This is a genomic window from Bacillus sp. UNC322MFChir4.1, from assembly GCF_000746135.1.
Lineage (GTDB): Bacteria > Bacillota > Bacilli > Bacillales > Bacillaceae_G > Bacillus_A.
In genome coordinates this window covers 124,681-182,351 of record NZ_KN050812.1, presented here as the reverse complement: position 1 = coordinate 182,351, position 57,671 = coordinate 124,681, and the positions used below count along the sequence as shown (strand labels likewise).

Annotated in this window: 50 protein-coding genes and 3 pseudogenes (1 of these 53 running past the window's edge); 37 read left to right on the top strand and 16 right to left on the bottom strand. The window is 36.0% G+C overall.

The annotated features are described in order from the left end of the window. The 6 genes from BR72_RS22785 to BR72_RS22765 all read right to left on the bottom strand — a co-directional run. Positions 1–1,359: the 5' portion of a M4 family metallopeptidase gene (locus BR72_RS22785; RefSeq protein WP_035437470.1), read on the bottom strand. 315 nt of this gene lie to the left of the window's left edge; 1,359 of the gene's 1,674 nt are visible here — the first part of the coding sequence; its start codon is at positions 1,357–1,359; its stop codon lies beyond the left edge, outside the window. Between the two features lie 305 nt (positions 1,360–1,664). Then, positions 1,665–2,873 carry a cytochrome P450 gene (locus BR72_RS22780; RefSeq protein WP_035437467.1) on the bottom strand — a complete coding sequence of 403 codons (1,209 nt, stop codon included), beginning with the start codon at positions 2,871–2,873 and terminating at the stop codon, positions 1,665–1,667. Between the two features lie 424 nt (positions 2,874–3,297). Beyond that, the gene (locus BR72_RS22775; protein ID WP_035437465.1) at positions 3,298–4,260 is read right to left on the bottom strand and encodes a hypothetical protein; all 963 of its coding nucleotides are present in this window, start codon (positions 4,258–4,260) and stop codon (positions 3,298–3,300) included. 880 nt (positions 4,261–5,140) lie between these two features. Beyond that, the gene (locus BR72_RS22770; protein WP_331280409.1) at positions 5,141–5,527 is read right to left on the bottom strand and encodes a DUF2199 domain-containing protein; all 387 of its coding nucleotides are present in this window, start codon (positions 5,525–5,527) and stop codon (positions 5,141–5,143) included. 155 nt (positions 5,528–5,682) lie between these two features. Then, on the bottom strand, positions 5,683–5,853 hold the full coding sequence (locus tag BR72_RS26570; RefSeq protein ID WP_231559755.1) for a hypothetical protein: 171 nt from the start codon (positions 5,851–5,853) through the stop codon (positions 5,683–5,685). Between the two features lie 179 nt (positions 5,854–6,032). Beyond that, positions 6,033–6,932 (bottom strand): DMT family transporter, encoded by a 900-nt coding sequence (locus BR72_RS22765; RefSeq protein WP_035437602.1) that lies wholly within the window; start codon positions 6,930–6,932, stop codon positions 6,033–6,035. A gap of 132 nt (positions 6,933–7,064) precedes the next feature. Here BR72_RS22765 and pdxR point away from each other — a divergent pair, with 132 nt between their 5' ends. Continuing rightward, complete coding sequence (gene pdxR / locus BR72_RS22760; protein ID WP_035437462.1) at positions 7,065–8,471, top strand: MocR-like pyridoxine biosynthesis transcription factor PdxR; 1,407 nt, start codon at positions 7,065–7,067, stop codon at positions 8,469–8,471. A gap of 99 nt (positions 8,472–8,570) precedes the next feature. On the opposite strand, the gene BR72_RS22755 is transcribed toward pdxR, so the two are convergent. Together BR72_RS22755 and BR72_RS22750 are read right to left on the bottom strand one after the other, a co-directional pair. Next, positions 8,571–8,759, bottom strand: coding sequence for a hypothetical protein (locus tag BR72_RS22755; RefSeq protein ID WP_035437459.1), 189 nt, complete (start codon positions 8,757–8,759; stop codon positions 8,571–8,573). Positions 8,760–8,778: 19 nt separating this feature from the next. Continuing rightward, complete coding sequence (locus BR72_RS22750; RefSeq protein ID WP_035437457.1) at positions 8,779–9,249, bottom strand: antibiotic biosynthesis monooxygenase family protein; 471 nt, start codon at positions 9,247–9,249, stop codon at positions 8,779–8,781. A gap of 202 nt (positions 9,250–9,451) precedes the next feature. Between BR72_RS22750 and BR72_RS22745 the strand changes: the two genes are divergently transcribed. The 5 genes from BR72_RS22745 (at position 9,452) to BR72_RS22725 (ending at position 17,903) form a co-directional block, all read left to right on the top strand. Further along, a complete protein-coding gene (locus BR72_RS22745; protein ID WP_035437455.1) occupies positions 9,452–11,569 on the top strand; it encodes a transglycosylase domain-containing protein in 2,118 nt (705 codons plus the stop codon). 296 nt (positions 11,570–11,865) lie between these two features. Further along, a complete protein-coding gene (gene hemE, locus BR72_RS22740) occupies positions 11,866–12,912 on the top strand; it encodes a uroporphyrinogen decarboxylase (protein ID WP_035437453.1) in 1,047 nt (348 codons plus the stop codon). 13 nt (positions 12,913–12,925) lie between these two features. Continuing rightward, positions 12,926–13,861 (top strand): ferrochelatase, encoded by a 936-nt coding sequence (hemH, locus tag BR72_RS22735; protein WP_035437451.1) that lies wholly within the window; start codon positions 12,926–12,928, stop codon positions 13,859–13,861. A 22-nt stretch (positions 13,862–13,883) separates the two neighbouring features. Then, a complete protein-coding gene (hemY, locus tag BR72_RS22730) occupies positions 13,884–15,290 on the top strand; it encodes a protoporphyrinogen oxidase (protein WP_035437449.1) in 1,407 nt (468 codons plus the stop codon). Between the two features lie 246 nt (positions 15,291–15,536). After that, positions 15,537–17,903, top strand: coding sequence for a DUF6359 domain-containing protein (locus BR72_RS22725; RefSeq protein ID WP_035437446.1), 2,367 nt, complete (start codon positions 15,537–15,539; stop codon positions 17,901–17,903). Positions 17,904–18,021: 118 nt separating this feature from the next. Here BR72_RS22725 and BR72_RS22720 read toward each other — a convergent pair whose 3' ends face one another. Both BR72_RS22720 and BR72_RS26565 read right to left on the bottom strand, forming a co-directional pair. After that, complete coding sequence (locus BR72_RS22720; RefSeq protein WP_035437443.1) at positions 18,022–18,435, bottom strand: hypothetical protein; 414 nt, start codon at positions 18,433–18,435, stop codon at positions 18,022–18,024. After that, a pseudogene (locus tag BR72_RS26565) lies at positions 18,432–18,572 on the bottom strand (helix-turn-helix transcriptional regulator); the annotation flags it as partial. The gene BR72_RS22720 and the pseudogene BR72_RS26565, both read right to left, overlap by 4 nt. A 963-nt stretch (positions 18,573–19,535) precedes the next feature. On the opposite strand from BR72_RS26565, the gene BR72_RS27245 reads away from it, so the two are divergent. Continuing rightward, the gene (locus tag BR72_RS27245; protein ID WP_231559754.1) at positions 19,536–19,790 is read left to right on the top strand and encodes a hypothetical protein; all 255 of its coding nucleotides are present in this window, start codon (positions 19,536–19,538) and stop codon (positions 19,788–19,790) included. A 313-nt stretch (positions 19,791–20,103) separates the two neighbouring features. Here the strand turns inward: BR72_RS27245 and BR72_RS22710 are convergent, their stop codons facing one another. Continuing rightward, positions 20,104–21,504: a zinc dependent phospholipase C family protein gene (locus BR72_RS22710; RefSeq protein ID WP_035437439.1), complete on the bottom strand. Its 1,401-nt coding sequence runs from the start codon at positions 21,502–21,504 to the stop codon at positions 20,104–20,106. 223 nt (positions 21,505–21,727) lie between these two features. Here BR72_RS22710 and BR72_RS22705 point away from each other — a divergent pair, with 223 nt between their 5' ends. Both BR72_RS22705 and BR72_RS22700 read left to right on the top strand, forming a co-directional pair. Continuing rightward, entirely contained in the window at positions 21,728–22,300 is a 573-nt protein-coding gene (locus BR72_RS22705) for a TetR/AcrR family transcriptional regulator (RefSeq protein WP_035437436.1), read from the top strand. 184 nt (positions 22,301–22,484) lie between these two features. Next, positions 22,485–25,340, top strand: coding sequence for a YhgE/Pip domain-containing protein (locus BR72_RS22700; RefSeq protein WP_035437433.1), 2,856 nt, complete (start codon positions 22,485–22,487; stop codon positions 25,338–25,340). Here the strand turns inward: BR72_RS22700 and BR72_RS22695 are convergent. Both BR72_RS22695 and BR72_RS22690 read right to left on the bottom strand, forming a co-directional pair. Next, the gene (locus tag BR72_RS22695) at positions 25,324–25,722 is read right to left on the bottom strand and encodes a hypothetical protein (RefSeq protein WP_035437430.1); all 399 of its coding nucleotides are present in this window, start codon (positions 25,720–25,722) and stop codon (positions 25,324–25,326) included. The two genes, BR72_RS22700 and BR72_RS22695, sit on opposite strands and share 17 nt — an antisense overlap. A gap of 143 nt (positions 25,723–25,865) precedes the next feature. Continuing rightward, a complete protein-coding gene (locus tag BR72_RS22690) occupies positions 25,866–26,567 on the bottom strand; it encodes a hypothetical protein (RefSeq protein WP_035437427.1) in 702 nt (233 codons plus the stop codon). 171 nt (positions 26,568–26,738) lie between these two features. On the opposite strand from BR72_RS22690, the pseudogene BR72_RS26885 reads away from it, so the two are divergent. The 5 genes and pseudogenes from BR72_RS26885 to BR72_RS22670 all read left to right on the top strand — a co-directional run. Further along, positions 26,739–26,858, top strand: a pseudogene (locus BR72_RS26885) (GH32 C-terminal domain-containing protein); the annotation flags it as partial. Between the two features lie 16 nt (positions 26,859–26,874). Continuing rightward, entirely contained in the window at positions 26,875–27,843 is a 969-nt protein-coding gene (locus tag BR72_RS22685) for a carbohydrate kinase family protein (RefSeq protein WP_035437424.1), read from the top strand. A gap of 271 nt (positions 27,844–28,114) precedes the next feature. Continuing rightward, the gene (locus BR72_RS22680) at positions 28,115–28,426 is read left to right on the top strand and encodes a heavy metal-binding domain-containing protein (protein ID WP_035437600.1); all 312 of its coding nucleotides are present in this window, start codon (positions 28,115–28,117) and stop codon (positions 28,424–28,426) included. Between the two features lie 112 nt (positions 28,427–28,538). Then, the gene (locus tag BR72_RS22675) at positions 28,539–29,372 is read left to right on the top strand and encodes a peptidylprolyl isomerase (protein WP_035437421.1); all 834 of its coding nucleotides are present in this window, start codon (positions 28,539–28,541) and stop codon (positions 29,370–29,372) included. Positions 29,373–29,702: 330 nt separating this feature from the next. Then, complete coding sequence (locus BR72_RS22670; RefSeq protein ID WP_035437420.1) at positions 29,703–30,716, top strand: LacI family DNA-binding transcriptional regulator; 1,014 nt, start codon at positions 29,703–29,705, stop codon at positions 30,714–30,716. Between the two features lie 39 nt (positions 30,717–30,755). Here BR72_RS22670 and yhfH read toward each other — a convergent pair whose 3' ends face one another. Further along, the gene (gene yhfH / locus BR72_RS26030) at positions 30,756–30,884 is read right to left on the bottom strand and encodes a protein YhfH (RefSeq protein ID WP_081904975.1); all 129 of its coding nucleotides are present in this window, start codon (positions 30,882–30,884) and stop codon (positions 30,756–30,758) included. Between the two features lie 160 nt (positions 30,885–31,044). On the opposite strand from yhfH, the gene BR72_RS22665 reads away from it, so the two are divergent. The 23 genes from BR72_RS22665 (at position 31,045) to sdaAB (ending at position 56,595) form a co-directional block, all read left to right on the top strand. Then, the gene (locus tag BR72_RS22665) at positions 31,045–31,779 is read left to right on the top strand and encodes an MBL fold metallo-hydrolase (RefSeq protein ID WP_035437416.1); all 735 of its coding nucleotides are present in this window, start codon (positions 31,045–31,047) and stop codon (positions 31,777–31,779) included. Positions 31,780–31,788: 9 nt separating this feature from the next. Further along, complete coding sequence (locus BR72_RS22660) at positions 31,789–32,778, top strand: lipoate--protein ligase (RefSeq protein WP_035437414.1); 990 nt, start codon at positions 31,789–31,791, stop codon at positions 32,776–32,778. A 135-nt stretch (positions 32,779–32,913) separates the two neighbouring features. Next, positions 32,914–34,446, top strand: a complete 1,533-nt coding sequence (locus BR72_RS22655; RefSeq protein ID WP_035437412.1) for a fatty acid--CoA ligase family protein — start codon at positions 32,914–32,916, stop codon at positions 34,444–34,446. A gap of 294 nt (positions 34,447–34,740) precedes the next feature. Continuing rightward, on the top strand, positions 34,741–34,971 hold the full coding sequence (locus tag BR72_RS27520) for a GMC oxidoreductase (protein WP_035437409.1): 231 nt from the start codon (positions 34,741–34,743) through the stop codon (positions 34,969–34,971). Between the two features lie 221 nt (positions 34,972–35,192). Continuing rightward, a complete protein-coding gene (locus BR72_RS22645; protein WP_081904974.1) occupies positions 35,193–36,779 on the top strand; it encodes a vanadium-dependent haloperoxidase in 1,587 nt (528 codons plus the stop codon). Positions 36,780–37,015: 236 nt separating this feature from the next. After that, positions 37,016–37,474, top strand: a complete 459-nt coding sequence (locus BR72_RS22640; protein WP_051957399.1) for a hypothetical protein — start codon at positions 37,016–37,018, stop codon at positions 37,472–37,474. A gap of 750 nt (positions 37,475–38,224) precedes the next feature. Continuing rightward, positions 38,225–38,926, top strand: a complete 702-nt coding sequence (locus BR72_RS22630; RefSeq protein WP_035437404.1) for a hypothetical protein — start codon at positions 38,225–38,227, stop codon at positions 38,924–38,926. 214 nt (positions 38,927–39,140) lie between these two features. Continuing rightward, the gene (locus tag BR72_RS22625) at positions 39,141–39,701 is read left to right on the top strand and encodes a GNAT family N-acetyltransferase (RefSeq protein WP_035437401.1); all 561 of its coding nucleotides are present in this window, start codon (positions 39,141–39,143) and stop codon (positions 39,699–39,701) included. Between the two features lie 187 nt (positions 39,702–39,888). Further along, positions 39,889–40,929 carry a sulfate ABC transporter substrate-binding protein gene (locus tag BR72_RS22620; protein ID WP_035437399.1) on the top strand — a complete coding sequence of 347 codons (1,041 nt, stop codon included), beginning with the start codon at positions 39,889–39,891 and terminating at the stop codon, positions 40,927–40,929. A gap of 178 nt (positions 40,930–41,107) precedes the next feature. Further along, positions 41,108–41,944, top strand: coding sequence for a sulfate ABC transporter permease subunit CysT (cysT, locus tag BR72_RS22615; RefSeq protein WP_035437397.1), 837 nt, complete (start codon positions 41,108–41,110; stop codon positions 41,942–41,944). A gap of 15 nt (positions 41,945–41,959) precedes the next feature. Continuing rightward, complete coding sequence (gene cysW, locus BR72_RS22610; RefSeq protein ID WP_035437395.1) at positions 41,960–42,820, top strand: sulfate ABC transporter permease subunit CysW; 861 nt, start codon at positions 41,960–41,962, stop codon at positions 42,818–42,820. Between the two features lies 1 nt (position 42,821). Next, a complete protein-coding gene (locus tag BR72_RS22605) occupies positions 42,822–43,895 on the top strand; it encodes a sulfate/molybdate ABC transporter ATP-binding protein (RefSeq protein ID WP_035437392.1) in 1,074 nt (357 codons plus the stop codon). Between the two features lie 260 nt (positions 43,896–44,155). Then, the gene (locus tag BR72_RS22600; RefSeq protein WP_051957398.1) at positions 44,156–45,742 is read left to right on the top strand and encodes a vanadium-dependent haloperoxidase; all 1,587 of its coding nucleotides are present in this window, start codon (positions 44,156–44,158) and stop codon (positions 45,740–45,742) included. Between the two features lie 148 nt (positions 45,743–45,890). Further along, positions 45,891–46,826 (top strand): ATP-grasp domain-containing protein, encoded by a 936-nt coding sequence (locus tag BR72_RS22595; protein ID WP_035437389.1) that lies wholly within the window; start codon positions 45,891–45,893, stop codon positions 46,824–46,826. A 350-nt stretch (positions 46,827–47,176) separates the two neighbouring features. Next, complete coding sequence (locus BR72_RS22590) at positions 47,177–48,055, top strand: ATP-binding cassette domain-containing protein (RefSeq protein ID WP_035437595.1); 879 nt, start codon at positions 47,177–47,179, stop codon at positions 48,053–48,055. 27 nt (positions 48,056–48,082) lie between these two features. Next, positions 48,083–48,763 carry a hypothetical protein gene (locus tag BR72_RS22585; protein WP_035437387.1) on the top strand — a complete coding sequence of 227 codons (681 nt, stop codon included), beginning with the start codon at positions 48,083–48,085 and terminating at the stop codon, positions 48,761–48,763. Further along, positions 48,760–49,926, top strand: coding sequence for a hypothetical protein (locus BR72_RS22580; RefSeq protein ID WP_035437384.1), 1,167 nt, complete (start codon positions 48,760–48,762; stop codon positions 49,924–49,926). The genes BR72_RS22585 and BR72_RS22580 overlap by 4 nt, the downstream gene beginning before the upstream one ends. Positions 49,927–50,052: 126 nt before the next feature. After that, entirely contained in the window at positions 50,053–50,958 is a 906-nt protein-coding gene (locus tag BR72_RS22575) for an AraC family transcriptional regulator (RefSeq protein ID WP_035437381.1), read from the top strand. A gap of 203 nt (positions 50,959–51,161) precedes the next feature. After that, complete coding sequence (locus BR72_RS22570; protein WP_035437378.1) at positions 51,162–51,521, top strand: VOC family protein; 360 nt, start codon at positions 51,162–51,164, stop codon at positions 51,519–51,521. Between the two features lie 138 nt (positions 51,522–51,659). Continuing rightward, positions 51,660–52,679 (top strand): C45 family peptidase, encoded by a 1,020-nt coding sequence (locus BR72_RS22565; RefSeq protein ID WP_035437375.1) that lies wholly within the window; start codon positions 51,660–51,662, stop codon positions 52,677–52,679. Between the two features lie 758 nt (positions 52,680–53,437). Beyond that, on the top strand, positions 53,438–54,670 hold the full coding sequence (gene hemA / locus BR72_RS22560; RefSeq protein ID WP_035437372.1) for a 5-aminolevulinate synthase: 1,233 nt from the start codon (positions 53,438–53,440) through the stop codon (positions 54,668–54,670). Next, complete coding sequence (locus tag BR72_RS22555; RefSeq protein ID WP_035437369.1) at positions 54,667–55,578, top strand: DMT family transporter; 912 nt, start codon at positions 54,667–54,669, stop codon at positions 55,576–55,578. The genes hemA and BR72_RS22555 overlap by 4 nt, the downstream gene beginning before the upstream one ends. A gap of 357 nt (positions 55,579–55,935) precedes the next feature. Continuing rightward, positions 55,936–56,595 (top strand): L-serine ammonia-lyase, iron-sulfur-dependent subunit beta, encoded by a 660-nt coding sequence (gene sdaAB / locus BR72_RS22550; RefSeq protein WP_035437367.1) that lies wholly within the window; start codon positions 55,936–55,938, stop codon positions 56,593–56,595. 70 nt (positions 56,596–56,665) lie between these two features. Here the strand turns inward: sdaAB and BR72_RS27515 are convergent. Both BR72_RS27515 and BR72_RS22545 read right to left on the bottom strand, forming a co-directional pair. After that, a pseudogene (locus tag BR72_RS27515) lies at positions 56,666–56,749 on the bottom strand (IS6 family transposase); the annotation flags it as partial. An 83-nt stretch (positions 56,750–56,832) separates the two neighbouring features. Next, a complete protein-coding gene (locus BR72_RS22545) occupies positions 56,833–57,417 on the bottom strand; it encodes an SCO family protein (RefSeq protein ID WP_035437365.1) in 585 nt (194 codons plus the stop codon). Positions 57,418–57,671: the final 254 nt, after the last annotated feature.

Genomic DNA, 57,671 nt, shown 5'->3' with positions numbered 1-57,671 from the left:
ATTTGATAAGCTGCGAAGTGCATCACCTTTAACTCCAGGTGTGTATACTGCTTCTCCTAAATCCCAATTGGCTGGATCAACGAAATATCCAAATACATCAGAAAAAGATTCATTTAGTGCACCGGATTGACTTATGTAGCGAAGATCAGCTGAGTATTCAGTCACCGCATGTGTTAGTTCATGGGCAACGATATCAAGAGAACCTGAAAGCGGTGCGAATTCAACACCATCGCCATCTCCATAAATCATTTGTTGACCATTCCAGTACGCATTATTATAGTTGTTTCCATAATGGACTGCAGAACGAATCGTTTTCCCGTTTCCATCAAAACTGTTGCGATTATGAACATTTTTGTAATAATCATATACTTTGCCAGCATAAACATGAGCATCAACCGCAGGAGCTTGGTCCTTATCTACCCAAGCATTATCGTTATCGAATAGATAGTAATTCTTTGGATTGTCTTCAGTGCTGTGATTTACTGTAAATGTTTCAATGACGCCACCATTCATCGGCTTTGTTGTGTCTTTTAAATAATATTGCCCGTATTGGCTGCCATATGTTGTATTCAGGTTTTTTCGATCCCCTAGTACTCCGTTTCCATAGCCTTTTTGCGAAGTATCTGCATCTGTAACAGCATTATATGAATCTACAATTGTTCCATCTTCTGCGTTTACATAGATTTTCCAGTTTGCTCCATAAGGCTTAATGAATTGTAATTGCACTTTATAAGTTAAATAATAATTCCCGTCTTTTTCATAAACAACTAAATCTGCATTTTCATTTGTAGATTTTGCGTTTTCTTTCATTTGCTCTAATGGAGCTCCATTTGTTTCTACTAATGTATCTTTTTTTGCAAGATTAATATGTTTCCATGCATTTGAAAGAGCTGCTTCTTTTGTAATCTTTGCTTTTGTATTTTCTTTTAATTGCTCTGTGGCAGCTGGATGTACGTCTCCGTTGACTGTTGTTACTTTTCCATCACGATTTGTATGAACAATGAATTTTGCACCATCAACTGGTACTTTATTAATAGATTGATTGTACACATAATGTTTCATGCCTAAATCATCTGACTTTACTTCTTTCAGTGTTAAGTCAGTTTGTGGGTTGATTTTAAATAACTCTTTATTTTCTTCAAGGAACGCTTTCACTGCTTTTTCTGATTCTACTTTTTTATCAGATAATTCTCCTGAAAGAAAGGCTGGATTTCCTTTCTCATCATTCCACGTTTTTTGAACAACTTCCATTTTATCCAAAGCTTTTTGCTGAGATGCTTGTTCTTCTGCAAAAGCGTTTGAAAATGGAGCACCTAAAACCATTCCGGTTGCTAGTAATGTAACGACTGATTTCTTCATTTCTATTTCTCCTTTTAATATTCCGTATAATAAAGATGCATCTTAGTAATGAGTATACAAAAAATGCCATGGTTTTGTGGTTATATATGCAAAATTACATATATTAAAATTCCGCATTGTTCTTATTTTTGGGAATTGTCCATCTATTATTAGTGTAGAGAAATTTTTTTAAAATGATTTATGGAATAGGGGAATTTAGGGTGTAGAAGTTTCTGTTTTCATGCAATAAAAAAGAGCGACATGCTAGTAACATGCGCTCAGCTCTTCATATTTTGATAATCTATATATTTTGTACGATAGTTTCTTCACTTTAAAAGAATCGGCAAATGTTTCAAAGTTTGTTCATTCTCTAATAAGCAGTTCTCTAACTGAAAAGATGGTGACAGTGTTATGTCCTTATGTTGTTTTATAAAGGTTGTTAGAGCGATTGTAGCCTCTAATCGTGCGAGTGGTGCACCTAAGCAAAAGTGTGGTCCTTTTCCAAATGTCATATGTTTGTCATTACCTGCGCGGTGTATGTCAAAACAGCTAGCGTTCTGGAACTGTTTCTCATCTAAGTTTGCGGCACTTACCCAAGTAACAATCATTTGTCCTTTTTTCATGTTTGGTCCAAATATATTTGTATCCTCCGTTATTATACGTGCCAATGTGACCGGAAAACGATAACGTAACACCTCTTCAACTGCCTGCGGGATATAATCTGGATTCTCACGTAATTCTTTATACGTTCCTGGTTGATCAACTAAGAAACAATAAAAACTATTGATAATTAAATTTGTAGTTGTTTCATTGCCAGCTGCCAGTAAGCCCAGTGAGAAATCTACAATCTCTTCATCTGTCAATCTCTCACCTTCATATTCCGCCCTTATTAAGTCTGAAAGGATGTCGTCTGCTAGAGTGCATCGTTTTTCTTGGACAATAGGAAGAAGATACGTTTTAAATTCTTTCATAGCGATTGCTTTTTGTTGATCTAAATCAGCAAATTTCTCTCGGCTATACGGCATGAATAAAATATCAGACCATCGTTTCACCTTTTTTAAATCTGTTGTAGGGACACCTAATAAATTAGAAATGACAGTTACAGGGAAAGGGGCTGCTAAGTCTTCTACAATGTCAATTTCATCAAGATTTCTTAGCTTTTCTATCATTTCATTTGCAAGTGCTTGTATATGTGGTTTCCACTCAGTTAAACTGCGCGGTGTAAATGCTTTTGAAACGATAGAACGAACATTGCGGTGTTCAGGAGGATCAGAAGAATTTAAATTCATTCTCGTTTCCCGCTGTGGAAATGAAAACTGCTGACGATCTCTTCTACTTGAAAATAAGCGAAAATCAGATAAAACCCGGTTCACATCATCATACGAAAACACATTCCATACATCTTGATCCGCATCATAATAGACAGGATGATTCTCTCTCATATACTGATACCAAGAATATGGATTCCAAAGCTCATCTTTTGTTTTTAGTTTGGAAATTTCATGAACTAAAATGACACTTTCAGGTGACTTCATAGATATCTCCTCCTTTTTTCTTTTGAAAAAACAATTAGGAGTTTCTAAGTTGTATAGGTTCATATGTTTTATTCTAGCATAAGAGGGAGGGATGATTATTTTTGGCAGGTTGAGAAAAAACTTTGGTGTAATGGGGCGCTTTAAAATATTTGCTTGATTTTGAACTGGGATTATGTCAAAACAGATATTTTATATCTATATAAATCCATTTTCATTTTTGACATATAAGTCGCTGCTACGCAGAATACAGCATGACAGCTACTTGCTTGCTCCATTTGTTTAAACTCCGGATGTGGCAGGAAAAGGACCTGACCGCTTCTATGCACAGCCAGATGCTCTTGTCTCCATTTTAAGAGAAAGAGATTTTTATGTCGTTTTTTTAACTTATATAAATTGAAAAAGCTAGCAAAATGCTAGCTTTTCATTATTTTGAAGTAAGTGCAACTAAAACATCTACTGGATAATCAACTGAATTTTTTACTTTATATTCTGTCGGACTTGTAAATTGCTTACCAAATTGCTCACCAAGTTGACCAAAAAGATTATCCCAAACGCTATTTTGTTCAGACATCCATTTTTGTAATTTTTCCCCTGGAACAACTGAATATGTTGCTACCTGTTGATATAATGCAGTTCTGTATTGGTCATATGCATAATCAGTTTTTGGATTAAAGTCAAATGTTTTTGTTACTGTTTCTTCTGAATTTAATGTGATACCGTAACCGAAACTTGCAGTTAATGATTGGTTTACTTTTGCAACCCCCTCAAGCCCTACTTCCATTCCGATTGTATAAGATAATCCTACAGTTACATTATGAGATATTCCGCTTGTAACCGCTTTGCTCCAATGATAACCTGAATTTTTATCTACTACATTTGAATCAATTAATTTCCAATTTAAGTCTTTTTTCAATTTAGTATCTTCTAAAATTGGATCAGTTTTAGGGATTGCTAGTGAATATAATACATCTCCTTTGTTACCTGTTTTTTCATATTCTTCTCCGTCTTTAAGCCAAGTACCATCTGCTTTTACAACCTTATATTTATCATTAACATTACCCTTAATTCCATAAACTCTTGCTCCATTTTGCTTAGCAACAACATCCACATATACATAATCAATTAGAGCTCCTTGATCTGTAGAAACGTGCCATTGACTAGGGAATTCTTCATAAGGGCCTGTAGGAATGTAAGGAAGTTGCGTACCATTTTGAGCAACTTGAGCTGCTGTCATAGGAGCTTTTCCTTCTTGAGAGCTGACTACGATTGGAAGATTTCCTACATTCGTAGTATTCGTATCTGCTGAAGAAAACCCTGGTGCTACAAATAAAGCTGTACTTAATACAAATGCTGCTGGAATAATTTTTGTAATTTTCTGTCTTTTCATCTTGCACACCTCTTCTGTTTTGATTTTAAATAATAAAATGTACATATTGCTGTAAGATCGATTTACCAAACTATAAGTGCAAAAGAACTAAAACTATGTTTCTATTTGGTTTATCAAGAATAAATGTAGTCGATGAATTGATAAGAAGGTAGTTTTGGAAATAAAGTCTTTTGAACTTTAAATTTTTTAGATAACGTATAGATGATAGACTATTATTCCATCTACATGATGTAATCAACTACATACCAGTGATGAACCTTTTATATTCTCTTATTTCTCATGGAAGGTAAGAATCTTATACACACATTAAAGCACGCTATTTTTACTAAGTAAATCATAAAATTTCGTTTAGTAAACTATATAATTTATATATAGATATTATTTGTTGTAAAAATAACTATATTACTAAAATCCTATCTTTATAAAATATAATTGCTTTAGTTTTGTATTTGTTTGAAAAATGTAATTATTATAACGAAATGTGGAGGTTTATTTAGATGAAAAATGATTTTAGTATAATAAAATAATATTATATATAACGTTTCCTATATTTTACTATGCATAATTGCATAAAATAGGAGGGGGAAATCATGTGAAATAAAGGTTTTTTTGAAAAAGATTGTGAATAATAATTTTTTAGATTATTATTCAATAAATAATAAATACGGTATTTAATGAATAATATTATTTAGAGTAATAGAAGGGATAAAAGAATATAAATATTCCAGACTAAGTAGATTTGAGTAGGTTTAAATTGATATGTGTACTATTGAAAAAATGAGAAGCCCCTTCAGAAATTTGAAGGGACTTTTCATTCTGGTAATCTTTGTTTCTGTAGGTTATGTAAGATGGCTTGCTGTAATTTCGTCATGATTAGGTGTTACTGGGGATCCAATTCTTGATTATTTTGAGCCACAATTTCTTTCATTTTTGCAACTCGTTCTAAAGTAATTCCTTCTCTTTGTTCAATGGATAAAGGGTGATCAGTTGGTTCTAATTCGATATAAGGTCTGATTCCGATGTCCCTTGTATAAACATGTGTTTTCAAGTTTACTGTATCAGGATAACCTGGGATTGATGTAGAAAGCCATCCGAAGTATGGCTCTTCTGTTTTTCTTTCATCTGATTCCCATAATTCCATTGTTTTGTTGAAGCTTTCTTCGCTTAAAGATACCCAAACATTCCAAATAAATCCTTCGTTCCTATTTATAATGGGAATTTCGATACAGCCTCGAATGAAGTAATATTCTTTATTCATGATGCAAATATCAGAGTTTATCCCGCATTAACGGGCAGTAATACTCCCACCTCAAAATTCGGCGAAAGCAAAGAAGTTAGGTGGGAGATAAACTGCCCGTAAAAGCCCGATTGGTTCAACTAATAATCAGTGGGGGATGAAGAAAACCCCCACTGATTAAAGTTTCACTTTATTTCAAAACGTTGTTCTCTTTCATTTTCAGGAATATTGTAATAGTAAATAGGAGCATCACTTCCATAGCCTATTGGTAGTTCATGTTCTAAATGAGTGCAACGAAATTTTTCGTAACTAATTTCTTTCTTATTTGTTCTTCCATACAATCTTCTTTTCCGCATTTGAATATATGCTCCTTATCGCATTGTTTGTCTTACATTACATACGAGAATGGATATGTCTATTATACTCTGTTTCATTAACATAACATGTTGTTATATTTTATATGATATACAGGTTCATCAAATACAACTTCTCTTAAGTTCTAGAAATCCCTGAGTACCCAATTAATAAAATTCTTTTATTTTCTAACTTTAACATTGAAGTAGGAGGTGGACTTTTTAAAATTAATTCTAAAACCTAGGGCTATTAAAGCCCCAATACAAGAAGATAAACATCCGAAAACCAAATACATTGACAAATCTGTTTCTCCAATTATCACAGATGCTATTCCACCAATTGCAGGGAATAAAGCGACCATGTAACCACTCTTTGTTCCTCCTATTTTTTCTACAAGTTTTAAATAAAATAACCAAGCCAAAAAAGAAGCAATAAAAGTTAAATAAATTAGGGCTGATAAGTATGTAACGCATGTAGGGAAAATAATTGTTTGTCCTTGCGCATATACAATTGAACCAATTAACAAACTACCTATAGTAAAACCAATAGCATTTGCATAAATTGGGTCTACTTTCTTACTAGCATTTCTGGCAGAACAAGCGTCTCCTACTGCAGTAAGAACTGTACCTAAGAGAGCTATCAAAATTCCTTTCATAGTAGATATTCCTTTGAAGTCACTTAATGTTGGATATATGAGAATACAAACACCTAAGATACCAAAAACTCCTCCAATAAAAACTCTTGCATGTAGTTTTTCTTTAAGAAATATTCGTAGTGCTATTGGAGTTAAAATAACTTTTAAAGAAAAGATTAGAGTTACGATAGCAGCAGAACACATGATAGTAGCATGATAGAGACATAGATAACTCAACCCAAAATTGCAAATGCCAAATAAAACGATGAATGGAATATCTTTTTTATTAGGTTTTCCATTAGGTTTCATAAACCATATGAGAACTAGAAATAAAATTGCTGTTAAAGCTAAACGGTATGATAATGATAGCTCTAAACTAACTGGTGTCCCTTGAATTTTAACTGCAATAAAATTAAGTCCCCACACAATTAAACAAAATAAGTACATGATTTTAATCAATGTAGCATCACTCCTGTTAAATAAGTACTGTATGAATCCGTATACTTAATATTAATTTTCGTTGTCATTTATAAAAGGTACAGTTTACAATAATTTCAAATGACAGTTGAGGTGTATGAAGTGAAAGAACTCGTTTTTAACATAGATCGGAATAGTAATGTTCCAATGTATCAACAAGTTTATGTTTATATAAGGACACAGATATTAACAGGGAAGATTACGCAGCATACGAAACTACCTTCTATTAGACAATTAGCAATGCTTTTGAATGTAAGTAGAAATACAACACAGGTGGCTTATGAGCAACTTCTAGCAGAAGGTTATATACGAAGTGAAAGTAAGAAGGGCTATTTTGTAGAGGTAAATATGTCTGAACAATTATTTACATATGAGCCTACTACAGTAACGCATACACAGAGACAAAAAGTTGTAAGTGAAACGATTGATTTTAAAATTGGGACGGTTGACAAGGAGAACTTTCCTATCGCAAAGTGGCGGAACTTAACGAATAAAGTCTTAATGGATCCTATTATGTATTCCTATGGGAACAAACAAGGGGATATGTCGTTAAGGATGGCTATAGCAGATTACTTGTTTCAGTCGAGAGGCGTTAACGCTTCTAGTGAACAAATATTGATTGGTAGCAGTACACAACACTTGTTATTGATTTTGACTCTTCTTTTAAAAGAGGAGTTTCATCAGATAGCTGTAGAAAATCCTGGTTACAACGGGGCAAGAGAGATTTTTTCCTTACAATCATTCTTAATTGAGCCTATATCTGTTTTTGAAAATGGGGTTGATGTTGATCAACTTTGGAAAGCAGATGCAAGATTGATATATGTTACACCAACGCATCACTTTCCATTTGGATATACGATGCCTGTTAATGAAAGGTTAAAACTAATTCAATGGGCTGAGCGGGTTAAGGGATATGTTATTGAGGATGATTACGATAGTGAATTTCGCTACATTCATCACCCTGTTCCTTCTTTACAGAGTCTAGATTCCAATGACAGGGTTGTGTATGTAAGCACATTTTCTAAAGCATTATTACCTTCAATCCGTGTAAGTTACATGGTCTTACCTAAACGATTACTTCCTAGGTACGAGGAAATTTCGTCTTTACTAGAACAAACAGCTTCCTCTTTTCATCAAAGAACACTGGCTCATTTTATTTCAGAGGGATATTGGTATGCGCATTTAAGGAAAATGAAATCTCTTTATAAACGTAAAATGAAGGTGTTGTGTGAAGAGATAAATAAGCATTTTGATAACTATATAGAAATCAAAGGAGATTCCTCTGGTATTTATGTAGTTATTGAAGTCAAAACTCAAATAAGTGAGAAAGATTTGATAAATAAAGCATCTAACAATGGAATTATTGTTTATCCATGCTCTCAATATTTTATTAAAAACGCACCTAAGTATCCGCATATCCAATTAGGTTTGGGGAATTTAAGTGAACATGAAATTAAGGAAGGTGTCTGTAAATTAGCAAAAATATGGATTGAAAAAAATGAGATCTAAATGAAGTAAATCATTTCAATCTCGTTGATTTTTAAAATAGATGAAACACCTTGAATGTTTAACCACGGTTTATACTCAGTATCAATGCCTATATCTCGATTATCGTTGATTTTCTTTTCTATAGAATTTACTTTTTTCTTTTAGAAAAAAATCACCTCTTAAGATAACGATATCTCTCGAGATGATTTTCATCAAACTGTATTTAAAAGCTACATTTAGCGTTTGAAAATCAAATCGAACAAATGCTTCTATAAAAGGAATAATAAAAAAGGAGCCCTCTTCTAACATAAGAGAGCTCCTTGTTCTATTATTCTCCCACTGTAAACATCGTCGCAAAAGAAGGTCTTGCAAATATACTCTTTTGCGGTTCACCGCTAGGCGGGGCAGGGCGTTTTTGATGTGCTCTTTCAAATGATTGTGATTGTTGCCATGCTTGGAATGATTCTTCATTTTCCCACATTGTCATAATGATGTATGTATCGTCTGTTAATGGGCGCAGTACACGAATGGCACGGAAGCCTGGTTCTTTTTCTATTAAACCGGCACGACTTTGGAAACGATGTTCAAAAACAGGACGTCCTTCTTCTGTAACAGCGATGTTATTGCAGACAATGAAGCCATCATTTCCTGTCATTTCTCCAACAGCATCTAGTACTTCATATAGATACTCCGCAGTTTCCTTTGTTACATTTTCTTTGTAATACATCGTTTTGTCTTCGCTTTTTCCAACGTAATTAGGCTTTTCTAAAGAAGTTTCATATGAAATTATTGCCTTCATCATTTTGCCCCCTTTGTTTTTCTTAATTGTCTAACTCCGCTTTTCGAGATGTCCAGCTTTAGCGCCTTCTTCCCATTCTAAGCAAGTCGTTGTCGCTTTTCTTTATTATAGCAAGAACTGTAAAAAACTTCGAAGGATTATACATAAAGGATATGTTTTTTCAAATAATAAACGTACCATCATTTGGAAGGAAGGATGAGGTATGAAGAATACAAAGAGGGTTCTCATTGGCTTTGTTTCCATTTTTATATTTGCGATTGTTCTCTATAAATTTATTGTATTTACCGGCAGTTATATGACGGATGAAAAGAGACTTGTATTCCATTCTTCATCAAAAATTGTGGATCAGCGTGGCAAAGAAATTACAAAGCTTTATTTGGAGAATCGGGAATTGGTACATATTGAAGATATTCCTTCATTTGTACAACAAGCTTTTTTAGCTGTTGAAGATGCGCGCTTTTATGACCATCATGGCATTGATTTTCCTTCTATTGTAAGAGCGCTTTATAAAGACGCCCTCGTTGGAGAGAAGGTAGAGGGCGGGAGTACGATTACTCAGCAACTTGTGAAAAATGTCTTTTTATCGAATGAAAAAACGTGGTTTCGTAAAATGAAGGAAGTTGCGATTTCGTTTCACTTGGAGAAAAAGTATACGAAGCAGCAGCTTTTGGAAATGTATTTAAATCATATTTATTTTGGACACGGAGCCTATGGCATTCAATCGGCTGCTAAATTTTACTTTAATAAGGAAGCGCGGCAATTGACGCTTGAGGAAGGAGCGATGCTCGCAGCTCTTCCGAAAGCGCCGAGCAACTACTCACCACTTTTGCATCCAGAAAAAAGTAAGGAGCGCCGTGATTTAATTTTATCGTTAATGCATAAGCAAGGATATTTATCAGCAGAAGAAACGGTGCGTTACCAAGGGAAAACAATTGCTCTTTATATGAATCAAAATGAACAAGAGCTTGCTTATATGCCGTACATCGATATGGTAATTGATGAGGCCGCTCGTACGTATGGGCTATCTCACCAAGAAGTATTGCGCGGCGGATATACGTTTGTTGTGGCGATGGATGATAAGATGCAAAAGACAGCATATGAACAATTGCAAAATGTCCGTAATTTTCCGATGCAAGACGATGATATGCAAGGTGCCGTTCTTTTTATGGATAGTAAGACAGGAGGGATAAGAGCGGCCATTGGCGGAAGGCATTATATTGCGCGCGGATTAAATCGGGTTTATGCAAAGCGGCAGCCGGGCTCTGTATTAAAGCCGCTTCTTGTGTATGCACCAGCACTTGAAACGAAAAAGTATACACCATATTCTTTATTATCAAATGAACGAGGTTCGTTTGATGGGTATGAACCGCGCAATTACAACGATCAGTATTCGAAGGAAGTAACGATGTATGATGCTCTTTTGCAATCGGCTAATGTTCCAGCTGTGTCTCTCCTGCATGAAATTGGGATAGAAGAAGGGAAGCAATATTTAGAAAAAGGAAATATTCACATTCCGGAACGTGGTCTTAGTACTGCACTTGGTGGTTTACAAGAAGGAGTGTCACCGTTCGAACTTGTGAAAATGTATCGTGCGTTCGTAGCGGATGGAAAAATTATTGAACCGCATGTAATTGAGAAAGTGCTGAATCGGCACGGAGAAGTAATTGGACAAGCAACCAATAAAGAAATTGAAGTTTTTTCGAAGCAAACGGCTTGGTACATGACAAGAATGCTTGAAGGTGTTGTCAAAGAAGGGACTGCACAAGATGGTGTGTATAAAGGAGCACTTGCTGGGAAAACAGGAACAACGTCGCTGCCAAGTCAAGAAGACGGGGCAAGAGATATTTGGTTTGTTGGGTATACACCGCATATCGTCGGAGCCGTTTGGATGGGATATGACCGCACGGATGACAAACATTATGTACGCGGGAGCAGTTCTTATCCAACAAAATTATTTAAGACCATTTTAGGAAAAGCAAATGTAAAAGCCGAGCATACCTTCGCGCAGCCGCGCGGCGTTGAAACCATTGGAGAGCCGATTCGCTTAAGTAAAGTAGACGGCTTAGAAGCGAAATTAACGTTTACTCCGCTTGGTTTGTTTACCGCAAAGTTAACATGGAATCAACTTCCTGATAAGAGAGTGCAATATCGTATTTATAAAATAGACAAAGGGAAAACGACTCATATCGATACAGTAACTGGAAAAGGGGAGTATGAAGTAAAGTTTATGAACGTTTTTAAAGAGCCGCGTTATTACGTTGTACCGTTTAATCCACAAACAAATCGAGAAGGAGAAAAAACAAAACAGGTGAAACCATAATTTCAGCTTGTGCTATAATGGGAATGTTCCGAAATAAGCATGGTATTGCCATATGTTTGTGTCAATTTCATGAACATCGCACATAATGTTGTACATTTTCTTTTTACTAATTGTATAGTAAAAAAGGTAAAATGAAACTTCTATTAATAGGAGGATTTCATGTTGATAGAAGGCCCTTATCAATTGGGTTTTTACGGGCAGTTATCCCACTTTTATGGTGAGGATTTTATTGCCCGTTCATACGGGATAAAAAGAATAGAATTTGGTAGCTGTATTAGAAAAAGGGGGACAAGAATTTGGTACGACAAATCAATGAAACATTTTTACAAGCATGTAGAGGAGAACGCACGGATTATGTACCAGCATGGTATATGCGCCAAGCAGGTCGTTCCCAGCCAGAATACAGAAAGATTAAAGAGAAGTATTCTTTGTTTGAAATTACACATCAGCCAGAGCTTTGTGCTTATGTAACGAAGCTGCCTGTTGATCAATATAATGTTGACGCTGCTATTTTATATAAAGATATTATGTCACCGCTTCCATCAATTGGTGTGGATGTAGAGATTAAATCTGGAATCGGTCCTGTGATTGACAACCCGATTCGTTCACTACAAGATGTCGAAAAATTAGGGGAAATTAACCCAGAAGAAGATGTTCCGTATGTACTTGATACGATTCGCCTATTAACAACGGAAATGCTTGATGTTCCGTTAATCGGATTTTCAGGAGCACCGTTTACGTTAGCGAGCTATATGATTGAAGGCGGTCCATCTCGTAATTATCATAAAACGAAAGCGTTTATGTATGCAGAGCCAAAAGCATGGTTTGCGCTAATGGATAAGCTTGCAGACATGACGATTACGTATTTAAAGGCGCAAGTTAATGCCGGCGCAAAAGCAATTCAAATTTTCGATTCTTGGGTTGGTACGGTAAGTGTGGCAGATTACCGCGTATTTATTAAACCAGCAATGGAGCGTATTTTTACAGAGCTTCGTACGATGAATGTACCAATGATAATGCACGGCGTTGGAGCGGGTCATTTAGCAAATGAATGGCATGATCTGCCGCTTGATGTTGTCGGTTTAGACTGGCGTTTGCCGATTGAAGAAGCGCGTGCACGCGGCATTCAAAAGGCTGTCCAAGGAAACTTAGACCCATCTATTTTACTTGCACCGTGGGATGTAATCGAAACGCATGTAAAAGCGATTTTAGACGAAGGGATGAAACAACCAGGTTACGTATTTAACTTAGGACATGGTGTTTTCCCAGAGGTGAATCCTGACACGTTAAAACAAATGACTGCATTCATACACGACTATTCAAGAGAACAGTTGGCGAAGTAAAGGAGAAGCCCATATGAAAAAGAAAATCGGTTTACTTGTGATGGCATATGGAACGCCGTATAAAGAAGAAGATATTGAACGCTATTATACACATATTCGTAGAGGAAGAAAGCCTAGTAGCGAAAGTTTAGAAGAATTAACAGAACGTTATCGTGCAATTGGCGGGATTTCACCTCTTGCGAAGATCACGCTTGAACAAGCGGAAAAATTAGAAGCACATTTAAATGAAATGCAAGATGACATAGAGTTTAAAATGTATCTCGGCTTAAAACATATTGAGCCGTTTATTGAAGATGCTGTGAAGAAGATGCACGAAGATGGAATTGAAGATGCAATTGCGCTCGTTCTTGCGCCGCACTATTCTACTTTCAGCGTAAAGTCTTATATCGGACGAGCACAAGAAGAAGCAGAGAAACTTGGCAGCTTGCAAATTCACGGTATCGATAGCTGGTATAAAGATCCGAAGTTTATTGATTATTGGGTAAATGAAGTGAAAGCGGTATATGAAACGATGGCAGCTGATGAGCGTGAAAAAGCTGTGCTTATCGTATCTGCACATAGTTTACCAGAGAAAATCATCGCAATGAATGATCCGTATCCGGAGCAATTAAGTGAAACAGCTGATTACATTGCGCGTGGTGCTGGCGTGAAAAACTATGCAGTAGGCTGGCAAAGTGCCGGTAATACGCCAGATCCATGGATTGGACCAGATGTACAGGATTTAACACGTGAGTTGCATGAAAAATACGGATACACATCCTTTATATATGCACCTGTCGGCTTTGTCGCTGATCATTTAGAAGTATTATATGATAATGACATGGAATGCAAAATTGTGACAGAAGAAATAGGGGCAAACTATTATCGTCCAGAAATGCCGAATGCAAAGGCTCCATTTATTTCTTGTTTAGCCGATGTTGTCATGAAAAAGTGGAGTGCAGTTTCATAAAGGGAGAAAGAAGGAAGCAGTCGTGAAAAAGAAGGTAGTCATTATAGGCGGCGGTATTTCCGGCTTAACAACAGCATATTACTTGCAAAAAGAAATTCGAGAACAAAATTTGCCGATTGATACGATGCTGATTGAAGCATCAGGAAGGCTTGGCGGCAAAATTAAAACTGTTAGAAAAGATGGATTTACAATTGAACGTGGCCCGGATTCGTTTTTAGAAAGAAAAGAGAGTGCAGCGAGGTTAGCTCGTGAATTACAACTTGGTGATCAACTTGTTAACAATGCGACAGGAAAATCGTTTGTACTTGTGAATAATCGATTGCACAGCATTCCAAGCGGTTCAATGATGGGAATTCCAACGCAGATTACACCATTTGTATTTTCAGGATTGTTTTCTCCAATCGGAAAGATCCGTGCAGGATTTGATTTTGTACTGCCTCGTTCGAAACCGGTATCAGATCAATCGCTTGGTCAATTTTTCCGTCGCCGCTTAGGAAATGAAGTGGTTGAAAATTTAATTGAGCCATTGTTATCAGGAATTTATGCCGGTGATATTGATCAAATGAGTTTAATGGCGACGTTCCCGCAGTTCTACCAAGTTGAACAAAAGTACCGCAGCATTTCACTTGGTATGCGGACATTAGCGCCGAAACAGCCAAAAGATGCAAAGGCAAAAACAAAAGGAATCTTTTTAACGTTAAAAACAGGTTTACAATCTATTGTTGATAGGATTGAAGAGCGACTAGAAGATGGAACAGTGATGAAAGGAACACGTGTTGAAAAGATTACAAAGATCGATGACCGCTATAGCATTACGCTTAGCAATGGAAAAGAAATAGAAGCAGATGCAGTTGTAATGGCCGCATCTCATAAATGCTTGCCATCGATGTTCTCTCAATATAAACAGTTCCACTTCTTCCGTAGCATTCCATCTACATCAGTGGCGAATGTTGCATTGGCATTCCCAAAAGAAGCGATTCAGCGCGATATCGAAGGCACGGGATTTCTTGTGTCACGCAATAGCGATTTTACAATTACAGCATGTACGTGGACACATAAAAAATGGCCGCATACAACGCCAGAAGGAAACGTACTCCTGCGCTGCTACGTTGGGCGTCCCGGCGATGAAGCAATTGTGGAACAAACAGACGAAGAAATGGTTCGCGTCGTATTAGAAGATCTGCAAAAGACAATGGATATATCAGCTGAGCCAGAATTTACAGTTGTGAGCCGCTGGAAAGAAGCGATGCCGCAATATACAGTCGGTCATAAAGAGCGCATGAAAACGTTAAAACAGTTCATGAACGAAGAATTACCTGGTATTTACTTAGCAGGAAGCTCTTATGGCGGTGCTGGATTACCAGATTGTATCGATCAAGGTGAAGCCGCGGTAAAATATGTATTGTCTTATTTAGAACAATCGAATTAAAAAGAATCGTAATAAGAGAAGAGGCTGACCAAAATAACATTTTTGGTTAGCCTCTTTTTTTATCGGTGCTTTTTCGATATAACAGCGCTTCGACAAGAAATATAGTCCCTTCGACAATGTTCAACATATAAATGGTCGCGTGGCTAGAAATTAATTTTTTGTAAATTTATTTAAATATAATGTTCTTTATAAGGAACTTTGCTATGATAGACATGCTAGGCAATAGGAAAAACATTTAGGGGGAGGATTTCTTTGAAAAAGCTAGCAGTTATCTTTTTTTCATTTCTATTTGTTGTACTAGTATCGGGCGTTTCAGCAAAGGCCGAACAGCAACAAGTGTTAACCGTTGATGAAGCGATTCAGTTGTTTCAGCAGCAAGGTAAAAAACCAGCAGTTGTAGAGGGGTATATTGTTGGATATACACAAAATCCAGGCAAATATACGAAGGACCCAGCAAAGTTTGGAGATTCGAACGTTGCAATTGCCGCTTCTCCAGATGAGGTGAACGCTGATAAAATTATGCCAGTTCAGCTACCGATTGGTGAACTTCGTAAAGCAGTGAATGTAAAAGATCATCCAGAAAATATGGGGAAAAAAGTGCGTCTAACTGGCACGCTAGATAGTTATTTTAGCAGCCCAGGACTAAAGTCTGTTACAAATTATGTGTTTCAAGATAAAGAAATGCAAAAAGTAAGCGATGTCATTGCTAGTCCAAATGGGGGCGAAGTCGAAAAAGGAACAGCAGTAACATTATCAACTGTAACAGAAGGCGCTACGATCTATTACACATTAGATGGGTCAAACCCAACACCGCAAAGTATTCGCTATAATGAACAAATTATACTGAATGAAAATAGTGTGATTAAAGCGGTTGCCGTGAAAGATGGACTTGAAAATTCCGCTATTACGACATTCTCGTTTACAATGATAAAAAATGAACCAGTTCGTATTCACGATATTCAAGGGAAATCTCATATTTCTCCTTACAAGGGGAAAGACGTGAAAGCTGTTACTGGTATTGTGACACAAGTAGATAAATCTGGATTTTATATACAAGATCCGCAGCCTGATGAAGATCCAGCTACATCAGAAGGGATCTATGTTTATAAAAAAGACAGCGGCGTGAAAGTAGGCGACTCTGTTTCTGTCGATGGACAAGTGGAAGAGTTTATCGGACAAGGATATGCAGACCGTTTTGATACAGACTTATCGATTACAGAAATTAAAGCAAAACTCGTTATCGTGAAAGAGAGTAATCAACCATTACCTAAATCAGTTGTATTAGGAGAAAATGGTGTGAAAATACCAGATGCAATTATTGATAATGATGGATTTGGCATTTTCGATCCAGCAGAAGATGCGATTGACTTTTATGAAAGTTTAGAAGGCATGCTCGTAACAGTACCGCAGCCAAAAGTTATTGGACCACAAAAGAATGGTAACTTATATGTTACGACTGCAAATGGTAGTCAAAAAGTAACGACAAAATTCGGAACGCCGCTACTGCAAGCTGACAATGCAAATCCAGAGCGTCTTTCTATTAAAGTAGCACGTAATTATGTCGCAAAAGCAGGGGATCAGCTCCTTGGAGATATAACAGGTATTGTTGGTTATGATTATGGAAACTATCGCATTTCACCAATTGGAGAGCTTCCAGCGCTGCAAGACGGTGGATTTAAACAACTTGGCGCAAATATTCAACCGCGTCTTGATAAACTAACAGTTGCAACATATAACATTGAGAACTTCTCAGCAAATAAAAAAGAAACGTCTGATGAGAAAGTAAGACGTCTTGCTTACGCTATTAAATACAATTTAAAAATGCCAGATATTATTGGTGTACAAGAGATGCAAGATAACAATGGGACAATGAATGATGGCACAACAGACGCAAAACTTAGTGCACAGCGTTTAATTGATGCAATTCAAGCAATTCGCGGACCAAAGTATGAGTATGTAGAAGTAGCGCCAGAAAATAATAAAGATGGCGGTGCACCAGGAGCGAATATTCGCGTTGGTTTCTTCTATAATCCATCTCGCGTGAAATTAGCACAAAAACCAGTTTTACTTGAGAAAAACGTTGTTCGAATTGGAGAAAACAATACATTATTTGACGACACACGTAAACCGTTAGCTGCTGAGTTTACGTTCCAAGGGCAAAATATCGTTGTAATTTCCAATCACTTAAACTCTAAATTAGGAGATGCATCGCCGTTTGGAAAAATCCAGCCGCTTGTATTAAAAAGTGAAACAAGACGCGTAGAGCTTGCGAAGGAAGTAAATGGCTTCGTAAAAGGCATTCAAGGACGACATGCAAACGCACCAGTTGTAGTAGTAGGTGATATGAACGACTTTGAATTCTCAAAACCAATGCAAGCATTAAAAGGCGACATTATGAAAGAAATGCTTGAAACAGTTCCACAAGAAAATCGTTACACATATATTCATGATGGAAACGCACAAGCATTAGATCATATTTTCGTAACGAATAACATCGCACCGCACACAATCGTTGATCCAGTTCATTTAAACTCAAATATTATGGACGAAAATGGCCGCATGAGCGATCATGATCCAGTGCTTGCGCAAATTGATTTGAAGAAAGCTTCGTAATAAGAAAAACTGTACCTGTATGAAATGGACAGTTTAATGTAAGACTTTAGAACTTAAAAGATGGTTTCGGTATTGACCGGAACCATCTTTTTTATATTTTCTCAGTTCTTTAGCTTAATTACTGGTCAAATCTCTTTACAATCCTCAAACCGAATATCATTGTGAAGAAAAGAACCGCTATCACGTAATACAAAACATATTCTACTCGAATCATCATATTTTTATTGGTTATAAATAAAGCAAATAGTATCACGGCACCAATTAAGTGAGACAGTCCAAAAATTTGAGCATACAATTTCAAACTCAACTTTTCAATTCGTTCATCCATCTCTGGTAATGGATATTCTTCCGATTCTGTATTCTTTTTCTTAAAAAATAGCTTTTTAAAAAGTTCGAATACTATTGAGAAAATTATTAACGCTAAAGCATACAAAAGGCTTGTTTCAAGACCGTCATCGAAATAAAAAAATACCGAACCTAATAACAAAAGCGTCATATAAGTTGCTACTCGTTCAATAGGTTTATTTTTCACTTTTGTTCCTCCCCAGTCTTTTCTAATTGAAATAAATCTTCTACTTTGCAAATAAAAAACTCACATAATTTTAGGGCCGATTCTAAGCTGGGATTGTATTTGTTCTTCTCGATGGCGATGAGGGATTGCCTGGTAATGAAGAGGAAGATAATGTACTTAATAAATTTTATAATTTAAATAAAGAAAAGAATCCCTTTAAATGATCTAAAAGAATTCTTTTTTTGTATATTTGATATAATCAATATTGATAACTAGCTTGTCAAAACAGAAATTTCACTTTACCTATAGTATCAGCCCCACCTACGCTAGATACCTTGATAGCCACACGTGCCATCCAACCCATTATCATTATAATAGAAAGCGCTTACAATGTAAACGTTTTCCTCTTAGAAAACATTATTTTTTTATGCAATTAAACTTTGTTTTAAACAGTACAACTTTCTTTCAAAATCACAATTAGCGGTTTTATGTGTAATTGCAGCGTTATTTGCATTCATATGGATGATGCAAAATTTTGTTCACAACCCAGTGTCGAAAAAAAGGGAAGTATTTCTTATTCGGCGTACCACCCACATTTTAACGAAAATATACGCTAAGACAGTTTTAGGAAGCAAAACTTAATTTTTTATACGCTAAAGATATGCAGGATTTCATGCAATTTGCGAGAACAGTTTGAACTGTCAAATGCTGTTGTGACAGGTATGTATGAAATCCTGCATACGGCGGAGGGAACAGAAGGCAGGTAAGCTCTTGTTATGAATGGACTTCTGGAATTTGGTCACTACTGGTAATGTTTCGTTATGTCAATCCCACATGAATATGATATTCACCGCTTTTGAGATAAGATTTTATGAAATCTATAATGAAATAAGATGATATGAGAGGAGGAGAATATTCTGTTTAAATGGTTTTGGAAGAAAAAGAGAAATGGTGAGATTACAGAAAAATTTAACCAATACATAGAAATACCAAAGAGTGAAATAAATGAAGACCTAAAACAAAAGATTATGTAATTGGAAAAGATTAGCGAAAAAAATTGTAATAAATATCAAGAAGTGTATAAAGAAGCTTTTTAAAAAAATGGAAAAGAAAACTTAAGATTGTGGATTACAAGAGATATAGATGGTGACTACTTAGAATCCATTACTTCTAATGAATGTTTAGATGATGAATATAGATCAGAAATTGGATTTGATTATGATGGACCAAAAACATGGGAGGTCTGTACGATCCATCTCTGGTACTATTATAAAGGGTATTTCAAAAATAGTGGTGTAGGAACATTTTATAATGGAACTATTGAACAATTAGAAAAAGAAATTGTAAAAACACTGGAACATTTACTCAATGAGTAAGAACTTCCAATAACGCTGATTATATAAATATATAAAAGGAACCATGGTTTTGCACTATCATAAAGCAAAAAATACGTTATCCCTTTCTATGATTCTACAAAAAAATAAACTAAATTCTCATTAATATAGAAAGAAAAATTTCGTTTTGGGTGTATTTCAAAACATCAGGTTGATCGACATGGAATCCCGCGAACAAAACGACATAAAACACATAGTAAAACATTTATGCAAATTACAAATAGACTATAGTAAAAAAGAGAAGGCGTTGGCCTTCTCTTTTTCATAGTATTAAAGTTTATCAGTTACAGAGTTATTATCTAACAGGTACAAACTTCCACGAACTAGGCTTCTGCGTTTTGCCACCTAGTACGATCCAACTTTTCGCTGCATCTATATTTTCATAATTTAATGGATAACCATCTGTAAAAATATTATATTCTGCAGGGTTATTCGGGTTAATTTGAATTTTAAAGTCAGCTAAACTATCAGATTTTTGCGCAAGATGAACCCAACTAGAATAATTGGACCAATTTAAATATTGATATTGGTCATAATTGGAGTGCTTCATGCGAAGATATACGCTCTCACCATGGTGCAATTTTGCATCATTATCTTTGTAAAATACAAATTCGATAGGTGTACCAGATAATGTATTGTTGTTTTTATTCGCAAGTAACACATAATCGTAACGATTTGCTAAATACCATTCAAATGTTAGACCTTGATTAGGAGATTCACTTGGTACGATATAATAATTTTTCCCTGCCTCTAAGACATTTCCTTCAATATCATAGATTAATGCAGTTTCTATACTTGGAGCACTCTCGTTTTTCGCAAAAGTTTTAAACCAGAAATTTAAGAAACCTGCTGTATTACGCTGTGCTTCTCCTAAGCTTCGCTGCACGGCCGGAGTTACTATCTCTTGCCACAATTGCGCTTTACTACTATTGTAATACTCAAATGTTTTATCGTTTGCAATATTTTGGATTTCAGGTTTAGCTACCTTAGCTGCATAATCAATCCATTCTTCAGGTGTCGTTAGAGAAGTGTTATAATTTCCACCAGAATGAACTGCAAATTGATCTTGAATGGTTGTGACATAGTTTTCGAAGTAGCTATGATATTTTATAGCTCTTGTATCAATTGCAGTGAAATTCGCTGCATGCATAGGTTGGGTAGCATCTGTAAAGTAGTGCGTCGCTACTCCTAAATAATAGAAAGCTTTTTCATAGTCTTTATTTTTGAAATACTCACCAGATTCATAAAAGTATTTCTTTCCTTGTGTCAGAGCTGTTGGGTCTGTTTCGCCTCGATAATTTTTGTGTGTATCAGGATCGTAAAAGTGTGATTTCCATCCACCTTTGAAAATACCGCCGATTCCTAACCCACCATCGTTAAATTCAGAATTATAATCAGCATCATATAATCCTTTCGAAAATAAATCTTTATATTGCGGGAAATTTAAGAAGTCCACAGCTTGCTTATTAGTTTCAACATTCGATTCTGTTTTCATAATTTCAATGGCTTGTCTTGCGATCCATAAATGTGTACTTTTATCAGTATGATACGGAGCTTCTGCAGACCATTTTTCAGCTATGGGATCATTCTCATTTAAGTCAATTTGATCAATATGTGCATAGCTATTTTGAGGGAATGCGCCTAAAATAGTTAAAGTCATTCCAGCTATACATAGTGTAGGGATAATTTTTTTCATTTTGTCTTCCTTTCAAAGTGCAATGTTATAATAATTATTATATATAAGGCATTAATAATTTCAATATTTAAATGTATGATTTCTCTTGTTTTTTCCTTCATTGTTCCTTTTTTGTTACAATGTAATAGAAAATAAAACTTGAAAACGTTGGGAAGTTATGGTAATATCAAAAACGTACTATATGACCATTGTGTTCAAACGGTCAATTTTAGGAGGTGAAAACGTGGCAATAGATCGAAAGCGAGCAATTATTGAAGCAGCAACAAAATCTTTTTCTGCATTTGGGTATAAAGCAACAACGATGGATCAAGTTGCAAAGCTTGCCAATGTTGGAAAAGGAACAATTTATACGTTTTTCAAAAATAAAGAAGAACTATTTGGTGAAATTATCTCTAATTTAATTACAGAAATGAAACAAGCCGCAGAAACAACAATTGATCCAAACATATCATTTTTTGAAAACGTACACCGTGCATTATGCAGCATTTTAGAATTTCGAAAAGAACATCAACTTATGATTAAGCTCATTCAAGAAGAACGAGATATGGGAACAAAAGAAGTGCAAGATGTTATGCAACAATTGGATTCAGCAATTATTACATTTATTAAATCGCATCTTGAAACAGCCATTGCAAAAGGCGAAGTTACGGCATGTGACCCAGAAATTACAGCATTTATTATGGTTCGTTTATATATATCACTTATTTTTGACTGGGAAAAAAATCATGAACCGTTAGAAAAGGAGCATATTGCTGAACTTTTTGAATTATATTTATTAAAGGGATTGTCAAAATGAGATAATCCTCTTATTATTATAAAAAATGACCAAATGAATGATTCGGTCATAAGTTAACTAAGGGGGAAGGATAAGAAAAAAGAAACACATACGAGGGGATAATTTAGTCGTTATTTTCTTCTTTTTTTTACAAAAAATGACCGAATGAGAGAAATGGTCAATAATTCAAAGGGAGGGATAAACAATGCGAGGATTGAAACTGCTTGGAGAAGAGTTTGCTACGATTATAAAAAGCAAAAAAATCTTAATTCCAATAATTGCAGTCTTATTTATTCCAGTATTGTATGCTGGTATGTTCTTAGGTGCATTTTGGGATCCATATGAAAGATTAGACGATTTACCAGTTGCAGTTGTAAACCTTGATGAAGGAGCATTGTATAACGGGAAATCGATTGAAGCCGGTAAAGAACTTGTCGATAAGTTGAAAGATAAAAAAGGCTTCAAATGGGAGTTTGTCAGCGAGAAAACAGCTAAACAAGGAATGGACGATCGGAAATACTACATGACGGTCCGCATCCCAAGTAACTTCTCGAAAAATACAACAACACTGCTCGATGCAAACCCTAAAAAATCAAACCTAGAATACATTCCAAACGAAAGCTTAAACTTCTTATCCTCACAAATCGGTGGATCAGCCATTGAAAAAATTAAAAGCGAAGTATCAGCTACAGTAACAAAAACATATGCTGAGACAATGTTTAATTCATTAAAAGATGTGTCGAAAGGCTTTGCGGATGGTAGTGAGGGTGCTGGTAAGCTTCGTGATGGTACTGGTGAATTGAAAGACGGCTCACAGCGAATCACAGATGGCTTAGGAGAGTTTTCTGGGAAATCCAATGGTGGATTGGATAAGTTAGCAACTGGTTCTAACCAAATTACGAATGGTTTAGGCGAGTTAAATAGTAAAGTAAGTGTAATGCCAGGTGGAGTGAATCAGTTATTAGGTGGCTCACAAAAAATCACAGCGGGCTTAGGCGAGTTAAATAGTAAAGTAAGTGGCATGCCAGGTGGAGTGAATCAGTTATTAGGTGGTTCACAGCAAATCACAAATGGCTTAGGTGAATTAAATAGTAAAGTAAGCGGCATGCCAGATGGGGTGAATCAGTTATTAGGTGGTTCACAACAAATTACAAATGGTTTAGGTGAGCTAAATAGTAAAGTAAGTGTAATGCCAGATGGAGTGAAACAGTTATTAGATGGTTCGAAACAAATAACAGGTGGTTTAAAAGAGTTAATTAATCCACAAGGAGAATTACAATCAAACTTAGGGCAGTTATTGGGTGGCTCACAAGAAATTACAAATGGATTAAATCAGTTCAATGATCCACAGGGCGAATATCAATCTGGATTAAAAGAAGCTCAAAAAGGTGCGCAAGGTATAAGCTCAGGAGCTTCTGGACTTTCACAAGGGGTATCCGAATGGAAGAAGCAAGCAGATAAATTGAAAGGTTTTGCGAATAACACAGCAGGCGATGCTAAGAATGTCTCAGATAATTTAGGGGATTTAAATGAAAAGATTAAAGCTTTACCAGAAGAGTATAGAAAACAGTTACAGCCTGCTATCCAAGAGGCAATGGCCAATAGTCAAAAAGTTTCACAAGAAACAGCTGGGGTTGCACAAGGCGTACAAGGGCTAGTTGGAGAAAACGGCGCTGGAAAAATTGAAGCTGGAGCAAAAGAGCTTGCAACAGGAACTGGTAAGTTAAATGACGGAATAGATCAGTTGTCAAAAGGATCAATAGATGGTGTAAGTCGATTGGCAGCTGGATCAAGCCTAGTAACAGGCGGACTAGGTCAATTAGTAGACTCAAAAGAAAAATTCCAAATTGGTTTAAACAAATTGGCAGCTGGATCAAGCCTAGTAACAGGCGGTTTAAATGAATTAGCAAGTCAATCTGGTCAACTAACAAGCGGAGTAAATGCATTATATGCAGGCTCCGGAAAAATAACAGGCGGTTTAAATGAATTAGCAAGCAATGCCGGCCCACTAGCAAACGGAGTAAATGCATTATATGCAGGCTCCGGAAAAATAACGGGTGGTTTAAATACCTTAGCAGGTAGTGCGGGCCCATTAGCAAACGGAGTAAATGCATTATATGCAGGCTCAGGACAAATCACAGGCGGTTTAAACACTTTAGCAGGTAGTGCGGGCCCATTAGCAAGTGGGGTAAATGCATTATATGCAGGTTCAGGACAAATCACAGGCGGCCTAGGCCAATACGTAGATCCAAAAGGAGAATTCCGAAGCGGTTTAGTTCGTTTACAAGATGGTTCAGGTCAAATCACAGACGGCCTCGGCAAAGCAAACGACGGCTCAAAAGAACTAGCAACAAAACTTGGCGAAGGTGCTGAGAAAACAAGTGAAACAAAAGGTGACGAGAAAAAATATGACATGTTCGCAAGTCCAGTGAATGTGAAAACTGAGAAAATGGCGGAAGTTCCAAACTACGGAACAGGCTTTACACCGTACTTCTTATCTCTTGGTTTATTCGTTGGGGCACTGTTATTATCTATCGTGTTCCCGTTACGCGAAACAGTTGGTATACCGAAATCAGGATTTAGCTGGTTTATAAGTAAGTTTGGTGTGCTATTTGCAGTTGGTGTAATTCAAGCACTTGTGGCAGACGCAGTATTACTGTCCTCTTGGTTAGGTGTTCATGTACAAAGTGTTCCGTATTTCATATTGTTTAGTATTATTACAAGCTTATCATTTATCGCGTTAGTTCAATTTTTAGTAACGACTTTCGGCGATGCAGGACGTTTTATTGCGATCTTGACATTGATTTTACAGTTAACAACAAGTGCTGGTACATTCCCACTTGAGTTAATTCCGAAAGGGCTGCAAATGTTTAACGCATGGTTCCCGATGACATATTCTGTATCAGGACTTAAAGCAGTTGTTTCAAGCGGAGACTTCGGCTTTATGTGGCAAAACACAGGTATTTTAATGATCTTTATTGTTCTGTTATCACTTGGAACAATTGGTACATTAACTTGGATGCATAAGCGTCAATATGGAAAGTTTACGGAAACGGAATAAACGAGAGAAGGCCTAAAGGTTTAACCTTTAGGCTTTTTTTATACAGATTCTTTTGAAAATGCAAGCTCGTAAAGACTGTAAAAAAATGAATAGCTATATACAAATACCTTATCATTGCATATATAGCCCATATATCAAACTGGTTTAAAGAATACATAAAATGGTCATATTCGTTACCTGTTCGATTAATTGAATTAAGTAAAGAAACAACTGGAATTGAAACAATAAAGATTAAATTCAAGATATTCAATTTCGTTTTGAGTTTATCTTCTTTAAATTGATAACAATTTAAAATACCCGTGACTAAAAAGATGAATAAAACACTATAATATATTCTCCAAAAAAATGCAGGCATAGCTTCTACATCAGTTCCAGCAATCATAAAATTCCTCCTCCTAATTATCAATGGAATTCGCCGTTAGTCTAATAGTGCTACAGAATATATAACTATCGTATGAGATTACTTTTTATGGTTATTCTAAAATAGAGAACCTAAAGGGGAAGCCCTTTAGGTTCTCTGTTATATTACGCTACTTTTTTCTTTTTCCGAAAACGGTGTACACCATAACTTACAAGGATAATTGTAAAAATGAGCCAAGCAAATGGTGCATATTTTTCAGCGAGTGTTTTCATTTTCATATTTTTTGTGATTTCTTCTTTTGTTTTTCCTACTATAATTTCAGAACCACTATACCCTTCTAGTTTGTTTCCTTTTTTAACACCAAAAATGAAAGCTTCTGTGTTATTTTCGATCCCGTGATAGCGATAACCTTTACTACGTATCGTTAATTGTGTATCGTCTTTTTTTAATGTGTATTCCTCAGTCGTCGTAACGTCTTTTGAAGAAAGTGGAATTGGCTCGATTGCCAACCGAACTTCTTTTTCGTTTAGAGTAGGTAGTGACTCACCATTTACAGAAAGGTGCGCAGGAATATGTTTTTCTGTATCTGTAGTTTTCCAACTTGCTTTTTTTCTTCGATATGACTTTTTTTCGAGTAAGGCAAATTCTTTATTTACCAATGTTTCATCTTTTACTGGTTGTTCGGCCGTTATGTTCCCTTTTAATAGGATTACACCGTCTTTCGCTGTTTGAAAAGAGGTTACTTCTTTTGTTTCTTTTAGCTTGTTTACAGCGTCGTTATAATGTTCCTTTCCAAAAAGCGAAGTGATTGTTTGTACAGTTAGGACGATGTATAAGATTACTAGTACGATGATGCCCTTTTTCACGATTGTTCCCCCTGAATAGTAATGTGAATGTTCACTATAACTAGTATTTTACAGAAAAACATATATTAGGAACAATTCCTTATTATTACATTAACCTTACAAAAATGTAAGGTTGGTTTTTTGTTTTATGAGAATACAATTACTTTTGATTTTCAAAGTATATAAATACATAATGATGGAGAACAGGTATTTACCAGTCGCATTTTCCCAAGAACCGACAGCAAAGAAATTTATTTTTTTGCGGGAGAAGGAAATGTATTCGTACAAGCAACGAAATGGGATTATAAATAAGGAGGAGCTGGAATATATGAAGAACTTATACGCAATCGGGGAAGTTTTAATTGATTTCATTCCTATTCAAAAAGGAAAATCGTTAAAAGATGTAGTGGAATTTCAACGCGTTCCTGGAGGGGCGCCTGCGAATGTAGCAGCCGCAGTTGCAAAGTACGGAGGAAAGTCCTATATGCTTACAAAGCTCGGCACTGATGCATTTGGAGATTTCCTTTTAGAACAATTGCAAGAAGTAGGTGTAAATACAGACAAGGTTACAAGAACGAACGAAGCCAATACAGGCCTTGCTTTCGTTTCATTACGTGAAGATGGTGAACGTGATTTTTCTTTTTATCGTAATCCCTCTGCAGATTTGTTGTTTCATGAAAATGAAATAGATGAAAGTTGGTTTGAAAAAGGTGATATTCTTCATTTTTGTTCTGTCGATTTAGTAGAAAGCCCGATGAAATATGCGCATGTGAAGGCGATTCGCTCTGTGAAAGAAAATAGAGGGATTATCAGCTTTGATCCTAACGTACGTCTACCACTTTGGAAATATGCGGAAGAGTGTAGAAAAACGATTTTGGAATTTATTCCGCTTGCACATATCGTTAAAATTTCAGATGAAGAGCTAGAGTTTATTACAGGCATTTCTGATCAAAAAGAGGCGATTGCGTCCTTGTTTGTAGGGGATGTACAAGTTGTCGTGTATACAAAAGGGGCGCAAGGTGCGGAACTATATATGAAGGATAAACAGTATCAATCAACTGGATATCGTGTTGTAGTGCAGGACACAACAGGTGCAGGCGACGCATTTATTGGTGGTTTCTTGTATAAATTGTTAGAGAAAAACGTGAGTCAACAAAATATAGAAGAAGTGCTTCATATGAATTGGCAGGAGATATTAACATTTGCGAATGCAAGCGGTGCCCTTACGACGACAGGAAAAGGGGCAATATCTTCTATTCCTGTAAAAGAAGATATATATAAGTTGATTGAAGGGTGACATATTTATATACAAGTATGATGGGGAGACGAGAGCAGCTGACCGCGCATAGAAACGGTTAGGGACTTTTCCTACCACATGCAATGTTTAAAATAAATAGAAGGAAGAAACAATCGTCAGTAAATACGATTGTTTCTTCTTTTTTTATTTATGCAACCTTACAGAAGTGTAATCTTTATGTAAGGTTATAAGATAGTTGATTCATTGTTTCAATGTAATAATAAGAATATAAGAATTGATAATAAATTTGAAGAGAGAGAGTGTGCTAACAATGATTGTAACAACAACTTCTGCTATTCAAGGAAAAGAAATTATTGAGTATATTGATATCGTAAACGGTGAAGCAATTATGGGGGCAAATATTGTACGCGATTTATTTGCTTCTGTGCGTGACGTTGTCGGTGGCCGTGCTGGCGCATATGAAAGTAAGTTAAAAGAAGCACGTGATATTGCGATGGAAGAAATGAAAAGTCTTGCGAAGCAAAAAGGTGCAAATGCAATTGTTGGTATCGATGTAGACTACGAGGTTGTTCGTGATGGAATGCTAATGGTTGCTGTAAGTGGCACAGCTGTACGTGTGTAAATATATATTACTAAAAATCAAATAAAGGGCAGTACTAAAAAATCGGAATATATACGTTAATGAAAATGTGTTTTCTGCATGTTAGTAGGACCCCAGAATGAGGGAGAAAATATTGAAAAAGCGAAATATTTTTATTGGAGCTGCAATGAGCGGTATGCTTTTATTATCAGCATGTGGTAATTCGGAAAATATTGCTACATCAAAATCAGGAAATTTAACAAAAGAAGAGTTTAATAAAGAATTAAAAGAAAAAGCTGGAAAAACTATTTTACAGCAAGCAATGTTGGAGAAAATTTTACTTGATAAATATAAGGTTTCGGATGATGAAGCAAAGAAAAAAGTTGAAGAAGTAAAAAAACAAATGGGCGACAAATTTAACGCTTATTTAACACAAATGGGTGTTAAAAATGAAAAAGAGCTTAAAGATAAAATGAAAGTACAACTAGCTTTTGAAAAAGGTATTAAATCATCTGTTACAGAAAAAGAGATAAAGGATTATTATAAGCCAAAACTGAAAGCTAGTCATATTCTAGTGAAAGATGAAAAAACAGCAAAAGAAATCACAGAAAAATTGAATAATGGAGAAGATTTTGCGGCGCTAGCAAAACAATATTCGGAAGATCCTGGTTCAAAAGAAAAAGGTGGAGAATTACCAGAGTTTGGTCCAGGTCAACTGGATCCAAAATTTGAGGAAGCTGCTTATAAATTAGAAACGGGGCAGGTAAGTGATCCAGTAAAATCATCTGTTGGTTATCACATTATTAAATTAACAGAGAAAAAAGAATTGAAACCTTTTGATCAGGAAAAAGAAAATATTCGTAAAGAGTTAGAAAATAGACGTTTAAAAGATCAACAATGGCAACAACAATTTTATAAAGACTTATTGAAACAAGCAGATATAAAAGTAACGGATGATGATTTAAAGGATACATTTAAAGGTTTTTAGAAATCATGGACAGTAACGAAGGAAAATGAATAACTTTTAACGATATACAAATGAAAAAGCGGATGCAGGTTATGTTGTATTCTGCATAGCAGCAACTTATATGTCGAAGAGCTAAAATGTATATATGGGTCATCTTTCTGTACAGATCATGTGGAAAGATGACCCGTTTTACGTTTAAGCTTAATGTCTCTCTATAATGATACTTTTCTTGATTTTTTATATTTGCAATATCAATATAGTAATTTCTTGCTAAGGTATGTTGCAGTTTCCAATTATATACTATATAATTCTAATTAAGAAAACGTTTTCATTCAAAAGGGGGAGGATTTCGTGTCGACGATCGAGGACGTAGCGAAATTAGCGGGGTTATCAAGAACAACGGTTTCTCGGGTGATTAATAATCATCCGTATGTATCAGATGAAAAGAAAAAGAGAGTACAATTAGCGATGAAGCATCTTGGATTTGTTCCGAATTCTGCGGCGAGAAGACTGCGCAAGCAAAAGACGGAAACTATTGCAGTGTTGGTTCCGCGCATCACAAATCCTTTTTTCAGTAAATTTATTGAGGCGATTGAAATTGTAGCTTCAGATCATAAATATAAACTGATTATTTGTCAAACAAGATATTTACCAGAAAAAGAGATGGAGTACTTACAGCTACTATCTACGAAACAAGTAGATGGAATTATTTTATGTTCACTTGAAAATGCTTGGGAAGATGTTGAGCCGTATTTACAGCATGGACCGATTGTTTTATGCAATGAATATATTGATGAAGCGAATATTCCAACTGTAAACTTTGATCATGCACAGGGAGCATACATAGCGGCGAAGCATGTATTAGATCAAGGATATCGTCATCTTATTTTTTGCCGTGGCAGAGAGTCAAAGGTAATTAACCAACAGAGAAAAATGGGCTTTTTGCGTGCTGTAACAGAAGCGAGCAAACAAGTGGAGTCAATTGATTTTGTTGAAAGCGCTTACTCCATTGAGGATGGAAAAAATATATTTTATGAGTTTTTGCAAGACAAAAAAAATCCTACCGCTATTTTGGCAGGGGGGGATGAAGTCGCAGCAGGAATCATCGCAGAAGCAAGCAAACAAGGCTGGAGCATTCCAGATGATTTAGCTGTAGTTGGTTTTAATAATCAGTTCTTATCACAAATTACAGACTCAGGTATTACAACAATTGATCAGCCAATTGATGAAATGGCGCGTAAAGTTGTGGAACTGATGATGGATAAAATTCATACGAAAAATTATCGAAATAAAGAAGTGTACGAGTTTGAACTGGAGCTCTTGGTGAAAGGTTCAACGGTGAAAAGTACAATGATGCTAGCCTAGTAGATGATATCTGCTAGGTTTTTTTATGTTTACAATCTATTATTCTTCGTGCGTACAATCTTCACATTTATTGTGGTAAGCCTCGTGCTGCTCATCAATTTCTCTTCCGCAATGGGCACAAGTTTTTGCCGGTAAATTTCTAAAAAACTCCATCGGTTGATCTAACATGTAAATCCCTCCATTTCCATTTCTTACTAACATTGTATTAGTACAAATAACGAAAGTCAACAACTGTTTTATAACAAAATTGAAAATAATGAAAATGTGTAGAAAATCCATTATAGTTAAGAATGTATAAGAAAAAGTGAAACAGAAAGGATGAACGCATATGAAAATGACGGTTGTCGGCTTTTGGGGCGGTTTTCCAGAGGTAGGAGAAGCAACGTCTGGATATTTATTTGAACATGATGGCTTTCGTTTACTTGTCGACTGTGGCAGCGGTGTACTAGCACAGCTTCAAAAATACATAACTCCTTCTGATATAGATGCTGTTCTGTTATCGCATTATCATCACGATCATGTTGCTGATATTGGGGTACTTCAGTATGCACGTTTAATTGCAAGCTTGATAAATGGTGGATTACCAGAACTGCCGATTTATGGACATACCTTTGATGAAAAGGGATTTGCTTCGTTAACACATATACCGTATACAAAAGGGGTTCCTTACAACCCAGCGGACACATTAGAAATTGGTCCATTCTCCATTTCCTTCTTACAAACAGTGCATCCTGTTATATGTTTTGCAATGCGTATTACAGCAGGTGGGAAAACTGTTGTATATACAGCAGATTCTAGTTACATGCCAAAGTTTGTTTCATTTGCGCAAAATGCAGATGTATTGATTTGTGAATGTAATATGTATGCGCATCAAGATGGATCAAAAGCTGGGCATATGAATAGTACAGAAGCAGGCGAAATTGCAAAACAGGCAAATGTAGGAGAACTACTTTTAACTCACTTGCCGCATGCTGGCGAGTTATCCGATTTAGTAACGGAAGCAAAACAAATTTTTAACGGCCGCATCGCACTTGCACATAGCGGTTACGTTTGGGAATCTTGAGGTGAAACGATGTTATTTATTGATAATAAAGGAATTACAGATCCAACAATTAACTTAGCGATTGAAGAATATTGTGTGAAAAACTTAGATATTAATGAAACATATTTACTGTTTTACATTAATAAACCATCTATTATTATCGGGAAGAATCAAAACACAGTGGAAGAAATTAATGCGGATTATGTACGTGAAAAAGGAATCCAAGTTGTAAGACGTCTTTCTGGCGGCGGCGCTGTGTATCATGATTTAGGAAACTTAAACTTTAGCTTTATCACGAAAGATGACGGAGATAGTTTTCATAACTTTAAGAAGTTTACAGAGCCGGTGACAGTCGCACTTGGAAAATTGGGAATTAACGCCGAACTAAGCGGCCGTAATGATATTTTAGCAGAAGGAAGAAAAATTTCTGGTAATGCTCAATTTTCGACTAAAGGGCGGATGTTTAGTCACGGTACGTTACTATTTGATTCCGAAATTGACCATGTTGTTTCGGCGTTAAATGTAAAGCTGGATAAAATTCAATCAAAAGGTATTAAATCGATTCGTAGCCGCGTTGCAAATATTGCGGAATTTTTAAGTGAAATAATTACAATTGACGAATTTAAACAGCTACTTTTAGAAAATATTTTTGAAGGAGAAAATGAAATTCCAACATACGAATTAACGGAAAAAGATTGGGAAGAAATTTATAAAATCTCAGAAGAACGTTATCGAAATTGGGATTGGAACTACGGGAAATCTCCAAAATTTAACTTACAGCAATCACACCGTTTCCCAGTTGGACAAGTAGATGTTCGGTTAGAAGTACAAAAAGGCGTAGTCTCAGAATGCAAGATTTACGGGGACTTTTTCGGTGCTCTCGATGTACGTGATATCGAAGAGCGCTTAAGTGGTACGGTATTTGATAAAGAAGCATTTGCAGAAGTGTTAACTGATGTAGAAGTGCCGCGTTATTTTGGCAATATAACAAAAAAAGATTTCTTATCGTTATTCTTTTAGTTGCATGAAAAACAACCATATCTTACATGTGGTTGTTTTTTATATATGTTTTATAAAATGTAACTTGCACCAATAATTTTCTTTTAATATAATGTATTTAGAATTTTTATAATTTTATAAAAGGTGGGGGTTTTTGTGAATCTCGTTCAAAGATTAGCCGAAACGGTGAAAAAGAAAGGGGACAAGCCGGCTTACATTTTTCAGGATCAGTCGGTATCTTATGACCAATTTAATGGATTAGTCACAAAGTTTTCAAGTAGTTTAGCAAAAATGGGCATTGGAAAAGGGGACAATGTTGCGTTAATTGTCGGGAATTCGCCGCACTTTTTGATCGGTTTATACGGCGCGATGCGTGCCGGAGCAACAGTTATTCCAGTCAATCCGATTTATACACCAGATGAACTATATTACATTTTACAAAATGGAGACGTTAAAGCAATCATCACACTAGACATCCTTCTACCAGTTATGCAATCACTTACATCTAGACTTCCTTCTATCGAAAATATCATCATTTGTGAAACCACAGCAGATTCAACCTATGAAGAAACCGAAAATTTGAAAACGTTTACGACGTTAGTAGCGAGAGGGGACATCGCTTTTCAAGGTCCAGAAATACAAGAAGAAGACATTGCCGTTATTTTATATACATCAGGAACGACAGGAAAGCCAAAAGGGGCGATGTTAACGCACAAAAATTTATATAGTAATGCAAGCGATGTTGCTTCGTATTTACAATACTCAGAGCATGACCGTGTTATTGCGGCGCTGCCGATGTTCCATGTCTTTTGTTTAACAGTTGCAGTCAATGCACCAATTGTAAACGGCGCTACGATTTTAATGTTGCCGAAGTTTAGTCCGAAAGAAGTATTTCGCATTTGTCGTACATATGAGGCTACAATATTTGCCGGTGTACCGACAATGTATAATTATTTATATTTATATGAAGAAGCAAGTGCTGAGGATGTTCATACACTCCGTTTCTGTATTTCTGGCGGTGCGTCTATGCCTGTTGCTCTTCTTAAAAACTTTGAAAAACGATTCGACGTGATTGTCTCAGAAGGGTATGGCTTATCAGAAGCATCACCTGTAACATGTTTTAATCCAATTGATCGTCCGCGTAAACCAGGTTCAATCGGAACGAACGTTCAAAATGTGGAAAATAAAGTTGTCAATGAAATGGGTGAGGAAGTACCAGTTGGTGAAGTAGGAGAATTAATCGTTCAAGGTCCGAATGTAATGAAAGGCTATTATAAAGCGCCAGAAGATACAGCAGCAACACTTAGGGGTGGCTGGCTTTACACAGGTGACTTAGCAAAAATGGATGAAGAAGGTTATTTTTACATTGTAGACCGTAAAAAAGACATCGTCCTTGTTGGCGGTTATAACGTGTATCCGCGCGAAGTAGAAGAAGTGTTATATATGCATGAAGCGATTGCGGAAGTAGTTGTAATCGGCGTTCCAGATGAAAATTTAGGCGAAGCGGTGAAAGCATATGTCGTGCCGAAAACACCAAATGTGACAGTGGAAGAACTGATGGCGTACTGCGCGCTTCACATGGCGAAATATAAAATACCAAGCAGCATTGAGTTTTTAGAAGAACTTCCGAAAAATACGACAGGAAAGATTTTGCGGAGAGCATTGAAAGAGAAGGCAATGCAAGTATAGAAGAGGATATGGAGATAATTTATCCAGTAGATGGTCATTTCACCATATGATGGTCAAATTACACTCGAGATTAAAAATCCTTAAAAATAAAGAAGAGCACATATTAGTCAGTTATAATATGTGCTCTTCTTTTATTCAATGAAAGCGCCAGATTGATCCGGGAGGTATTTAGCAGGTAGTCTTTTCTGATGAAAGTGTATTCCAAATTCCGGATGAGAATGAAAAGTGGGCTAAATTAGCTAGTTTTGTCAGAGCTTCGTATTCATTTTCACTCACTTTGGAGGCCAATATAAAATGGCGACCACAATCGGGGATGGGGTTGTAGATGCTTTCCTAAATGTCTTCGGAACTAAAAATCTGAAGGTTGCAGACCTTTCGATTGCACCGATTTTACCAGACGGCAATAAGTCAATACCAGCCCAAATGATAGGGTTGGATGCAGTACGATTTATTCGTGAGGATACTTGCCCATATGTGGTGGACGATGATAGATTGGAAGATTTTGAAGGTGAAGATGATGAATGACAGGGGGAAGATATAGAAAACAGGGCCTCTCTGTTTTGGAAAAAACAACCTCTTTTTATTGATATAAAACCGAATGTAGAAATTGACACTGAATATTGCCTTCATTCTATTAAAAAGGCAGCCTGTTTAGTATCGTAATTGGAAATACATGAATATACTAAATGGTATTCAAATGAAAGTTTAAGTTAATACAAATTTAGAGTGTGATAAGGTGGTAGTAAATGAAACACATTTGGAATCAAGAAAACCATCTTCGATATCCGTTTCCACATAAAGCGAATAGCGTAAAGGGTTGTGAAATAGGACCGATAAGTGCAGAGAAGCGTAGCGATGAAGCACTAGATATTCGTTTGGCCGCGGCATTTTATCAAAAGAGTCTTCCTATTCCAAAGCAATTGTGTAATGGAGATGAAGAGCGTTTTCTAAACAAAATTGCTAATTATTCTAAGGCTTTACCGCATAATAACCTTGGAGAAGTTGATTTGTGCGCTTACCAAAAATTGATTGAAGCATTGAAAAGTGGAAAACCAAGTGCTTTTGAAAGTTTAATTTTAGGTGGGACTGTGAAACTAACGAATCCGCAGTCTGCTTATGCCTATGAGCTAGAAGGACCAGATAGCCATCATTTAAGTATAGCTGCTCCTCCGGCGTTTAGTAGTGCATGGGAAGCAAGTGAAATGGCTGAATTATATTGGCAAGCATTATTACGTGATGTACCTTTTACAGAATATGATACGAGTCCACTTGCTAATGCAGCTGCTTCTGATCTCTCAAGTTTTTCGGACTTTCGTGGCCCAAAAGCCGGGGGAGTTGTTACGACAGGGACCTTATTCCGCGGCGGTATACCTGGCAGTTTAATTGGTCCTTACATCTCGCAATTTATGTGGAAAGACGTACCTTTTGGAGCGACAGCGGTGGTTCAAAAATATCGCACTGCCTTGCCGAATAAAGACTATATGACTTCTTATAAAGAATGGTTGGATATTCAAAATGGTTCACCTGCGCAAAAAATGGTATTTGATACTACTTCACGATATATTCGTAATGGACGTGATTTAGGAGAATATGTGCATCAAGATTTTCCCTATCAAGCTTGTCTTTCTGCATGTTTGATTTTAATTGGTTTTGGAGAAGCGGCATTGTCGACAAGTAATCCGTATTTACATTCCAAAACGCAAAAGGGTTTTGCAACCTTTGGTGCTCCGCATATTTTAGATTTAGTAGGTAGAACAACAAAGGTAGCACTCGAAGCAGCTTGGTTTCAAAAGTTTTTAGTTCATCGCAGACTTCGCCCCGAAGAGTTTGGGGGCCGTGTTCAAAATCAGTTAACAGGCGCTGCTAAGTATCCAATTAACTCAGAACTATTAAACTCGCAGGCTGTTTCTCAAGTCTTTAGCCGATTTGGTACGTATTTGTTACCAATGGCTTACTCAGAAGGGTGTCCGACTCATCCAGCATATCCTTCTGGTCATGCTAGTTTTGTCGGTGCTGGCGTTACTGTATTGAAGGCCTTTTTTAATGAATCATTTATCATTCCGCAGCCGGTTGTAGCGGACACGAATGGTCTTTCTTTGCTTCCTTATTTTGGACAATCTTTGACAGTAGGAGATGAATTAAATAAACTTGCTTGTAATATTGGGATTGGCCGCGATATGGCAGGTGTTCACTGGCGTACTGATATAAGTGAGGGTATGAAGCTAGGAGAAGCAGTAGCAATTGGAGTTCTTCACGATTATAAAAAAACTTATAATGAAAATTTTAGCGGATTCACTTTTACAAAATTTGATGGTACTACTATAACAATTTAATAGAGTAGCAGAAATTGTTCAATATTTTTGCACTTCCTTTATGTAAAGAAGCTGTCCAATTAAAAGTTTGAGCAGTTTTTTTATTTATATGATTTTGAGATTGTAGTGTATTACGCTTACACTACTCCTTAGTGAGACAAAAATATAGTAATTTATGGTAAGATGGTAAAGGGTTTTGGTGTATTCTTTCGCATGACGCTGAATTTGAATTACAAATAATAATGCAGGGTGATCACGTGAAAATCAAATGGACAATAATCGGTATTATAATGTCGGTAATAGCAATCATACTAATTTTAGAAAATCGCAATACCTTTGAGGAAGAAGTGAAAAGTGCAGATCATAATGAAATTGTACAATTCATGGAGGACATGAAGAAAGGAAAAGAAGGGGAAATCACGGTAGCTCGTCAATATTATGGTGGAAAGTCTTCTTTAGCCAACGATGCATCTGAAGAATCAAAAGGCTGGCTCATTTATCATTTGAAATCCCGTTATGATGAAAAAACGAAAGCAAGTTGGATAGAAGTAACGCCTGATCTTAGCCGCTTCAAGCAGTCGAAGGATAAACCAATTGACATTATCACTTCACACCAGCAATGCGGCTACATAAAGTATAAGGAAGATCTAGAAAGAGGTACAGGACAGTACATGCTGACGGAATGTACTCATAAATGGGAATATGAGTTGCCATAAAAAAGATAGGGATAGTATTAATACTCCCGCTCCCTAGCACAAGATTCAAAGAAAGCTGAGGGGAATTTCACTTTATACATATATTGAATCAGCACACAAAAAAACGTCGCTTTTACGACGTTTTTTATTTGTATGTATGTCGTTTTATAAAAAAAACTACCGAACAAATAGTTGAAAGTCCTATTAATAAATCTAATAAGACGTCGATACCTAGGTGATTTTTACCGAGAATAACTTTAATAAATAACATTACGATACTACCTAATAGAAAATATATAACGAAACCTAGTTTGAAAGATATAGATTTAGGAATTATAACGACTCTATATAATACTTCACCGACTATACACCCTATTAATACGATGGGTGCTCCGTAAATTAGTAGCATTTTTGTAAGAGCAAAAATATTCTTCCAGTCTAATTGCGCTGGAGACGTAATGATTCCGAACAGATTCATTGAAATAATTAAGCTAATTAAAGAATAAAGGTAAGATACTGTAAATTTTTTAATGTCAATCTCCCCAATCATTCAACTCGTTTTTTTTACAGTAATTGTATCAAGAATGAGGTTTGTTGCAAAGTGTTCTCAATCAAATTAAACATTGGACAATATTCATAACTAAGAAGCTACTATTAGTAGTATTTATATGTAATGTCAAAACACATTTGTATTTTACGGAAAATTTAATATATTTTGTTTTATAATGGTAAATAAACTGGTTCGAGATTTGAAAAGAGGAAGGAGATCCTATGAACAAGTGGGTAGCTAATAGGTTTCGATTGATGTTAGTTTGCATAACGATCATTGTAGCATGTACGGTATCACAAGGAGCCCTATATTCAAGAGAGAAAATGCAGGAATGGATGAGGAGTAATCGAATCGTCGACATTGTAGAGGGATTTGCAGAAGAGTTGAGTGGTGAGGGGAAACGTTATAAAACTTATAGTGTGGGTGATGAAGCAAATGATCCCAGCAGACATGGTCGCTATTTTGAAGACGAAGTAGATCAAGAGGCAAAAGGTACGTTCACTCCTAACTTACAGCCAGGAACAACTTCTGACAAACTAAATATAATCATCTATATCTGTATAACAAGTATTATATTAATCACTATTTGGCGTATTTATCGATCTAAAAAAAACAAAAAGCAATTGCGACAAGACACAATAGATGAAAAGAAGCCCCTTCTTCAACCAGCTTTACTCCATTTTGCAGAGATAAAAAGTGATTTGTTACCTCATCATCCTATACGTGCTGAACTGGTGAAATGGGAACGACAGCTACCACAGGCTAAACAAAGACGTTCCTATGAAACGATTCAACAGTGGTTTACACGTATCGGTTGTTCCTATGAAATAGTAGGATTGTATGAAAAAATCCGTTATGGAGATTTTGCTTTTACTTCAGATGAAAGGCAATTTATACGTGATTGGGTTGAAAAACATACATAGTCCTATTTGTTTACGAATAGGACTATGTATGTTTTCATTTCTTTTTTTACGCTAACGGAGCAGTATACATAAATCCATTTTAATTTTTTGATATAAAAGTCGCTTCTATGCATGGCCGGATGCTCTCGTTCTCCCATAAAAAAGGGGTTTTGATTTTTATGATGAAATTAGTATATGTAATGAAATAGATGCTTAGGAGGAAACATACTTAATTATGATTAAAATCGTGGGACAAAAAGTTGTATTGAAAGAAGCAACTCATCGGGATCTTGATGAATTATACTATTGGAAATATGAAGAGAAGGAACAAGAAGCGAAAAAATGGAATGGCCCCTATATACCTGAACCTAAATTAACAAAAGAAGAATTTCTAAAAAGTTGGGAGAAAGACTCGCAAATTATTCTTAATGTGCCTAGTACACTAGTTATCTTTGCTCTAGATCAATTAATTGGGACAGTGGGTGCTTATTGGGTAGATAAAAATACGAATTGGTTAGAAACCGGTATCGTTATTTATGATAAAAATTACTGGAACGGTGGATATGGTACGGAAGCTTATAAACTTTGGATTGATTTCCTATTCAAGTCAACTGAATTGCATCGATTAGGGATGTCAACTTGGTCAGGAAATATAAGAATGATGAAAGTTGCAGAAAGATTGGGGATGAAAGAAGAAGCAAGAATAAGACAAGCAAGAATGGTGGATGGTACATATTTTGATGCAATTAAAATGGGGATTTTACGGAGAGAGTGGGAACAATCTGTAATTAGTTAGTTTTACTTTTTGTGTAAAAATCTCTAATTTCATAGTTGACATATCGGAATTATGTATTTAGAATAAAGAAAAATAATTGAAAAATGGAATAATAAAAGCTAATCAGAGAAACTGAAGGCGCACAACGTTCACTTTGTGAAACGTTTGTGTGCCTTTTTCTATTGTATAGAACAAGGGGGAGTTTTTAATGAAGCTGTGGGGGAAAACATCAATTAGAGCAAGTATTTTGTTGTCGACGGTGCTTTTGTTTTCAGGGTGTGCATCGACGACATCTACTAGCAAGTCGGAATCAGCAAAGTCTATTGAACTTTTAAATGTATCGTATGATCCGACTCGGGAATTGTATCAAGATTTCAATAAGGACTTCGCTGCATATTGGAAAGAGAAAAGTGGTCAAAGCGTTACTGTGAAGCAATCTCACGGAGGATCAGGCAGTCAGGCGCGCTCGGTCATTGATGGGCTAGAAGCGGATGTTGTAACGCTTGCGTTAGCATACGATATTGACGCTATTAGTAAAAAGAAACTTTTACCGGAAGATTGGCAGAAACATTTGTCTAACAACTCGACTCCTTACACATCTACGATCGTATTTCTTGTGCGAAAAGGGAATCCGAAAAAGATTAAAGATTGGGATGATTTAACGAGAAAAGGAGTTTCTGTTATTACACCAAATCCGAAAACATCAGGAGGCGCACGCTGGAACTATTTAGGGGCATGGGGATACGCTTTGAAAAAAAATAATAATAGTGAAGACAAGGCAAAAGAATTTGTAAGTCAGCTATATAAAAATGTAGAAGTGCTGGACTCAGGAGCACGCGGGGCAACGACTACGTTTGTAGAGAAAGGGATTGGGGATGTTCTCATTGCCTGGGAAAATGAGGCGTTATTATCACAAAAAGAGCTAGGGAAAGACAAGTTTGAAATTGTGACACCATCAATCAGTATTCTTGCGGAGCCTCCAGTAGCTGTCGTGGATAAAGTCGTCGATAAAAAGGGGACGCGTAAAGTAGCTGAGGCATATCTTGAGTATTTATATACAGAGAAAGGGCAGGAAATTGCGGCGAAAAACTTTTATCGCCCTCGCGATCAAAAGGTAGCTGAAAAATATGCATCGCAGTTCCCGAAAGTACAATTGTTTACAGTTGATGAAGTGTTTGGCGGATGGAAAAAAGCGCAAGAGACGCATTTTAATGATGGTGGAATCTTTGATAAAATCTACCAAAAATAATCGAAGTATATATTCATTCTAACTTTTCGACATCTCCTAGACCCTCATGTCTAAGAATATTTTCTTTGTAAGTCGCTTCTATGCATGGCCAGATGCTCTCACCCCCCTAAAAGGAAAAGGTGGTTAAGTCGATTTTTTAATTTGTATTTATATAGTTGAAGCAATGAGGTGAAAGAACGTGAGAAAGAAAAATAGGAAGCAAATTTTACCCGGGTTTGGACTTTCCCTTGGATTTACGATGTTATATGTAAGTTTATTTGTCCTAATTCCATTATCTATCGTTTTTATCCAAACTTCCCAGTTAGGATGGAGCAAGTTCTTTCAAGTGATTACAAGTGAAAGGGTCTTGCATGCTTATCAAATTAGTTTTACAACTTCACTCGCAGCGGCACTTGTAAATGTTTGTTTTGGTCTATTAATTTCCTGGGTACTTGTTCGTTATTCGTTCCCAGGAAAGCGGCTGCTTGATGGATTAATTGATTTACCTTTTGCGTTGCCAACTGCGGTTGCAGGCATTACGCTTACAACTTTGTATTCGCAAAACGGGTGGATTGGAAAAATTTTTGATGTGTTTCATATTAAAATAGCGTTTACGCCACTTGGAATTATTGTAGCTTTAACTTTTATTGGATTACCCTTCGTTGTACGGATGGTTCAGCCTGTCTTACAAAATATGGAGAAGGAAGTGGAAGAAGCAGCGGCTAGTTTAGGTGCATCACGCCTACAAATATTTGGGAAGGTTGTGCTTCCTGAAATTTTGCCAGCTTTATTAGCGGGATTTTCATTAGCTTTTTCAAGAGCGCTAGGGGAATACGGATCTGTTGTCTTTATTGCTGGAAATATGCCGCTTAAAACAGAAATTGCGCCGCTAATGATTATGACGAAACTTGAGCAATACGATTATGCCGGTGCGACAGCTGTGGCAGCGGTCATGTTGGTTGTCTCTCTTTTCTTCCTTTTTGCTATTAATCTCATCCAGAGCTGGAGTCAAAGACGTGGGTTGCGAAATGGATAGAAAGGGGAGAAAAGGATGGAACCGTCATTTGCGAAACCAATCAAGCAAAAAACAGTGCAAACACCGGTAGTTACGACAGAATCGAAAGTGGTTCGCATCATTTTCATTGCGATTACTGTTATTTATTTATCTATATTTCTTTTGTTGCCGTTAGTAACGATTTTTATGAAGGCATTTGAACGAGGAATCGATGTGTATATTGCCGCTATTACAGATAGCGAGGCACTTTCTGCGATTCGTCTCACAATTACTGTGGCTCTTATCGTCGTCCCGCTGAATACGATATTTGGCGTGGCGGCAGCGTGGTTAATTACAAAATTTCGCTTTCGAGGGAAACAGTTGCTTTTATCGCTCATTGAACTGCCTTTTGCGGTTTCACCGGTTATTGCTGGGTTAGTTTTTGTGTTACTATTTACGCCTCGCGGTGGATTAGGGGCGTGGCTTATGGAGCATGGCGTGCAGCTTATTTTTTCTGTGCCTGGTATTGTCATTGCCACTGTGTTTGTCACATTCCCGTTTGTCGCACGTGAATTAATTCCCGTTATGGAGGCGCAAGGAACTAGTGAAGAAGAAGCTGCTTTATCACTAGGAGCAAGCGGCTGGAAGATGTTCGTTCGTGTTACATTGCCGAATATAAAATGGGGTTTACTCTATGGCATGATTTTATGTAATGCCCGCGCGATTGGAGAGTTTGGAGCTGTTTCGGTTGTGTCAGGGCATGTGCGAGGCGTTACGAATACAATGCCGCTTCATATTGAAATTTTATATAACGAATATCAATTTTCCGCTGCCTTTGCGGTTGCATCATTAATGTCATTGCTTGCGGTCGTTACGTTAATTATAAAGAACTGGATTGAATGGAAAGGAAGACATTAGAATGAGTATTCACATTCAGAATGTATGGAAGCAATACGGTACGTTTCAAGCTCTGCAACAAATTAACTTAGAAATTCCGAAAGGGAAACTTGTCGCGCTGTTAGGGCCATCTGGTTCGGGGAAAACGACGTTATTACGAATTATTGCGGGGTTAGAACAGGCGGATCAAGGGGCAATCTTATTCGACGGAGAAGATTTAACGGATATTCATGTGAAAAATCGGCAAGTCGGTTTTGTGTTTCAGCATTATGCCCTGTTTAAACATATGAATGTATTTGAAAATGTCGCGTTTGGATTAAAAGTCCGTAAAAAGAAATTTAGACCGTCAGCAGCAGAAATAGAAGAAAAGGTACTTGAGTTATTAAAGCTTGTGAAAATGGATGGGTTTGCGGCCCGTTATCCCGCGCAGTTATCGGGAGGACAGAGGCAACGGATTGCGTTAGCAAGAGCTTTAGCAGTTGAACCAAAAATTTTGCTGCTTGATGAACCATTTGGCGCATTAGATGCAAAGGTACGTAAAGAATTGCGAAGATGGCTCAGAAAATTGCATGATGAGTTTCAAATTACGAGTGTGTTTGTCACGCATGATCAAGAAGAAGCATTGGATGTTGCGGATCGCATCGTTGTTATGAACGAAGGGCGCATTGAACAAATGGGGACACCGGAAGAAGTGTATGACAATCCGGCAAGTCCATTTGTATATGATTTTTTAGGAAATGTAAATTTATTTCACGGTCGTGTTCATAAAGGAAAACTGAATTTAGGATCTATTGAATTAGAAGCGCCGGAGCATACGCATGTTTCAGATACAGATGCGATTGCCTATGTGCGTCCGCATCAGTTGTCTATTGAACGTACAAAACAAAGTGAAGATGCAATTCAAGCAAAAGTTACATATATACACGCAGTTGGTCCGGTTGTATATATTGAATTGCAGCGCTTAGGAACAGAAGAGTATTTAGAAGCGGAAGTAGGCAAGGAGCAATTTACACAGTTACATGTTCGGGCAGGAGAGGTAGTATATGTGCGTCCGAAAGAAGTGAAAGTGTTTGTTCCGGAGGATTTTGTGATTTAACCCGTAGAGTCACATATGGGCCATTTGAAGAAGTTAGATGAAAGAATTGTAGATAGCGGTTTTACTTTATAATGCCCGAACAGCACTCAAAATTGTTCATTATAAAAGCTTAATCCATTCAACTCATCGCTAATAATTTTAATAAAAAGGCAGTCCATTTAGTACCGTAATTAGGAATATATGAATATATTAAATAGAATTCAAATGAATCACAATGGTTTAAGTTAGGAAAAATTTAGAGTGCGATAAGGTGGTAGTAAATGGGGAAAGATTGTAATCAGGTAAACAATACTGGATATCCGTATGCGGATATATCGAAGAAAGAAAAAGAATGTGAAATAGGACCTATATGTCCAGGGGAGCGTCGCGATGAGGCGCTAGAAATTCGTATGGAAGCGGCAATTTACCAAAAACGTCTTTCTGTGCCAAAACAATTATGTAATGGAGATGAAAAACGTTTTTCTAATAAAATTGCTAATTTTTCTAAAGCTTTACCACATAATGATTACGGAGAAGTTGAATTGCCCGCTTATAAAAAATGGATTAAAGCACTGAAGAAGGGAAAATCAAGTGTTTTTGAGCGCTTAATTTTAGGTGGGTCTGCGAAACTAGCGAATCCGCAAGCTGCGTATGCTTATGGGTTAGAAGGACCAGATAGCCATCATTTAAGTGTAGCTGTACCTCCGATGTTTAGTAGTGCCTGGGAAGCAAGTGAAATGGGTGAATTATATTGGCATGCATTATTACGTGATGTGCCTTTTACAGAGTATGATACGAATCCACTTGCTATTGCAGCTGCTTCTGATCTTTCAAGTTTTTCAGATTTTCGTGGTCCGAAAGTTGGGGGAGTCGTTACGACAGGGACCTTGTTCCGCGGTGAAACATCTGGCGATTTAACGGGTCCTTACATCTCTCAATTTTTGTGGAAAGACATACCTTATGGAGCGGCAACAATGGTTCAAAAATATCGCATTGCCTTGCCGGATAAAGATTATATGACTTCTTATGAAGAATGGCTGAATATTCAAAATGGTTCATCCTCGCAAAACATGTTATTTGATTCTACTTCACGCTATATTCGTAATGGACGTGATTTAGGTGAATTTGTTCATCAAGATTTTTCCTATCAAGCTTGTCTTTCTGCATGTTTAATGTTACTTAGTTTTGGAGGAGCAGCATTGTCGCAAAGTAATCCGTATTTGCATTCAAAAACGCAAAAGGGTTTTGCTACATTTGGTGCTCCGCATATTTTAGATTTAGTAGGTAGAACGGCAAATGCAGCACTCGAAGCAGCTTGGTTTCAAAAATTTTTAGTTCATCGCAGAATTCGTCCCGAAGAATTTGGGGGCCGTGTTCAAAATGAGTTAACAGGCGCTGTTCATTATCCAATTCATTCAGAATTACTGAACTCGCAGGTTGTTTCTGAAGTCTTTAACCGATTTGGTACGTATTTGTTACCTATGGCTTACCCAGAAGGATGTCCGACTCATCCAGCATATCCCTCTGGTCATGCTTGTATTATGGGTGCTGGCGTTACTGTATTGAAGGCCTTTTTTAATGAATCATTTGTCATTCCGCAGCCGGTTGTAGCAAGCACTGATGGTCTTTCTTTGCTTCCTTATTTAGGACAACCTTTGAGAGTGGGAGACGAATTAAATAAACTTGCTTCTAATATTGGGATTGGGCGCAATATAGCTGGTGTTCACTGGCGTTCTGATATGAGTGAAGGTCTAAAGCTAGGTGAAGCAGTAGCAATTGGAATTCTTCACGATTATAAAGCAACTTATAATGAACAGTTTTATGGATTCACCTTTACGAAATTCGATGGTACTACTATAACAGTTTAATAGATTGGTACTGTAAGTCGAAAGTATTCAATATTTTTAACCCTCTTTCAGGTAAAGAAGCTGTTCCAAGTAAAATTTTTGAACAGCTTTTTTCTCTATTGTACAAATAGTATAATGAAACTATTACATCTAGAAAGAGGGTATTTCTATGGGGAAAGTTCACATTATTCATGAAAACACAGAGTGGACAAGGCATCTAAAGAGAAGATTGGAAGAACTCGGTCTTCCTTATGAAGAATGGCATTTAGACAAAGGGAATGTTGATCTTTCGTCTGTTCCACCGCAGGGGGTATTTTATAACCGGATGAGCGCTTCTTCTCATACAAGAAATCACCGTTTTGCACCAGAGTTTACAGGTGCTGTCCTTACTTGGTTAGAGATGCATAATCGAAAGGTGTTCAACGGAAGTAAAGCACTTCAGCTCGAAGTAAGTAAAGTTGCACAGTATATGGCGCTAAATGCACAAGGAATCCAAACACCGAAGACCATTGCAGCTGTTGGTAAAGAACATATTATAGAAGCAGCAGCGCAATTTGAAGGACGTCCATTTATTACGAAGCATAACCGCGCTGGAAAAGGACTAGGCGTGCAGCTGTTTCAATCTGTTGCTTCGCTAAAAGATTACGTAGAAAGTGCAGCATTTGAAGAGCCGGTAGATGGTATTACTTTAATTCAAGAATATATTCAATCTCCTGACCCTTACATTACACGTTGTGAGTTTGTAGGCGGGAAATTTGTATATGCAGTTCAAGTTGATACATCAAAAGGCTTTGAATTATGCCCAGCTGATGCTTGTCAAATTGGCGATCTGTTCTGTCCGGTTGGAGAGAAAGCGCCGGAAAAACCGAAGTTTCAAATCATTGACGGCTTTAATGACCCAATCATTCAAAAATATGAGGCTGTTTTGGCTGCTAACGATATAGCGATCGCGGGCATTGAGTTCATTCGAAATGCAGATGGTGAAATTTTCACTTATGATATAAATACGAATACAAACTACAATGCTGACGCCGAAGCAGTTGTTGGGAAGTACGGCATGTTAGAGATTGCGAAATTTCTTGGTAGTGAATTAAAGAAAATATAATAGATAGGGAGAAAGCTGCTGATGAGGCAGCTTTCTTTCATTTATATACGACCTTTTCATATGAGGTTTGTTGATTAATTAGAAGAAATCCATACCTTTTGTATACTTCTTCATAATACTTTACCAGTGAATCGGTAAAGTGTCATTATTTGATAAAATTATCTATTATTCCCACTGTTTTTTGTAAAAAACTGGTATAATTTTAAGTGATAATAGGTAGTATTATTTTTTTGTTCATTTCATATTTAAAACGATATAAAGGAAGGGGGAAACATGGGAAGTATTTTGTAAACGATAACTCAATTTCATCTTGCTTATCGTATTACAAGAAGTATCCTGTGTACGATAACATGAAAGTTAAAATAGAACAGTTATGTAAGAGTTATGGATCGTTTCAGGTTTTAGATCATTTACATGTATCTTTAGATGAAGGTGTTTTTGGACTTATAGGGAATAATGGAGCTGGGAAAAGTACGCTTATGAAAATTTTAGCCACTTTATTACCTTTCGATAAAGGAGAAGTTAGTATATTTGGATATGATTTGAAAAAAGAACAGAGTGAAATTCGAAAATTGTTAGGGTATTTACCGCAACATTTCGATTTTTTTCTAAATATCACAATTCATGAAGCGATGAACTATTTTGCTGATTTAAAAGGACTAGGTAAGGGAACCGTTCGTGATAAAGAGATAGAGTCTTGGCTAGAACAAGTAGGATTAATACAACATGCAAATAAGAAAGTAAAGCAGCTATCTGGCGGTATGAAACAACGACTTGGTATTGCTCAAGCATTATTAGGCCATCCAAAGCTCTTGATTGTTGATGAACCAACAGTTGGTCTCGATCCAAAAGAAAGAATAGCATTTCGCAATTTAATTAATCGTTTTAGTAAAGGTAGGACAGTTATTTTGTCTACACATATTGTGCCAGATGTATCAAGTACTTGTGAAAATTTACTAGTTCTTCAAAAGGGGCGAACGTTGTATCAAGGGAATGTAGTGGAGTTACTTAAGAAAGTTGAAAGAAAGGTTTATATGATTGATGTGAAACCTCATGAATTAGAGGAACTAACAGAACAAGTACAAGTACTGTCCATTATGCGTAAAGCAGGAGAAATAGAGGTACGCTTTCTCTATGAACAACGGCTGAGTGGATGGGAGAAGGCACGACAAGTTTCTCCGAATCTTGAGGATGCTTATATCTATTTAAATAGTAAAAATGGACTTTAAAGAAATACCACGAAGGGACTATAGTGTATGGGAGAATTAAAAAAGCTAACTGCTTTTGAATTTCGGTTAATATTCAAAAACCCTTTATTTGTCGGAATTTTGTGTGTAATATCTTTGTTGTTTCCAATCATAGTGTTTTTGTTAGAAAATCAAAAGGATGATACATATTGGATTCTTTCTTTTCATATTCAAATGATTATGACGATACTAGCATCATCAACTTTTGTATCGTTTTTATGGAATGAGGAAATTGAATCTTTTATACCAGAAGTCATTTTAAATAAATTAGAAAAGCCATATTATTATTTAATTTGTAAATCGATTGTGATATGGATGGTAGTTGTTCTTTCTCTATTTTTTATAAACGCCTTATTAATGGTAATGAGTGGAGATTTATCCCTTTTGTTATTGCTACAATTACTATTTATTAGTATAAGTACAATTGGGTTTAGTATACAATTGGTCTTTTTTTTATCATTACTTTTAAAAAGAATTGTCTATATTAATATTTTTATTATTATTTTTTTCTTAATAGGTATTACCATTAACCAACCTATACTGTCTATTTGGTTTAACCCAGATGTGTTTAAGCAATATATGTTAAATGGCTCAGCATCATTTTTTATTGGACGGCTCATTCTCTTTCTGATGGCAGTTTTCCTATTAGTACTAAACTCTTATATTTTTACTAGGAGGATTCGAGTATGAAGAGTAGTATATTACGCCATTGGTTAAGGATATTGATTACATGTGATTATTTATTATTGTTTTTCATATCCATACCAGTTCTAGCATTTTATAGTTTTATAGATAAAGAGAGCGATTATACATTAAAGTATTCTCTTTTTTTGTTATTTATTAGCTTACTTTCCTTACAAGTTGCCACCCTTCATATAAGATATAAAACAGAAGAATTTTTATACTTATCTATAATTTCTACTTATAAGATTATTCAGATGCAAGTCCTTATGTCAATATTTCTTACTTTACCATTCTCGCTGCTGATGTTATTTTTTCTTCTTTTTAAATTTCCAGAAGCCTCTATTATTTCTCTAATCCTCATTGTTATAACTTCTAGTATATTGGCTATTATTATGGGAATATGTATGGGAAATGTTGTTCGAAATCGAGGATTATCGATGGCTATTTTAATTTTCTTTTTTTTAGTTTGTGGAATGGCATATTGGTCAGTTCACGAAAAATTTCGGTTTTTATCCCCCATTCTTAATTTATTCAATCCTTACAAACTCAATATTAGGAATGTTATAGGGGTAGCCATGGGCTCTATACTTATGTTTTTTCTAGCTGTACGATTTTCTAGACGTTTTGATAATAAAAAGCATAATTGGGTATCATTAGGGGCCGTTATGGTTATGATTTGCTGTTTTGCTGTACTTTGGCGATTTGAAATTTGGCGTGACAATCAAATCAATGATTCATCATATAAAGTAGTTCGCGATGGTAAAGTAACGGTATTCTACAAAGGGATAACGAAAGACGAAGCATGCCAATTTGCTGCTTTAGAAGATGCTATTATACAAGAAGCGAATAAATTAGAAGTAAAAACGAACATGTATCCTATATATATTACTCGATATTTTCATACCCCTGCATGGAATGCGACGGACAGGCCTATACAGATAATAGACAATCATATGAAACTCAATTTATATTCTAATAAACATTTTGATTTTAACTATGGAACAGATTGGGCAAAAGAATTTATCAATCAAATGGTAGTAGTTGATAAAGTTACTACAAAATCTGAATTGAAAAATGATGAACAAAAGAAACATATAATTTATACAGAAGTAATGAAAAGAAATCCTGCAAATATTTATGTTTCTTCAAGGATTGAATATGAAAAATAGAATGAGTAATAGATGTTAATGGTTGATCTTAGGTTGTTCTAAAATACAATACAATAAAAGCAAAAAACATCAAGAAGAAAACATGAGTTCTCTTTATTATTATACATATAAGGCAGGTGAACAGAGATGGGATGTTATGAAATACAAATTCAAAAAGTAATTGATTCTATTGAAGAAGATGTGATGGAAAAGCAAACGTTAGCGAATCTTGCGCGCACGGCAGGATTTTCGGATTATCATTTCCACCGCGTTTTTCAAGCACTAGTAGGAGACTCTGTGATGGAGTATGTACGAAAGAGAAGGCTCGCCCGGGCAGCTTATCAGCTTTCTCACACAGAGGAAAAAATTCTAGACATCGCACTAGAGCATGGCTTTCAATCTCATGAAACGTTCACGCGCGCCTTCAAAAAGCTGTTTCATATGACGCCGAGTGCATATCGAAAGCAAGAGATTCAAACACCGTTATATTCCAAGGTGAATGTGATGCAGCGCAAATATAATCCGTATTTAGGGGGAATTAAAATGGAATTTCGCATAGAAACTAAGCCAGCTTTTCAAGTAATTGGGTATGAAATGAAGACAACGAGCAAAGACGGACAAAATCTTAAAGATATTCCAGCCATGTGGCAAGATTATTTACAAAATAATTTGTCAGAAAACATCCCAAACCGTAAGCATACGAATGAGTTCGTCGAGTTAGGGATGTGTACAGATTTTAATTTAGAAAAAGGTGAGATTACGTATATTATCGGAATGGAAGCAACAAGCTTTGATGGTGTATCAAGTGATATGACGTGCCGCACATTCCCTGAAGCGACGTACGCTGTATTTACAACGCCAAAAGTTCCCGAGGAAGAAATGGTTGCATCGATTCAGCAAACGTGGAATGCAATCTTTACAGAGTGGTTCCCGCACTCTGACTATGAGCATGCTGGCGTTGTCGAGTTTGAATTATACGATGAGCGCTCTCATGCTGATAAGCACGATCTTGTACAACTGGAGATCTGGCTGCCGGTGCAGAAGAAAAAATAAAGTAAAAAGAGACGGACTTCAAAGTAAGTAGTTCCGTTTTTGTGAAGAAACATTGTAAATATCAATTAACATTAAAAATGTTGTTTTTTCATTGATAAAACAACATTTTTAATGAGTATAAATATTGTACTTAAAATAACGAGCAGGTTAGTTAAATAGTTATCTTATTTATTTGGACAATCTTGGTGGGGAGTGGATGGCTGATGTGGAAAAGAATAGAATGTGTCGCAATTTATGTAGAAGATATTGAGAAGGCAGTAGAATTTTATCAATTGTTAGGTTTAACAAAAGCTTGGGAAGTATTTCAAGATGAAGAAAAGCAATGGAAACTTATTGGCATGAAATTTCCTAATGGTACTTCAGAGTTAGTATTAAAGAATAACCCTAATTTGAATTTTGCTGAAACTGAGATTGTCGTTGAGGATGTTTGTGAGACTTACGAAACGTTAAAATCTAATCCTGAGGTTAAGTGGATTCGCACTCCATTCCTTAATTCTTTAGGTGGGCATGTGGCTGTAATGCAAGCTCCAGACGGAAATGAATTTGTGTTAGTAGGAAAATAGAGTAGTAGAAAAGTAAGCGTCAAATATTTCCCATCTGCCATTTGTAAATAACCCATGAAATAATCTCCTCACAATACAAAAATAGTTTTTTTATGGAGAAACACCTATTTTTGTATTGTGAGGGAAAGGAGGATGAGAATGTCAGATTTCACTGTATCTGTACTTCAAATCAGAGATAGCTCATTTAATATTGGGCTTAAGATGGGAAAACATATTCAGAATCAACCGATCCTAAAAAATTTAGAAATGTTAACAAAACCAGAAATAGATTATAAAAATATGAAATCTATTTATTCAACTTTCGCTCCCCATTTACTCGATGAACTACAGGGTTTAGCTGAAGGAATGGAAATACCACTAAATAAAGTAGCGGCATTATTTAGTGGATATGACGTACCAAAAACCGAAGCGATGGGATGTTCAGCAATTATTACAAATGAATACTACCTAAGAAATTATGACTTTTCTCCTGCATTGTATGATGGTTGTTTTAGCTTACTTCAACCCGAAAATGCTAATGCCTCAGCAGGTTATAATCTGCAAGCGATAGGTAGGCATGAAGGTGTGAATAGCCAAGGACTAGTTATAGGCTTACATTTTGTAAGTAATAGCGATTATTCAAAAGGTTTATCAGCTTGGACATCAATTCGCATGATACTAGACACTTGTTCAACGCTTGAAGACGCCATACAAATGCTAAAAGAAATTCCTCATTCAGCTTGTTATAATTTTTCACTTGGAGATAGGAAGGGAAATATAGCGGTAGTTGAAGCAAGTCCCGAAAAAGTGAGGGTAAGAAGAGAACCATTATTATTGTCGTGTGTAAATCATTTTCAAGACCATGATTTAGAAAAGAAAAATAGGCATTTTATTGAAGGTTCTATTAAACGGAATGAATATTTGCAGAAATTTAAAGATAGTCAATTAACACATAGAGAAATGTTTCATAACTTTGCAAATAAAGATTCACCAGTTTTTTTTACTGATTACGATAATTTATTCGGTACTCTTCATACTTTTTCCTACTCTTTTAAAGACTTGAGAATTTTAACCTCTATAGCACAAAGCAATCAAATTTTAGATATAAATTTTGAAGAATGGGTTAATGGAAATAATATTAATTATCATATTTTAACTGGAGTAATAGACGATAAATAATAAATATACTCTCATTCTTATTCCGCTAACGGAGACTATACTTTAAGAAGGCAAATAAAAAAAGTCGGTTCCTCATCGTACAGGAATTCGTCTTTTTTTATTTGAATTTGTTTAGCGTACAAGATTTCCGGAATGTTGGCGGCCCATCAACCTAACAGAACAAGTTGCCCCAAAAACGATAAAAATGAACTTCATTGCTATAAAAAGACTCTAATTATTCGTTTTGGGGGCATTATAAAATTTTAACTTGATGGTGATGTAAGGTGACCCCTAATAAGTACTCCCCAATCGCTTATCTAGTTTGATGTTAATCAACTTTGCAACAGAATTCTAAAAAGTTATATTGATAAAAAATAAGAAAATTATATTTATATTTTGTTCTAAAGGTATTGTTTTATATGGATTTTGCAAATCATTACAATGATTCTTTTAGAGGAAACTAGTCTTTACTTATAATATTCAGCTTAGTATGACCATTTTTTAATGATAATTATCTGTTTTTTATTGATAAAATTCTAAAATATGGTTTTATTTTGAAAAAATTGTTATTATTTATTTGAAATTAATTATATCGACTTAAAGAAATTTGAAGTTTTTAAAAAACAAAATTATGAAAATATGCATAAATTTGTTTTTTGCTTGGCTTTATTATATTTTCCTGATATAATAAAAAATTTTTTAGGAGTTTTCCTTAATTTTCATGAAAAAATATCAAACTGGATGAACTGTAAACTATAACTAGACTTGGAGGAAAAGTCATGTATGCAAAAATTATTGAAAAGAAGCTCGAATCTTTGAAAGAAAGCGGACAATATCGAGAATTTGTTACAATTAATCGGATGCGTGGCCAATATCCTTTAGCACAGTTGAATGGCCAGAAAGATGGGCAACCAGTTGTCGTTTGGTGCAGCAATGACTATCTAGGAATGTCTCAGCACCCAGTAGTTACCGAAGCAATGCATGATGCAATTCGAACATTTGGTGCTGGTTCAGGCGGATCTCGAAATATAGGTGGTACACATTATCATTACCCTGCACTTGAATCTTCACTTGCGGAATGGCATGGTAAAGAAGCCGCATTAGTTTTTCCTACAGGATATGGCTCGAATGATGCAACATTACAATGTTTACTTCGTCTATTTCCAAATTGCATAGTATTTTCTGACGAACGAAATCACGCTTCAATTATTAATGGTATACGTAGCACTCAAGTCGAACGAGAGATATTTAGACATAATGATGTTAACCATTTGGAAGAGTTACTTGCAGCTCAACCACATGATCGAGCAAAAATTATTGTGTTTGAATCAGTATACTCAATGGATGGCGATATCTCACCGATTCAAAAAATTGCGAATCTTGCAGAAAAATATAACGCTTTAACATTTCTTGATGAAGTACATGCAATCGGTATGTACGGTCCTCGCGGAGCAGGAATAGCTGCTGAACTAGGTCTTGTGGATCGATTGGACTTTATTCAAGGAACAATGGCAAAAGGTATTGGAGTAATCGGGGGATACATTGCAGCTTCATCATTACTAATTGACGCTGTTCGTTCTTTTGCATCTGGTTTTATTTTTACAACATCCTTACCACCAGCTGTTGTCGCGGCCTGTTATGCTAGTGTGGAACACTTAAAATCTTCGGATAACGAGCGGAACGCTCTACACCAAAAAACTAGCATGTTAAAAGAAGCACTTGCTCAAGCAAATATTCCGATAATGGACTCAAGTGAAACGCATATTCTCCCTGTACTCATTGGTGATGCAAAAAAATGTAAAGCTGCTGCCCAACGTCTACTTGAACAACATCACGTCTATCTGCAACCCATTAATTCACCAACGGTTCCTGTCGGCACAGAACGCTTCCGAGTTAATGTTACACCAAATCACACTGAGGAACAGATAGCACAACTGGCCGTTTCATTAAAAGAAGTTTTTAATTATTTCGATATTCCTTTTGCACCGCAGAACGAAGTGTTAGACGTATGACAATTTTTATGTACATCTTCTGCTTAATAGTTTGGGGATTGAACTTTATTGCAGTAAAAATACAAGGTACTCCTGTAAGCCTTGAATTGTCATTAACCTATCGCTTGGTAGGGGCTGCACTAATGTTTATTGTCCTCATGTGCGTGGTACGTCCAAATGGTAGGCCTTCTCGTAAAGATGTTTTTCCCCTTGTTACTTTTGGGGTATGTAACTTAGCTCTAAGTTACTTGTGTTTATACTACGCGACAATTTGGATTTCTGCTGCACTAGTAACGCTGCTGTTTTCACTGAAGACAGTTCTGACACCAATTGCACTTCGTATATTTCTAGATGAGCGTCTTCATCCTCGAATTCTAATAGGGGGAATAGTTGGTATTGTAGGTGTTTCTATATTAGTTTATCCACTACTAACACAGGGCTCTAGTACAAGTGATTTAAAAGGAATAGGCCTCGCATTGTTTGGAACTATACTTACAGCTATTGGTGATGCAGCTTCCGCTCGAAATGCACGACGTGGTATTAATGCTGTTTATTCGAATAGTGTTGGCTTTGTTGTGGCTTCGATACTTTTACTTGCTGTTTGTACCTTTCAGGAACAGAACTTTACACTACCAACGTCCGTTTCTTATCTTGGAGCTTTGGCATTTTTAACTGTATTTGCTTCCTTTGGGGCATGGATGTTCTACCTCAAGCTAGTAGAACGAATCGGTGCATCAGTTAGTAGTTATATGGTGGCACTCTTTCCGGCAATAGGTGGGGTTGCCTCTGTTGCGATTGGAGATTCTACACCTACTCTCTATTTACTGTTCGGATGTTTATTTAGTTGCATTGGAGCAGCAATTGCACTAGGATTTCGCTTACCATACAGGAATCGGAATATTATGAGAAATGAAAGCCCAGGGAATTAAAAAATTCCCATGGGCTTTATTTATAAAATATAATACTGTTCCCTTATAGTATGAACAGATCTACAGGGTTAAATAAGGTATAACTACCTAACAAATTGCATTCTTTATTTACTGATTTTTTAAATAAACATGATCGTTTACTTTCAATAATGACAAATAAATCAATACATCTTTTTATTAAAAGTTATTGTTGAAAATATCAAAAAACTCTTTGCATTGAATAGATATCTTAATAAAAGGGTGGATCGCTTATTATAATCCGTATTTTCATTACCTTTCAGTTATGAAATATTTTCTTAATACAAAAACATTTTATTAATGCATCCCTACTATTAATATTAAGGAGAAAGGACAATCATGAAATATAAATCAGTATTTGATATTATTGGTCCTATTACTATTGGAACACCTAGTGCTTATGGAGTAGAGGCAACAAAGATAGGACATATTGTTCGTCAGCTATTTTTAAAGCCTCCAGAAAAAATCGAAATTTCTTTATATGGGGCATTCAAAAAAGCTGATTGCACTTTTGGGTCAGACGTAGCACTTGTTGGTGGTATTTTGGGCTTTGAAATGGATGACTCACTATTCTCTAAAGCACTTACAATTGCAGCAGAAAGAGGAATTACAGTTAATTGTATAGAAGAGATTGCAAAACCGTCTTATCCCAATACAGTAAAGATTACTTTATACAAAGGTGAAGATAAAATTGAGATGATTGCTTGTTCGATTGGTTGGGGAAAAATCAAAGTTATTGAGATTAATGGTTTTGATTTGAATTTAAATGAAACAAGATCAGCTCTTCTTATTATGAACAATGATCATTTTGGTACCATTTCGTCTGTAACTTCTATATTAGCAACACGTAAAATTAATATTAATATGATACGTGTATCGCAACAGGAAAAAGGAAAAATATCTCTATTGGTAATTGAAACTGAGGAACTATTAAATCATGAAGTAATTGAGGAAATTAAAGGATTACCAAAGATTTATCAAACACTAGCCTTAAGTTAGACAGTTTTATTAGGGTTCTGTTGCAAAGTTTGAAAAAAGCATAAACAGGTTGGTAAATGAGGAACAATGTTTAGGAAGTGGCTAGTAATTGTTGAAGTTCATTGTACGTTGAAAAGGCGGAGTCTATTTGAAGACTTCGCCTTTGTTTATATAGGGTAACTTTGCCCATCATTGAATCAATTCGATTTCATTACTACCTATGGCCAGATACTCTCACCCCTCTAAAAGAAAGGGGTTTTACATTGCCTTCTTGATTTTCTCTAACACTTCTTTACTATCAAACCCGCGCTCGCCCATACCGAATACTTCAATTAAACGATTATCTTCATCTAATAAGTAAGAGTTAGAAGTATGAATGTAAAGGCCGCTTCCAGGATCGCGGTAGCGGAAGTTAAAAGATTCGGCTAGTTGTTTCGTTTCTTCCTCATCGCCGCGCAGTAGATGCCAACCTGGTGTTTCCTTCATATCAAACGTTTTAGAGTAATGCTCTAGAATTTCTTTCGTATCATACTTCGGATCAATTGTAATTGTAATAAATTCGATTTTTTTTCCAAACACTTTTTGTTTCTCAAGTTCATCGCGTAAATGTTTCATTTTATATGTTGTAACTGGACAAATATCTGGACATTTTGTATACATAAATTCGACTAACTTTAATTTTTTCGGTAATTGATCAAATGATACAGATGTTCCGTTTACATCTTCCATAACAATCCCCTTTGGTATTTCTGCTGATGCTTTTCGGTAACCGGTAAAATAAAAAATTCCAATCCCGATTGCGATAATCAGTCCGAGCGTAAAAGTAATGTACAACTTCTTCATTCCAATCCCCCCAATTTTTATTTTATAAGAAAAATCTGAAAAATAAGGAGGTAATGAGTGAATATTACATGACAATTCATGGTTCTGGTGCAAAAAATATGAAACTTGGACATACTAATCTAAAGAGGATGGGGATTATGTATGTACCTCTACTGTGCGATACATTCCATAAATTTACGCTTCCTCTACGTCAACTGCTGATACAACACGAGTTATTGTGGAATAAGTTGTATTGATTACAAAATAAGGAGGTA

Bases quoted from the DNA above. Each gene is read 5' to 3' on its own strand.
- BR72_RS22780 (WP_035437467.1), bottom strand. From the start codon at position 2,873: ATGAAGTCACCTGAAAGTGTCATTTTAGTTCATGAAATTTCCAAACTA.
- BR72_RS22775 (WP_035437465.1), bottom strand. From the start codon at position 4,260: ATGAAAAGACAGAAAATTACAAAAATTATTCCAGCAGCATTTGTATTA.
- BR72_RS26570 (WP_231559755.1), bottom strand. From the start codon at position 5,853: ATGCGGAAAAGAAGATTGTATGGAAGAACAAATAAGAAAGAAATTAGT.
- BR72_RS22765 (WP_035437602.1), bottom strand. From the start codon at position 6,932: ATGTACTTATTTTGTTTAATTGTGTGGGGACTTAATTTTATTGCAGTT.
- BR72_RS22755 (WP_035437459.1), bottom strand. From the start codon at position 8,759: ATGTTAGAAGAGGGCTCCTTTTTTATTATTCCTTTTATAGAAGCATTT.
- BR72_RS22750 (WP_035437457.1), bottom strand. From the start codon at position 9,249: ATGAAGGCAATAATTTCATATGAAACTTCTTTAGAAAAGCCTAATTAC.
- BR72_RS22745 (WP_035437455.1), top strand. From the start codon at position 9,452: ATGAAGAATACAAAGAGGGTTCTCATTGGCTTTGTTTCCATTTTTATA.
- hemH (WP_035437451.1), top strand. From the start codon at position 12,926: ATGAAAAAGAAAATCGGTTTACTTGTGATGGCATATGGAACGCCGTAT.
- BR72_RS22710 (WP_035437439.1), bottom strand. From the start codon at position 21,504: ATGAAAAAAATTATCCCTACACTATGTATAGCTGGAATGACTTTAACT.
- BR72_RS22700 (WP_035437433.1), top strand. From the start codon at position 22,485: ATGCGAGGATTGAAACTGCTTGGAGAAGAGTTTGCTACGATTATAAAA.
- BR72_RS22695 (WP_035437430.1), bottom strand. From the start codon at position 25,722: ATGATTGCTGGAACTGATGTAGAAGCTATGCCTGCATTTTTTTGGAGA.
- BR72_RS22685 (WP_035437424.1), top strand. From the start codon at position 26,875: ATGAAGAACTTATACGCAATCGGGGAAGTTTTAATTGATTTCATTCCT.
- BR72_RS22680 (WP_035437600.1), top strand. From the start codon at position 28,115: ATGATTGTAACAACAACTTCTGCTATTCAAGGAAAAGAAATTATTGAG.
- yhfH (WP_081904975.1), bottom strand. From the start codon at position 30,884: ATGTTAGATCAACCGATGGAGTTTTTTAGAAATTTACCGGCAAAAACT.
- BR72_RS22665 (WP_035437416.1), top strand. From the start codon at position 31,045: ATGAAAATGACGGTTGTCGGCTTTTGGGGCGGTTTTCCAGAGGTAGGA.
- BR72_RS22660 (WP_035437414.1), top strand. From the start codon at position 31,789: ATGTTATTTATTGATAATAAAGGAATTACAGATCCAACAATTAACTTA.
- BR72_RS27520 (WP_035437409.1), top strand. From the start codon at position 34,741: ATGGCGACCACAATCGGGGATGGGGTTGTAGATGCTTTCCTAAATGTC.
- BR72_RS22645 (WP_081904974.1), top strand. From the start codon at position 35,193: ATGAAACACATTTGGAATCAAGAAAACCATCTTCGATATCCGTTTCCA.
- BR72_RS22630 (WP_035437404.1), top strand. From the start codon at position 38,225: ATGAACAAGTGGGTAGCTAATAGGTTTCGATTGATGTTAGTTTGCATA.
- BR72_RS22625 (WP_035437401.1), top strand. From the start codon at position 39,141: ATGATTAAAATCGTGGGACAAAAAGTTGTATTGAAAGAAGCAACTCAT.
- BR72_RS22620 (WP_035437399.1), top strand. From the start codon at position 39,889: ATGAAGCTGTGGGGGAAAACATCAATTAGAGCAAGTATTTTGTTGTCG.
- cysW (WP_035437395.1), top strand. From the start codon at position 41,960: ATGGAACCGTCATTTGCGAAACCAATCAAGCAAAAAACAGTGCAAACA.
- BR72_RS22605 (WP_035437392.1), top strand. From the start codon at position 42,822: ATGAGTATTCACATTCAGAATGTATGGAAGCAATACGGTACGTTTCAA.
- BR72_RS22600 (WP_051957398.1), top strand. From the start codon at position 44,156: ATGGGGAAAGATTGTAATCAGGTAAACAATACTGGATATCCGTATGCG.
- BR72_RS22595 (WP_035437389.1), top strand. From the start codon at position 45,891: ATGGGGAAAGTTCACATTATTCATGAAAACACAGAGTGGACAAGGCAT.
- BR72_RS22590 (WP_035437595.1), top strand. From the start codon at position 47,177: ATGAAAGTTAAAATAGAACAGTTATGTAAGAGTTATGGATCGTTTCAG.
- BR72_RS22585 (WP_035437387.1), top strand. From the start codon at position 48,083: ATGGGAGAATTAAAAAAGCTAACTGCTTTTGAATTTCGGTTAATATTC.
- BR72_RS22580 (WP_035437384.1), top strand. From the start codon at position 48,760: ATGAAGAGTAGTATATTACGCCATTGGTTAAGGATATTGATTACATGT.
- BR72_RS22575 (WP_035437381.1), top strand. From the start codon at position 50,053: ATGGGATGTTATGAAATACAAATTCAAAAAGTAATTGATTCTATTGAA.
- BR72_RS22570 (WP_035437378.1), top strand. From the start codon at position 51,162: ATGTGGAAAAGAATAGAATGTGTCGCAATTTATGTAGAAGATATTGAG.
- BR72_RS22565 (WP_035437375.1), top strand. From the start codon at position 51,660: ATGTCAGATTTCACTGTATCTGTACTTCAAATCAGAGATAGCTCATTT.
- hemA (WP_035437372.1), top strand. From the start codon at position 53,438: ATGTATGCAAAAATTATTGAAAAGAAGCTCGAATCTTTGAAAGAAAGC.
- BR72_RS22555 (WP_035437369.1), top strand. From the start codon at position 54,667: ATGACAATTTTTATGTACATCTTCTGCTTAATAGTTTGGGGATTGAAC.
- sdaAB (WP_035437367.1), top strand. From the start codon at position 55,936: ATGAAATATAAATCAGTATTTGATATTATTGGTCCTATTACTATTGGA.
- BR72_RS22545 (WP_035437365.1), bottom strand. From the start codon at position 57,417: ATGAAGAAGTTGTACATTACTTTTACGCTCGGACTGATTATCGCAATC.